The sequence below is a fragment of the Winogradskyella pacifica genome (genome assembly GCF_013403915.1).
GTDB lineage: Bacteria > Bacteroidota > Bacteroidia > Flavobacteriales > Flavobacteriaceae > Winogradskyella > Winogradskyella pacifica.
In genome coordinates this window covers 1-57,671 of record NZ_JABFDI010000002.1, presented here as the reverse complement: position 1 = coordinate 57,671, position 57,671 = coordinate 1, and the positions used below count along the sequence as shown (strand labels likewise).

The window sequence follows — 57,671 nt, the reverse complement described above, 5'->3', positions numbered from 1 at the left end:
ATGTATTTTTTAGTGGCTTGATGTACCGCTTCAACCATCGCTTCTGGCGACGCATTTTCAGTAACAGGATCTGCTAAAAACACACCTTGTTGATACACTTCAGAACTTGTTTCAATATCATAGAGCTCCATATTTTCTGAAGCATCTAAAAACGCATCAGGACCTTTATCAGCTCCTTTTTGCCATGTACTTGTACCATCATAAGGTACAGGGATTAATACAATTTTAGCAGTTTCTAATTTTGCTAATTCTTCTGGAATACCAGCGTAAGTTTTTGTTTTCATTATTAAGTTATTCTAAGTAATTAGAAATTTAATTTAAATTTTTGATTTTGAAATCGAACTAGACTTAGCCTTTTCGACTTTAGTTTCTGGCTCATAGCCCAAAATACCTAACAGGTTTTCACTTTTTTGTTGCTCCGCGAATACTCTTGTGTTTAAATTCCCATCGGCATCACGTTGAATTAAAATATGTTTTGGAGTTGGAATTAAACAATGCTGCAAGCCACCAAAACCTCCTATCGTTTCTTGGTAAGCTCCTGTATTAAAAAAGCCGATATATAATGGTTTGTCTTTATTGTATTTAGGCAAATAAATAGCATTAGTATGCTGCTCACTGTTATAATAATCGTCACTATCGCAAGTTAAACCTCCCAAAAGGACACGCTCATAACTATCGTGCCAACGGTTAATAGGCAACATTATAAAACGCTTGTTAATTGCCCAAGTATCTGGTAATGTAGTAATGAAAGATGAATTAATCATGTTCCATTTTTCACGATCATTCTGTTGCTTTTGGTATAAGATTTTATACAATGCTCCTCCACTTTCGCCAACGGTAAAACTTCCAAATTCAGTAAAGATATTTGGTGTATCTACCTCTTCTTCTTCACAAACTAGTTTGATTTGATTCACAATTTCATCAACCATATAGGCATAATCAAAATCGAAAGCCAATGAGTTTTTAATCGGAAAGCCTCCTCCGATATTTAAACTATCTAAAGTTGGACAAATTCGCTTTAAAGACGTGTACACCTTTAAACATTTGTGCAATTCATTCCAATAATACGCATTATCTCTAATCCCTGTATTGATAAAGAAATGAAGCATCTTCAACTCTACTTTTTTATTATCTTGAATTTGATTTTTATAAAAAGGTACAATATTTTTATAGCCAATTCCTAAACGAGACGTGTAAAACTCAAACTTAGGCTCTTCTTCTGAAGCGATTCTGATTCCAACTTGGAATTTTCCATCTATTTCTTCAGATAACAAATCGATTTCCTCATAATTATCTATAATAGGGATGCAATTTTTATGACCACTATTAATAAGATCAGCAATATTAGTTACGTATTGTTCACGTTTAAAACCGTTACTTAATACAAACGTTTTATCTGTAATTTTACCTTCTTTTTTAAGTGCTTTTACAATATCGATATCAAAAGCAGAAGAGGTTTCAATATGAATATCATTCGTTAAAGCTTCATCTAAAACATGTTTAAAGTGCGAGCTTTTAGTACAGTAGCAATAGTTGTATTTGCCTTTATAATCATGCTTTTTAAAGGCATCGGCAAACCACGTCTTTGCACGTTGAATGTTATTAGATATCTGAGGTAAATATGTAAATTTTAATGGCACGCCATGTTCTTCAACCAATTTCATTAGGTCAATATCATGGAAATGCAGTTGTTTATCCTCAAGTTTAAATTCATCTTGTGGAAAGTGAAAGGATTGATCGATCAGATCAATATATTTATTATTCATATTATAAAGTAAATATTCAAGTGTAAATTAAAAAATATAAGCGTAAAAAGTGTTAAGGTTACGTTATATCATACCTGAATTTGGCTTTGTGTAGTAGGTACAAAACCATAAATATGCTGACTAGCAGCAATCGCAGATGCGGAAGTTAGCTCTAAAATTCGGTTACTTAATCTATAAGCTGCTCTTGAATATGACTTCCTAATTTTCAAGAACCCGAACATAAAAACATGTTTCAATTGTTCAGCTAAAATTGACTTTATAATCTCGTTAGATCGACACCAATTTCATTACAAATGTATATTATTTTTTAATACGTTAATCTTTTTTTTTAAATATTTGAATTATTTTTCAAAACACTGTATTAAAAGACATTAACGATAATAAAACACCGTAAATCCTATTTAAAAGCGTTGACTTTGACTTAAATATTTGGGAATAAAACATCAATTAATGTTGAATTAAAGAATTTTTTAAAACAGAACATCAAGGACTAAAAGCACAGGTTGTTTTTCAATTTATAATAGTATTATTTTTGTGTTAATCACCATTAATAATAGCATACTTATTCTTTTTAAAGAAACTAAATTTAAAATTCTCACAAAAAAAGCACCCGAGATTGGGTGCTTTTTTTAACTTATCATATAAACGATACTTCCCCTTTTATAAGAAAAAGATAAGCGCATTTATATAGTGTAATTTTTTTTAGATGCCCACAAGTATTAGTCCATTGTTTACATCAATCTCTATTTCCATTGCATCACAAGGCACAAGTGTTAATTCCAATTTTTGCCCGTAAACAACGTCATTTGTTGCTACAACAATAACTTCGTAATTGGACACTTCGAGCCAACCGGTATTTTCTGACGTGGATAATGCCTGGGAATACAGTTGGCTATAATCTTGTCCGTAAATGGCAAAATCAAAACTGTCCGTACCGTTGTTTGTAATTTTAAGTTGTGGTAAATCATCGATACAATTGAGTACTTGATAATTTAAATCATCTGGCCTTTCCTGTATTTCGGGTGAATCTGTTGTACAATTCACCATAAGCAAAAGCAAAAACATAAGTCTAACATTTTTCATAAGTAGGTTATTTTTAATTGATTGGGGCGGCAATATATAAAAATCCTACAATTGGTCGACAAAATGAACCATTTATTCGACGAACGGTAATGTAAAAATGTAAAAATCTGACTTACAGACTAAGAACTATATCATTTTTAAGGTATTCACCTCTTGTTCTGTAAGGTGTTTCCAGTGACCACGAGGAATGTCTTTCTTTGTTAAATGACCAATCGCAACACAATCAATTCTTACAATATCGTAATTAAGTTCTTCAAATATTGTACGTAAAATGGTGTTACCTGTATTTTTTATCTTAATACCTACTTGGCTTTTAGATTCACCTTGAATGTAGCTTATCTCTTCGACAGAAACTAGCTTACCCTCAACTTTAAAACCTTCTTGAATCTTTTTTAAATCTTCAAATTTCAGATTCTTATCCAATTCAACTTGAAATAATCTTGGTACTCCGTTTTTAGAGTTTGTAAACTTCTGAACGACTTTATCATCATTAGTAAACAATAATAAACCTAAAGAATTTCTACCTAAACGACCTATTGGCTTAATGCTAGAACTTGTTGCATTAGCTACTAAATCCATAACTGTTCTTCCTTTACCTTCTGCTGTAGTTGTTGCAAAACCTTTGGGCTTGTTTAATAAAATATAAACTGGAGGTTCTGGTGTAACACGTTGCCCATCAAAACGAACATCGTCTGAACGTTTTACTTTGTAACCCATTTCGGTAACAACTTTACCGTTAACCATAACCAAACCAATGGCGATATTCTCATCAGCTTCACGACGCGAGCATACACCACTATTGGCAATGTATTTATTTAAACGCATCTCATCTGGATTTGATGATCTTGAAGACGAAGATGTCTTATTAACTGTTGGTGATTTCTTATTAAAAGGAGCGTTCCCTCTAGCAGAACTATTCGTTTTGCTATTAGCATTTCCTCTTCCTGAAGTCTTTCCTTTTCCTTTGCTATCTTGATTTCTGCTCATGTTTCAATTTTTTGCAAAGATAAACAATAGTTTATATCTAGTGCTTAATTATTTAAGATGTTTATAGCGAGGCATTAGAATATTTAAGAAAGCCAATAAAATTGGTTCTAAATTCTATTTAAAACGACGGAAACATCAATTAAAAGAATAGAAAATACACCAAGTACAATAATAAATTTTAAGATGTTATGAAGTATGAGATAATGGTTTTTCTTGTTAGACTTCAGCAAAATAATGAGATAAAGAAACAAAAACACAATACTAAGATAGAAGAAGTAATACATGTGACCAATCTTAAAAAACAGAATTAGAATAATTGCTGAAATAATTGTTAAAAAAGCAACTATAGTTAGCATTAATTTAGACACCTTTTCACCATAAACAACAGGGATAGTTCTATAATTTAATGCTAAATCGCCTTTTAAATTCTCTAAATCCTTTGTAAGTTCTCGCATGGAGATTAGCAAAAACAGAAATAAACCATGCGCAAATATTACAGGTTCAAAATTTTGATAATAGATAAAAATAACAAAAAACGGAGTTACGGTTAATATAGCAGATACCATATTGCCAACCATAGGTTGTTTTTTTAGGCGATGAGAATATAACCATATCGCAAAAATGTATATTGAAAAAAAGATAACGGCTTTAAAAGAGACATAGCTAGCGAATACGACAGCTAAGAAATTTAAAACAAAGTAAAATGAGAGTTTAGTGTTTTGACTCACCAAACGATCTAGCATTGTTTTTCTCGGTTTGTTGATTAAATCCTTCTCGGAATCGTAAAAATTATTAATAATATAACCACCAGCTATGGTCGCCGAAGATGCCATTACAAGCATTAAAAGGTTAAGATCTAAAAGTACAGATTTAACAGGTTTATCGTGTGCAAAAATATATACTGACGCTAGATATTGAGCAATTACAACAACTAAAATATTATAACCTCTAACTACAGAAAAGAGGCTGAAAAATTTGAGTAAAATGTGTTTCTGCCGTCTTGATAACATTATTTTGAAGATATGAAATTCTTAAGCAACAGCATATTTAAGCGCTCTATTACAAAACCAAAAATTTAGAAGTTATAAACGACCTCTAATTTTTGCCCTTTAAGCGCTTCTCTTGCTTTGTCTATGTTTTCGGTAAATCCTAAAATATAACCTCCACCTCCAGAACCACAAAGTTTTAAGTAATAATCGTTAGTATCTAAGCCTTTTTTCCAAAGTTCATGAAATTGAACAGGAATCATAGGTTTAAAATTATTCAAAACAACTTTAGATAATTGCTTGGTGTTTTTAAATAGTGATTTCATATCACCTTTTAAGAAATCATCGACACAAGCATCCGTATGTTTTATAAATTGGTCTTTAAGCATACTACGGAAGCCTTCGTTTTTCATGCTTTCCATAAAAATACTTACCATTGGTGCAGTTTCCCCAACAATACCACTATCTAATAAAAACACAGCTCCTTTCCCTTCTGCTTTTTGAGAAGGAATACCTGTAGCTTCAATATTATCTTTAGAGTTGATTAAAATTGGAAGACTTAAATAACTATTCAACGGATCTAAACCTGAAGATTTACCATGAAAAAACGATTCCATTTCAGAAAAAATAGTTTTTAATCGCAATAGTTTTTCGCGCGTTAAATTTTCTAAAACAGTAATTTTATCACTGGCGTATTTATCATAAATAGCAGCTACTAACGCGCCACTACTTCCTACTCCATACCCCTGCGGAATTGAAGAATCGAAATACATACCAGCATCAACATCTTTTTGTAATCTATTGCTATTAAAAATTACTAAATCCTTATCCAACCCCTTTAAATACGTAGCAAAACGCTTCAAGCTTTCGTTAGATTTTAGTGCTTCTTCAGTAGGATTTTCATCTTTCTTAAGTGCTCCATTATAAAAATTATAAGGAATAGATAAGCCTTTAGAATCTTTAATGATTCCGTATTCTCCAAATAGAAGTATTTTAGAATAAAATAGTGGTCCCTTCATGTTTTAATAGCAGTTTCTTTAACAAATATACGTATTAAAATTATATTTGGTTGGCGCCAAGTCCAATTTGGTCACAAATGTAGTGTCCATTTTGACAATAGCTAACCAATTCATTCTTAATAAATTCTAGGATCGATTCTTTTTCATTTTCCGGATATAAAACATGAACATTGGCTCCTGCATCTAGTGTGAAACAAACTTTTGAATCCGTTTTTTGTCTATAAGCCCAAATCTTATTAATGATTTCTAAAGTATTTGGCTTCATTAATATAAAATACGGTATACTCGTCATCATCATAGCATGAAGCGTTAACGCTTCACTTTCTACAATTTTCACAAATTCATTTAAATCGCCAGAAGCTAAAATTGTTTTCAGTTTTGCTAAATTATCATGCGCTTGAGAAAAGCGTTCTTTCGCAAACGGATGACCATACATTAGTTGGTGTCCAACGGTGCTACTCACTTGTTTTTCACCTTTATCAACTAACAAAATAGTGTCTTGATAATTTTTAAAATTTGAATGTACCTCTCCTTCAAATTTTACTCCATATAAATCTGAACTCGCTTCAATACTTTCATTTTTTCCCCAAACTACAAGTTCGCCTTCGATACTTCTACAAGCACTTCCTGATCCTAAACGTGCAAGAAATGATGCTTTTTGATTGAAATAAGATTGAGATTCTTCCATGTCACTTCGGCTACGTTCAGTGACCAAACTTAATGACTGTTCAATGCTCATTAAGCATAAAGCAATCGCACTCATGCCTGATGCTGAAGATGCAATACCAGAACTATGAGGAAAGGTGTTTGAAGTTTCAATTTTAAAGTGATAGTCCTTTAAAAAAGGCATATAAATTTCAATACGCTCAAAAAAGGTTTGAATCTTTGGTTTAAACGCTTCGTTTTTTTCACCTTCAAAATAAATATCGAAACTAAAATCTGCACTTTCTTTTTTAGTAAAAGTGATTTCAGTTATGGTTTTACAATCTGAAAGCGTAAAGCTAATCGATGGGTTTTCTGGAATTTGATCTTTCTTTTTTCCCCAATATTTTACCAAAGCAATATTACTTGGTGATGCCCATTTTACGGAACCATTTTCTAGTGTGGAATTGTAGCTTTTAGGTATAAAGTCTTGTTCTGTCATGTATTAATCTTGAATTGACAATGCGCGTTCAATTATATATTACAAAAATAAGAAATATCTAATGGTCTTATCTTTATTCTTCTGACAATGCCAGTAGTTTTACCATTGTTTTATAGTTTCTGGCAGTAGCATTGCTATTCAACTTTTTTTCAAAATAACTCAGATTGAATTTTGCGCGACCATAACCTTTGGAACAAAAGAGATAAATACAGTCGTTAAGAATTACATACTCATCATCTGGATATGTTTTTTGAGAAGCCTCTTTAACTAATATCTTATCTGGAATTGCACTTAAAAACACAAAATAACTTTCTGTTTTTTTAGCATCAATAAAAGGACAATTATTAAAAATTGTAGTTAACTCACCTTTAGTTCTAACCAAAACAGGGACTTCAAAACCAAACTGATCTAAAATGAACTTTTGAATATTATTTTCTAAATTTTTTGAATCACTATTGGAAGATTGAAAAATAACATTTCCGCTTTGAATGTAAGTTTTTACGTTTGTCAATCCTGATTTTGCAAATAATTCTCTTAGCTCAGCCATTGGCACTTTTCTGTGTCCACCAACATTTATGCCTCGTAAAAGTGCGATATAGGTTTGCATTTAATAATTCTAAGTTATTATCCTAGTGTAAATATAGTTAAAACACATCTCCAAGCAAACCACAGTAAAAATAACTAAGAACAAGTGTTTATTCTGAACTATCAATTCTTCAAAATGCAAATAAAGCCGATTAAATGTTGTTTGGTTTGATAAAAAGTTTAATTTTGCTGTAATAACCCCCTAACTACATGTGTTTCCCCAAATCAAACGCTGTAATTGTATTATTTACGCTCTTGTTTTTTAATTGGCATCTTATTAATGCTCAAGAAAAACTTGTAACTAATAGTAACACTACAGCTTATACTTTTGACAGTTACAAACTGGATTTATTGGTTAAAAATGATAGTCTTTATAAGGCGACAATTCTTTTAAATGATGCGATAAGTTTTTCAAAAAAACATAATTTAAAGACCACGCAGGCCAAATCATATAATGCTTTAGGAAATGTTTTAGCAAAAATGGCTAATTTTAAGAAAGCAGAAAGCTACCTTGAAAAAGCATTACAAATCTATGATTCACTAAACAATAAGAAAGGACAGGATCTCGCTCTATCTGGATTACTAAACACATACACTCAAGAAAAAAATTACGCAAAGTTTGATAGTATTTACCCAAAGGCCCAACAACTTTCAAAATCTTTAAACAGCGAAATTTACTTTCTAAATTTAGAAAACAAAATAAAAAGAGATTATTACGACTTTAATAATGAGAGCTTATTAGAAGTTTCTAGTATGGGTTTAAAGCTCTTAAACACTACCGATTTTGCAGCTTTAAATATTTCTAAAGAATATCATACTGAAAACTTAAAAGAAAACTTAATACAGTCCTTTAAATATTATAATGCGCTTGCACAAGTTAAAGTAGACCAGTCAAATCCCAAGAATTATCGCCTCTTATTTTCTATAAATAATGAAGAGCTAAAAGCATCTTTAAATACCGATATTAACTCTTACAGAAAAATAGCCACATTCAATTATTATAAATATTTATATTATACAAATGCTAAGAAAAATTTAGATTCTGCTAATAAATATATTTTAAAATCTGACAACTACAAATACGAAGCCCTTGTAAATATTGAAGCCAAAAACAGCAGAAATGGTGACTTGGTTTATAAAATCTTAGATGCAGAGCAAAAGTTAGCTTTAGCAAACGAAACCCGAAAACAAGACGCACTTACCTCAAAAATATTTTTAGTTAGTACCATAATTATGAGTATTACTTTAGCCATAATACTAACTAGTTTTTACTTTTATTTTAAGGCCAGAAAGAATATTTGTAAGATTAATGATGCCTTAACAGCCTCAAACTCTAAACTTCTTGCCATCGATAAAGATCGATTAGAATTCTTCTCAATACTCAGTCACGAATTACGAACCCCAATTTATGGTATTAGCGGATTAGCAACACTTATAGACCAAGAGAGTGATGATACTAAAAAGCAATCGTATTTAGATTCTCTAATATCATCTAGTAATTACCTATCTATTTTAATTGATAATATTTTGCAAGCTAATAGGTTAAAATTTGAAGATAAAAACCTTCGATTAAAACCAGATAAAATTGAAAAAATTGTTAACCACGTTGTTAGTACTGTTGCCATCGCAGCTGAAAACAAAGATTTAAAACTCAATGTCTACATTGATGAATCAGACGAAAATGAATATATTTTAGTAGACAAAGTCGCCTTTAGCCAAATACTAATCAATTTAGCATACAACGCCATTAGATATACTAAAAAGGGACATATTTCTATTAATGTTTTTGAAAAAAGCAGAAATGATAAAGAAATCACTTTACGTTTTGAAGTTAAAGATACGGGTATAGGAATCAAAGAAGAACATCGCTCTGTTGTGTTTAGTGCTTTTGAAAATAAGACGTTTTTAAATAAAAACAGTAGTGGTTCTGGCTTAGGATTATACATCGTAAAAACCTTATTAAAAAGCCACAATTCTGATATCGATTTTGTTTCAACACCAAACGAAGGCACTTGTTTTTTCTTCGAAATAACATTTCAGCTTTCAACAAAAGTAGAGCGCACAAGTACTGTTGCTGCTTTACCAAAAAGAGATATGCATGTTTTAATTGTTGATGATAATAAAATTAACTTATTAATTACTAAGAAGAATATCGAAAAAATAGAAGGTTATAGCTGTCAAACAATATCTAATGGTAAAGAAGCTATATCTCTCGTGAAGGCAAAAGATTTTGATTTGGTGTTAATGGATATTAATATGCCAGACATGGATGGTTATGACGTAACCAAACATATAAGAATGTTTAATCCTAATATTCCAATTTTAGCCTTAACCGCTTTAAATTCTTATGAAATTTCTTCAAAATCTGAAGCTGCAGGTATCGATCAAATTATTACAAAACCATATATTTTTGAAGATTTTAAAGCTATAATTACCGCTTATGGCCATAACCTAAATCAGTGCGACACTATAGAAGTTGAAGCAATATAAGCACTTGTCCATGCATTCTGAAAATTAAAACCTCCTGTAACGGCATCTACGTTTATAACTTCACCTGCAAAATATAGATTAGGAATACGCTTGCTTTCAAAAGTTTTAAAATTCACTTCTTTTAAATCAATACCTCCAGCCGTCACAAATTCCTCTTTAAACGTACTTTTTCCTGTAACTTGAAAAACAGCAGAAGTTAACTGATTAGAAAAAGCCTCTAATTGCTGCTTATTAAGATCTGCCCATCGTGTTGTTTCACTGATATCTGAAGCCAAAACTAATTGTTTCCAAAGGCGTTTTGGCAAATCAAATTGCGTTAATTTAACGACTGTCTTTTTTGCAAATTCTTGCTTGAAGTTTTTCAGTTGCTCTAAACAAGATTCAAAATCTAATTGGATGAAATTAATTTCAATCTTAAAATTATAATTCATTTTCGCCAATTGTACAGCCCCAAAAGCAGAGAGTTTTAATATGGCTGGCGCACTCATCCCAACATGTGTAACTAACAATGGTCCGTGAGATTCTAAATCGGTACCAACCACTTTAATTTCTACGTTTTTAGCCACCACACCAGGAATATCTTTAATACGATGATCTTTAATATCAAAAGTGAAAAGTGATGGTACAGGGTTGATAATGGTATGTCCTAAATCTTCGAGAAGTTTCCAAACCTTAGGGTTACTTCCTGTGGCAATTAATAGTTTTTTAGATTGGAAATCTCCTTGAGAAGTTTCAATGACAAACTCATTTTCTAATGCTTTTACAGTCTTTACAGAATGATTATAAAGCACGTCTACATTATGCTTTTCAGCCTCATTTAAAAAACAATCTATAATCGTTTGCGATGAATTTGAAACTGGAAACATCCGACCATCATCCTCAATCTTTAATTCTACACCACGCTCTTCAAACCAAGCAATCGTATCGCCTGTCATAAAACTATGAAAAGGTCCCAAAAGTTCTTTTTCTCCTCGTGGGTAATTTAGCACCAATTCTGACGGTATAAATTCGGCATGTGTTACATTGCAACGTCCACCGCCTGAAATTTTTACTTTTTGCAAACCTTCTTTTCCACGTTCTAAGATGGCAACAGACAATTCCGGATGCTGTTCTGCAATATTAATTGCCGCAAAAAAACCTGCAGCTCCACCACCAATAATTATAATATCTTTCTGCTTATTCAAACCGTTTTATTAAGAAGATTTTGTGAGTTTTTATTTGTGTTTTTTAATGACGAATACTACTTTGAGTCAAAGTATAAAATTACAATGATATACATCAAAAGACTAATATTTCTAATATTTATTGTGAGCTCTTGTCAATCTATAGGACAATTAAAAATTGAGTCGCGCATTATGAACGAATTAAAGGAAGTGTCTGCTGCCGAAATAGGCAAAGATTCTGGCATTGTTTGGGTGATTCAAGATGCGGGAAATAGCAATCACCTCATTGGATTAGACAACGATGGAGATGTGGCAAGAAACATTCTTATCAGCAATGCCAAAAACAAAGACTGGGAGGATTTAACTTCTGATAATGAAGGCAACATCTACATAGGAGATTTTGGAAACAATAAAAAAAAGCGGAAGACATTTAAAATCTATAAAGTAAATCACGCCGATTTAAATGCCAATTCAGCCGTTGCTGAAATCATTGAATTTACACTTCCCAAAGAGCAAAAACCTGAAGATTTCGAGTCCTTTTTTATTTACAATAACTCCTTTTACATTTTTAGTAAAGAGAAGAAGAAATTCAGTGTTTTAAAAGTTAAGAATAGCATCGGAAAGCAAGTTGCAGAGTTACATTCGGAATATAAATTTAATGGTAAAAACAATAAAATCACCTCAGCCGATATTAGCGACAATGGCAAAACAGTGATACTCTTAAATCATGATAAATTATGGAAAATCACAAATTTTAAGCGTGACGATTTTTTCTCTGGATCTATAACTGAACATAAATTTGATCACAATTCTCAAAAAGAAGGAATTTGTTTTAAAACCGACTCTACGATTATCATTACAGATGAAAGAAAAGATTCTGAAGGAGGTTATATTTATTCTTTTAATTTAAATTAATTCTTAAATCTCATAGCCCAAAGAATTAACCTGTTGCAACCTTTTGATGCATGATTTTATAACCGAGATATCTGCTTCATTTTTATGGTTATCTAAGGCGTCTTTTTCGAGATTTTTTATCTCCTTAATCACAACTTTGTTATAGTTTTCGTTTAATACATTACTATTTTGAAGTAAATATTGCAACATTAAAAACAGCTTCTGCACAATAATAATATCATGCTTACAGTAGGTTCTAAGTGATGCCATCACATTATAAAGCAACTGTTCAAAACTTACTGTTTTAATAAATATAAGCGCGGTTTTATCCTCACTGAAATAATAACTTTTATCTTTCTTAGTCATCCGCAATGCAAATAACTCGGTAAGATAATCGATGCTATTAATACAGGTTCCTGGGTCGTTAATACCAGGCGACATTGCTTTTAGCGCAATTTCGGTTATCTGTTTAAACGCTAGTACGTAGTTATCCTCTATAAGTTCGCTATTAGAAAATGTTATGGCTTCTGCTAGCTTTTTTTCTAGGTCTTCATCGCTGTCACCTTTATATTTTAAAATCGGGATACCTTTTAAAACATAAGCTCCTTTTATAGGCACAATTTCAATTTTCAATTGATGTTCTTCTGCTAAATCGGCTAAAGAATTCAAGCTCACATCTTGCATATAACCTGTTGAATCTGCCATAACTTCTTTCCAATTAGAGGTATCTTCAAACTCGGTATCAATATGCTTTTCGGCTTCAATCAGCTTATCTAATCGTAATTTCGATTTTTTGAAGATTTTATCCATTATTGTATTCACTTGAATTTCCTGTGAAATAGAGTGAATAAAATAAATGAACGCTCCTAAACTCAGCGTCATAAAAACAATACCTAATAACACCGAAAAACCAGGCATTTGGTATTTATCGCCTTGAGGTGTTATGGAAACCAATGTAAAAATGCAGTAAAGCAAAGTGGAATTATAAATGCCTAAAATAATTTGATGTCTTCTATTAGATATCAATCCTGGAAGCAATCTAGGTGAAAAGTTACTAGACGCCTGATTCAATAAAATCATCACCAATGAAAAACTAAACACCATTATAGAAATTAATCCGGCAACAAATGTGGTTAGTAAGCTTCTTGCTGTTTCGGCATTATTAACGACTAAAATAGGTGCATGCTCAACGAGGTATTTAGAAATGCCTATACTCTCTAAATAAATCATGAAGAATGCAAAAAGCATCCCAAAAAGACTAATAATTGAAGGGTAAAAAGCAATATTACTTTCTAGCTTATCTAATGACTTTATTATGTTGTATAAATACTTTTTCACGTTTGCGCGTTATAAAATTATGAGGTATTGAAAATGATCTTTCAATTTAGCGATAAGAAACACCATTATATTTTTATAACTTAACCCAAACGCATTAGGTTTTAATCGGTATCATTTTGTCCACAAACTATCCGTGAAGTAATGCTTACAATCTAAAAAGTTGTTTTCCACTTTAAAATCAGCATTTTTCGCCAAATCATTGATTTCTTCTAAGGCGTATTTCTTTGAGAGTTCTGTCCATATCAATTCATCGTAATCAAAATCAATAAACTCATCTATAGCTTTTAGGTGCACCGTTTGCTTTCTAAGGCTAACGATATAGCTCTTTACATCTCCAGTCATTGGATTGTAATGGCAATAAAAATCGAAATCATCAATCTTAAAATCGGCATCTAACTCTCTATTAATTCTGACCAATAAATTCAAGTTAAAACGCTTTGTAATACCATGCTTGTCATAATACGCATTCTGAATAGTAATTGGGTTTTTCTTTAAGTCGAATCCAATTAAAAGCTTGTCACCACGTTTCATGTTTTTATTAAAAAGCTCTAATAATTCTTTGGCCTTATCTTCTAAGTAATTTCCGATATTACCACCTAAAAACAGCAATAAACTAGGAAAATCACTTTGCCTGTTATCCTTTAAGATTTCAAAATAATCACCCACTTTTGGATGTATTTTTAAAGCTGGTAATTTTTCTTTTAATCGTTGCGTGAGAATATCTATAGCTTCTTGAGAAATGTCTATGGGTATATAATGAAAGTCCACATTGTTATTCACTAAATATTCTAACAGTTTAAACGTTTTAAAACCATCACCAGCGCCCAATTCTACAATATTAAAAGGTCCTGAAAATTTTAAGGCCTCACTAATTTGTTTGGATTGCATAGACAAAATCTCAAACTCTGAATTGGTTGGATAATATTCTGGCATATTCATTATTTCCTGAAATATGCGACTACCATTATCATCGTAAAAATACTTAGACGGCAAGTGTTTATTTTTGGCAGTTAAGCCTTTAAGCACATCTTTTGAAAAGTTATCTGTCATTTATTTTGCTAATCTAATTCCTGAATACAGCCAACGCATGTCTGGCTGAAAAAAATTTCTATAAGTTGGTCTGCAATGATTTTTTGAAGTCGCCACTGAGCCACCTCGCAATACCATTTGATTCACCATAAATTTACCATTATACTCACCAAGCGCACCGTCTACTTTGGTGTAATTAGGATAAGGTAAATAGGCACTATTGGTCCATTCCCAAAGCTGACCGTAATTAAACTTGGGTGACGCTACCTCCCATTCAAACTCGGTTGGTAAACGCATACCTTTCCATTGTGCAAAGGCAAAAGCTTCATAAAACGTGATGTGAGTTACAGGTAAATCGCCATTAACCTCAACAAAACCGTTAAGCGTATATTGCATCCATTTGCCATCGACCTTATACCAATACAATGGAGCTTTTAAATCATTATTCTGCACAAAATCCCAACCTTCAGCATGCCAATAATTAAAATCTTCGTAACCACCTGCATCTATAAATGCTATGTATTCTGAATTGGTGACGAGTTGATTTGAAATCTCAAAATCATGAAGATATACCTTATGTCTTCCTAATTCATTATCAAAACAAAATCCATCTTCATTATGACCAATTTCATAAATGCCTTCTTTAATTTGAAGAAATTTTTGAGGTTCGTTTTCAGCTTGTAATTGAATTTTATAATCTAAAACAGGAAATGAAGGCTGGTTCCCAAAAATATATTTGATATCGTAAATTAATAGTTCTTGATGCTGCTGTTCGTGCTGTAAACCAATTTCGATAATATTTGAAATATCTTCAGAAACACCTTTCGAAATAAATTCTGAGAGCTGCGCATTAACATAAGCTCTATACTCTAATACCTCTTGCAACGTTGGTCGTGTCATTAAACCACGTTCGGCTCTCATTACGCGTTTGCCAACGTTATTGTAATAACTATTAAAGTAATAGGCAAAATCGTCGTTAAATACTTTGTAATCTAGCTGATATTCAGTCAATACAAACTGCTCAAAAAACCATGTGGTATGTGCCAAATGCCATTTTGGGGGCGACACAAATTCTGCGGGTTGGATGGATACATCTTCCGCCTGAAGCGATTTACAAATCAGTTCTGTTTGATGTCTAACGTCTAAAAAGCGTTCTTTTGAAATACTATGTTTTGTTATGGTTTCCACGTATAAATCTATATTATTTCAGTTTCAAAAATAACTTCGCTCGCTATGGTTTTATGTACAGGACAACGTGACGAAATACTTTTTAAACGGTCTTTTTGTTCAGTCGTTAAATCACCAACAAATTTTAGTTTTTTGCTAATATGGTCTAAGTATTTTGGCTTGTCTGTTTTGTCTTTCATGTCATCGCTATGCTTCCTAGAATGTGAAATATAAACAAATACTTCTCTCAGATCCCATTTTTTTCGCTCTGCATACATTTTCAAAGTCATTACCGTACATGCTGCTAATGCGGCATTGAGATATTCGTATGGTGAAGGACCGAAATCACTCCCACCAACACTTGCAGGTTCGTCAGCAATAAACGCATGGTTTTTAGTTTGGATTTCTGTAGTAAAATTATTTTCAATAATATTTAAATGACCAACTAATTGTTCTCCCTCTGTGCTTAACATTTTATTCTTAGTCTTAGGAAAATAGCGCTTTGCCCAAGTACCTATAATTTCGCCAACATACTGACTATCTTCTTCCTTAGACAATAAATGATCTGCATTATCTAAAGTGATAAAACTCTTAGGGTGGTGTGCTTTTTTATACAATTGCTCCGCATTCTCTATACCTACGATTTTATCGAAAGGTGAATGCATAATTAACAATGGTTTACGTAAATTTTCAACTATAGAAGGTAAATCTGTTTTGTCAAATTCTTCAACAAAATCTTTATTAATAACAAATGGACGTCCACCAATATTAACCTCAACGGGTCCTTTTTCATCTGTTGCGTCAATTTGGTGAGAAAACAAATGCTTTACATGATTTACTGTTGATGGTGCACCTACAGTAGCAACCGCCTTTATAGTTTCTAGTTTTGAAGCGGCAACTAATACTGCTGCTCCCCCTAATGAATGACCAACAAGCAGACTTGGTGCTTGGTAGTGCTCTTCCATATATTGATGTACATCTAGTAAATCGTCAACATTTGCAGAAAAATGACTATCAGCAAACTCGCCTTCACTTCTACCTAAACCTGTAAAATCGAAACGTAAAACCGCAAATCCATTTTGAGTTAATGCTCTACTCACATTTCTTACAGCACTTAAACTACTGCTACACGTAAAACAATGCGCAAAAATGGCGTAGTAATTTGGTTTCTGATTGGCTGGTAATTCTAAATTAGCATTTAGAGTTATACCTTTTCTATTTTTTATTTTGAGTTTTGTGCTTTTCATAACCTAATTTTAGTCTTCAATTGTTACACCTCTCCAAAAAGCTACATGATTTTTAATCCCTTTTGCTAATTCTGATACTTCTGGGTAAAACCAGGCTGCATCTTTATTTTCCTTGCCATCAACCTCTATAGTATAGTAAGATGCTGTGCCTTTCCAAGGACATACGGAATGTAATTCACTTGGTTTAAAAAACTCCTTATTTATACTCTCATGAGGAAAATAATGATTGTTCTCTATGACGATAGTATCAGTACTTTCGGCTATGACTTTATTATTCCAAATTGCTTTCATCTCTATTGCTTTTTAATATCTAACAGGAACTTTTATTTTTCCTAATTGTGTTCACTTAATTTCTATCTGTATTCTGGGTTTTCGAAAGACCAATGTGTACCACTGTCCCATGCTTCTCGAGAATTACCGTAATTACTATAGCCTTTATTTTCTTTCAATAATTTAGCTAAGTGTAAAAGATTGTAGGTCATAAATGTGGTGTTTCTATTGGTGAATTCAGAATCAAAACCTACTGGTGGGTTAATGGTTTTATCCTTCCATTTGGTATCCCCATAACTTGGTCCTGGTCCTACTTCTCCAATCCATCCACAATCGGCTTGCGGTGGAATAGAATACCCTACATGTTGCATAGCATATAATATACCCATGGCGCAGTGTTTTACTCCATCTTCATTACCTGTAACCATACATCCTCCTACTTTACCGTAAAACACATACTGTCCTTTATCATTGGTCTCTCCACTCATAGCATACAAACGTTCAATTAGCTTTTGAGCTTCAGACGATTTTTCACCTAACCAAATTGGTGTTCCTACGATTAAGACATCGGCTTCACTCACTTTTTTATAAATACTTGGCCAATCATCTTTTTCCCAACCGTGTTCTGTCATATCTGGATACACACCAACCGCCACATCTAAATCTATAAGTCGAATTGTTTCAAAAGAAACATTCTCCTTTTTTAGGATATTTTGCGACACCTCCATAAGTGTTTCTGTATGACTTACAGCAGGTGATTTCTTTAATGTGCAATTGATGTATAATACTTTTAGTTTTGAAAAATCCATAGTTCTGTTTTTTTTAAATTAAAAATTAAGAGCTGCAACTCAGCATTGAGCAACCGACTTTATGCCTTGCCCATTCCGGACGCTTGGCAAACCATTTTTCATACTCTGGTTGCTCATCGTAAGGTTTTTTTAATACTTGAAATAATTCATCTACCAAACCATAATCCCCCTCATCTGCTTTATCAATAGCTAACTGCGCCATATAATTTCTAAGAACATATTTAGGGTTCACAGCATTCATGTTTTTTTGACGTTCTGAATCTGTAATTGTCTCCTTATGCAATCTTTGGTCGTAAGCTTTGAACCAAACTTTCCATTGCATTAATTTATCTTGATTAAGTTCTTCTGATTTATAAAATGCGTTTTCAATTATCTCTATGCCATTTTTAGGACATCCTTTTTTGTAATTCGCTAATAATCGGAACACTATCGTCATGTCGGTTTCAGATAGCAACATGCAATCTTCAAAATTTGCCAATAATTTAGCATCTTCTTCAAGTTCAACTTGCAACCCTAATTTAGAACGCATCATTTGAAGGGATTGCTTTTCAAAATCAACTTGGTATTGATTTAAAATGGCTTCTATCGGTTCGGCTTCTTCAATTAATGGATACAATGCATTGGCTAATTGTAGTAAATTCCAAAGTCCAATATTTGGTTGATTCCCGAAACGGTAACGTTTATTTTGCTTATCTGTGGTATTTGGTGTCCATCCGAAATCAAAATCTTCGAGCCATCCATAAGGTCCATAATCTATGGTTAAGCCAAGAATGGACATGTTATCGGTATTCATAACTCCATGTACAAAACCAACGCGTTGCCAATGAATAATCATATCCAAAGTGCGTTGTGTCACCGCTTCAAAAAGTTTGATATAGGTTTCTTTGGAAGGTTTACCCAATTCGGGATAAAAGTATTTTAAGGTATAATCGGTTAACTTTTTAAGGTTTTTGATATCATTACGAGCTGCAAACAATTCAAAATTACCAAACCGAATAAAAGTAGGTGCTGCTCTAGCAACTATGGCTCCTTTTTCATAATCGGCATTACCATTGTAAAGCATATCTCGTAAAACATCATCTCCAGACACCATTAAACTCAATGCCCTCGTCGTTGGCACACCTAAATGATGCATGGCTTCACTACATAAGTATTCGCGAATTGAAGAGCGCAACACCGCTAATCCATCACCTTGCCTTGAGTATGGTGTTTCACCCGAACCTTTGAGTTGAATTGCCCAACGTTTACTGTTTTCTTCAATTTCAAATAAATTAATAGCTCTACCATCACCTAATTGCCCGGCCCAATTACCAAACTGATGCCCTGCATAAGCCATGGCATACGGTTTTGTTTTTGGATAAATTTTTAAACCCGAAAAAACGTCTAAAAAATCTTTTGATTTAATAGCCTCTTCATCTAAACCAATGGCGTTTGCCATCTCTTTTGAAGCATGAATTAATTTTGGTTGCGATGGAATTCTAGGGCTAACATAAGAATGTGTCGCTTCAGTTACTTGACGCCTACTATTCTCTGTATTAGAATCTGAAGGTAATTCTTTATTAAATGTATCTTTTATATGTAGCTGCATCTATCTTACTTGACATTTGAGTAATATGATATGTAAATTCACTATTGCAATAAACCAATTAATATTACAATTGTTTATAAAAATACGATTTCATATTAACTCATTTGACAAATCAACGCATTGAGTCTTAAAAATTTTAATTGAAATTTTAAAATCCCTTAAAATTATTAAGCAAAATCAAATGAAACAGACAGCACTAAATTATTACCTAGATAGTGGATATAGCTAAATATATTTATTCAAATTATTTCTTAACAAGACTGATAGCAAAACCTCCACCTTCAGCTAACTTTACATTTAATTTAGAGTCTTTACTCACCTCTATTTTTTCTATAGAAATAGCCAAAGGATTGTTATCCCAATGTGCATTTTCGCCATCTTTATAAATGATAACCTCATACGTTTGGTCCGCATCTAAAAAGTCGAAAACAACATCTATGTTTCTTGCATTTTCGTCTGTGATACCTCCAACAAACCAATTTCCTGTTTCTCTTTCCTTTCTGGCAATAGTGACATAATCACCTACAACACCATTTAAAACTTTAGTCGTTTCCCAATCCACTCCAACATCTTTTATAAATTGGAAAGGTTCTGGGTTAGCCTCATAATGTTCTACCAAATCGGCAGCCATTTGCACCGGACTATAAATAACCACATACAAGGCTAATTGTTGAGCCAATGTGGTATTCACCTGGTTGTCTTTTTTAAACTCATCGAACTTAATATTAAAAATACCAGGTGTAAAATCTATTGGTCCAGATAACATTCTTGTAAAAGCTACAATTGGTAAATGTTCTGGAGGATTACCACCATCTGTTGCCCAAGCATTAAATTCTTGACCTCTTAAACCTTCACGCGAAATTGTATTAGGATACGTACGTCTTAAACCTGTCGCTTTAATCGGCTCGTGGGCATTGATGGCCACTTCATATTTAGCTGCTTTTATAACCGTGTTGTTATAATGATTTACCATGTATTGACCGTGATGATATTCTCCTTTTGGAAGAATCTTTCCAACGTAACCGGTTTTTACGGTATGCATGCCATATTTCTGCATCAATGCAAAAGCAGTGTCTTGTTGTTTGGTGTAGGTTTCTGTTGCAGCCGAAGTTTCGTGATGCATAATAATGTCCACTCCTTTCTCTTTTCCATAACGCACCACTTCATCAATATCGTAATCTGGATAAGGGGTTATAAAATCAAAAACACCTTCTCTATCTTCAAAACCAATCCAATGTTCCCAACCGGTATTCCAGCCTTCAACTAAAACTCCACCAATATCGTTTTTTGCTGAAAAATCGATGAAACGTTTTACATTTTCGGTATTCGCTCCATGGGTTCCATTAGATTTACCACCATCTGTCCACGTACTCATATCTTGCGTCATCCCGTAATCCCAAGATGATTTTCCTAAATGCATTTCCCACCAAATACCAGTATATTTCATCGGTTTAAACCAAGACACATCTCCAAGTTTATTAGGTTCATTCAAATTAACAATAAGATTAGACTCAATTAAATCTGGCGCGTTATCTGTGATATGAATTGTTCTCCAAGGAGTGTTAAATGGCATCGTTCGCTTTACTTTATAATCTGTATTTTCTGAACCTACTAAATTACTCTTCAAGTTAAGATTTTCTGTATCCACTTTTAAAGTCATCCCTGAATAATCTACTAAAGCCGCTTCATGAAAACTTAAATGTGTGCCATCAGCTCCCACCATAGTAACTGGTGTATTTACCGCATTTTCTGGAATATAAGTTTGCGCTAAATTTTTGTGATTAGCGAATTGTAAAGCATTAATTTCTGACAATGCTGTCGTGTTATATAAATGCTCATAAATATCCCAATCACCAGGAATCCAAAATGTATTGTAATCTTCTGTAAGGTTGAATTCGGTGTGTTCTTCCGTGATAAAAATATCCCCTTTTAATCGTGCTTGCTCTGGGAACTCATATCTAAATCCAATACCGTCATCATAGACTTTAAAGACGATATTTAAAAAGCGCTCTGGACTTGTTTTTTCTTGAAGCTCAACCTTTAATTCGTTATAATGGTTAACCACATCTAACTGTTCTCCCCAAGGCATTTGCCATGTTTCGTTAAACGTTGAACTGCTTGTATTTTTAATTATGAAATTCTTATGAAAAGCAGGAGCATCTTTAAATTCAAAACCTAAATAAGAGGTATCAACAACGGTTTTATTGTTGAATTTAACGACGTAATATGGACGCCCTTCTGTATTAACATCGAAATCAACTACTAGGTTTTTATTTGGTGATGCAACTTCAGTCTTCTGAGTCTCTTCTGACTGACATGAGCAAAAAACTAATGCAATTAAGAGTGTAATTAAAGGTGTTTTCATATTACTTTTTATTTAAATCTTTAAGATAGTATGCAAGATATTTAAAATCTATTCCCGCTCTAACAATACCGTGTTAAACTTAGTGTTTATAGTGACTTTTCCATTTTCTACAGTTGCTGTTTCTCCAGAATAGGCATCACGTAGCATAACGCGTTCTTGAAATACCTTAGAGACATCTATCACTTTTTCTTCTTTTTCGAGATCTAAACCAACAACAACTTTATCTTTAAAATTACCGTTTTGGTAACTTCTAGAAAAATAATAAGGAGCGTCTGAAATCATTTGGTGAGTTCCTGCACCAACAGCAGGATGCTTAGCTCTAAATTGCCCTAGTTTTTGCCAGTGTGTTAACACCTCTTTTGTTCGCTTATTATTTGCAATAGAATCCCAATTCATCATAGAACGTAAGGTTGCATCACCTTCTGTACCAGCAATTATAAGTGACCTTGAAGATTCATCACCATAATAGACCTGAGAGGTTCCTGGTGATAACAATAGCTTATTGGCGGTTTCGAAAGGTTTTTTTCTCTGAGCGTCAAAAGGTTGACCATCATCGTGCGAACTTAAATAATTCACGGTTCCGAATCCTTTTAATTCATCATGTAAAATAGCATTATAATGTGTGAACAAATCTTCATAACCTTTGTCTTTTGAATTGTATTTGAACTCAAAATTTATCAAACTCTGAAAACTTGGTGGATTAAAATAATTCACTTTTCTGTCGCCAAAATTAAATTCCTGACCTGTACTTGCACCGTAATTATAGACTTCACCAAGCAAGTAAAAATTATTATCATCTAAAACCTTGTCAGGATTATTCTTTTTGTATTCGGCAAAAGCAAAATCACATTCCACTTTAAATTCCTGCCAAACATAGTCTTCTACATGTTTTACAGTATCTACTCTGTAACCATCGACTCCAAATTCTGTGATGTAATCCGTTAACCATTTCATGATGTAAAAACGTGGGGCTCTTGGGTGACCTGTTCTTTCAAAAAATGCATCGAGTTCTTTTACTTCTTGTTCGTAGCGACCTTCTGCTTTCCACTTTTCTACTAATTGTGGTGGTAATTCTACATTGTCATTACTTTCTGTTCTTATATCTGGCAGATTAGCAACTAAGGTGCAACTCACTGTATTTTCATAATTATCGTAAGAACATTGTTTATCTGTTCTTACCCAATCTTCTGGCCAAACTGGATCTTTTTCTGTTACTGGTCCTGTATGATTAATCACAGCATCTAATACAATTCTAATCCCTTTTGCATGTGCTTCTTTTACCAACGCGTGCAAATCCTCTTTGGTTCCAAAATTTGGATCCATACTTGTCCAATCTTTGGTCCAATAGCCATGAAAACCATAAGTGACTCCAGTGCCTTCATCTGTTCCACCATGAATTTGCTCAACAATCGGTGTCATCCAAATAGCATTGATTCCTAAATCGGTAAAATAGCCTTCTTTTATTTTTTGAGTGATGCCTTTAATATCGCCTCCTTTAAAACCTCTTAGCTTTGCGGTTTCTTTGGTTCTATCGAAATTGATATCGTTAGATGTATCTCCATTATTGAAACGATCCGTTAATAAAAAATAAATATTAGCAGCTTCCCAAATAAATGGAGTCTCTATAATTTCTGGCGTTTCCATTGCAGTTGTTTGGTTTTCGGTGTCCTTATTTTTGCAACTCAAAGTGATAAGAATTAGGGTAAATAAAAATAGTTTTTTCATCTTTTGTGCCCATGAAAATGGGTGACTTTTTATTAGACTTTTTTTAAACCTACAAGGTTTTTGAAACCTTGCAGGTTGGATAATTTAAAACCTGACAGGTCTAGACCTAGGTTTGCGAGACTTTAATTAATCTTTAATACGAAAGATTCTAATGGCTTCATATCAATTCTCACTTTAGCTTTACCATTTTCAACGTTTAAAGTTGAAGTATATTGATTATACAATTGGTCTTTTACGTCATAGTCTCCATCTTCTAGTTGTAATTTCTGAACTAAATCTGCTGGTAATTGCAATTCGAATCCATAAGTGTTTTCTGCATTAAAGTTTGAAATGATAATTAATTTTTCATCATCACTCCAACGCACAAACGACAAGACTTTATCATTATACCATTCCGTGTTTTGATGATTGTAATGTTGAATATCTTGATAGTCTCCCATTAAAGCCGAACTATTTATAGTAAAATTCAACAGTCGCTTATAAAAATCTCGAAGTTCTAATTCCTCTTTTGTAGATTGCCCACCATCAAACTTTTTATCGTTGACCCAACGCACATAACTAGGCACAGAACCATAATCGAAAATTGACGTTCTCGTTGGATCTCCAAAACCTAAATCTTCTGCGCCAGCATCACCAAATTCTTGTCCAAAATAAATCATCGTTGGTGCTGTAGAAGATGTTGCAGAAACAACCATTGCTGGTTTTCCTTTTTGTGCGCTTCCTGCAAAATCTGGACTCGCAATACGTTGCTCATCGTGATTTTCTAAGAAGTGAAGCATGTGGTGCTCAATATCTGATAAATCTTGTAAAATTGGAGGTATATTATCCGTACTGCCGTGACCTTGCATGACGTGTTTTATAGTATCGTATAATTGCACCTTGTCATAGAGGTAATCCATTTTTCCTCTCTTAATGTAATCTCTGTATAAACTCGGATTATAAACCTCAGCTAATAAAAACGCATCTGGATTTTTCATCTTTACATGCGAATTCATATAACTCCAAAACTCAACTGGCACCATCTCTGCCATATCATAACGGAAACCATCGACTCCTTTTGCTGTCCAATACAAAGCAATATCTTTAAATTTTATCCATGAACTTGGCACGGTTTTATCCTTCCAAAAGTCGAAATGCTTTTTGTAGTCTTCATTGTCGAAACCGTCTGGTAATTCGTTAAAATCTTTTCTCCCATCAGGACTTACTCCGTAATTCACTTTTACAGTTTCGTACCAATCATTAACATCTGGTTGTGATGCTCGTGAACCATTTCCTGTCCATTTTGCCGGAATTTCTTCAAACTTACTATCTGCTAATGGATGTTGTTCTCCACCTAAAGGTTGGTAACCGTGTTTCCACTCTGGGACTTTAAATTCTTCTCCAGGATTGTAATAAAAATTATTATTAACGTCGTAAGTCTTAGTTTTATCATCGTCTGCTCCAAAATCGGTTGTCCCTTCAGGATTGGTTAAACTTTGATAATTACGAGCCACGTGATTTGGAACGATATCAATAATAACCTTTAAACCTGCTTTATGCGAACGCTCAATTAGGGCTTCAAATTCTTCTAATCGGTTGTCTACATTGACGGCTAAATCTGGATTTACATTATAATAATCCTTCACCGCATATGGTGAGCCTGCACGACCTTTTACGATATCTGGATCGTCATTTGAAATCCCGAATTCCGTATAATCGGTAATCACATCGTGATGCGGTACACCTGTATACCAAATATGTGTGACACCTAAATCTTTTATTTCATTTAGCGCTTTATCTGTGAAATCGTTGAATTTCCCAACACCATTTTCTTCAAGTGTTCCCCAAGGTTTGTTAGTGGTATTCGTATTACCAAATAAACGTGTAAAGACTTGGTAAACGACTTCTTTTTTCTTCATTTCTGGTTTAATTTCTTCTGATTTAGGCAACTCTTTCACTTCGTTTTTACAACTTACAAGCAACGTAAAAACGAAAACAATTAAAATAAGATTTTTTATATGCATTGCATTATTTTTTTAATTTGATTTTTATCGTTTTCAATTTATTTATGGCAAACCATTTTATTGGTATTGTCAACATATTATTTTCTGAATTCCAATTAACGGATTCTTTATTATTGTTAACTGTAATACTTCTTGGCTTTTTAGCAATATTGTGAATCACTAGTTTAATAGATTTTAGATAATCAAAATCTACTTTTGACATCATCTCAAACTCAAAATTTAGAACGTTACGTTTTCCTTTTGCTCTATAATTGATAATCTCATATATTTCATTTAATTTATTGTTTCCTCGATCATTATAAAACTCACGATCGCTTTTAGTAATGGAAGCATCATGATAATAGTGTAATTCATAATTTACTGAATCATATTCATCTGTGCTTTGAACCACTTTGGTAAGCGGCACAAAACTTCCCCCTCTCACATAGGTCGGAATAGAATTTTCTTTGAGTTGAACCATTTTTGTTTGTCCACCTACAATTCTCTCATGAGTATAAAAATCGAACCACACATTATCCTTTGGAAAGTAAACCTCCTGTTCGGTAAGTCCTGCTTCTAAAACTGGAGATACCAAAATATCATTTCCCCATAAATAGGTTTTTGAGTAATTGAATAATTCAGGATTATCAGATTCCTCAAAAAACAATGGTCGCATTAAAGGTTTCCCGAATTGGTTGTTTTCATAAACCAAATTGTAATTATAAGGCAATAATTTGTAACGTAATTCAATGGCTTGCTTTGCTAAATCTTTTGCTTTCGTACTTCTAAAAACAGGTTCGCTAGGTACATCTTCTTGTGCATGTGGTCTAAAAATTGGATTGAAAACTCCGTATTGTAACCAACGTGCATACAACTCATCATCTAAGTTTGCGCCTGCAAATCCACCTAAATCAGAATGCATATATGCCAAACATTGCATTCCCATTTGTAGGGCAATTTCGGGTTGACTTTGTAATCCTCCCCAAGTTCTGTTCACATCTCCAGACCATGGAATCATACCATAACGTTGCGATCCAGAATAGCCAGCTCGCATTAAAATAAATGGTCTTGTATCTGGAAAATCGCGCTCATAACCTTCGTGGATTAATCGCGCCCAATCGTGTCCATAGATATTATGAACTTCGTCTGCGCTACCTGTGTGATGCTGCACCCAATTAGGATGTACTTCGGGTTCACCTAAATCTCCCCAAACTCCTGCAACACCTTTATCAGCTAATCCTTTATAGATGTTCCAAAACCATTTTTCAGCTTCGGGTTTGTAAATATCTATGAGCCCTGTATTTCCAAAATAGAAATCGTATTTCGCAGGATTTCCGATTGAATCTTTAGCCAACACATCTTTTTCAACAGCTTCATCCCATTTTTTAGACGTGGTTAAAACAAACGGTTCTGTGATGGTTATGGTTTTAACTCCTTTATTATTCAGACGTTTTACCATGCCTTCAAAATCAGGAAAAGAATCTCTAAACACTTCCAAATTTCCCATGGTGCCTTTTAGATCTTTTCCGAACCAATATAAATCGAGAATAATCGCATCTACAGGTATTTCTTCTTCCTTGAATTTATCGATGGTCATTTCTACTTCTTCCTGAGAATGATACCCAAAACGGCTTGAGAAATTCCCCAACGCCCAACGTGGTAACATGGGTTGCTTTCCAGTTAAGTCGGTATAATTATTAGTAATATCATACCAAGAATCTCCAACGATAACTTGATAGGTTTTTCTACCAGAAATGGTTTCATACTTTAACGTATTATCTCCTTTGCTATCCAAATCTAAAAAACCGATTGGTGCGTTATCAAAATGAATCATGTATTTGTTAGACGACAACACAATTGGTAAGGTGAAATTCATTAATTCACTATGTGTTTCATAACCGTAATGTGCTCTGTTATATAATTGCAAACGGTGTCCACGACGATTCATTCCTAAAGCTCTTGCTCCGCCGCCATATAAAACTTCATCTTTAGTAAGATTGAATTCTATGGTTTCTAAGCTGTCGTTTTTTACGTAACCTGCTTTTTCGGAAGTGATGAGTTTGTCTTTGTAGTAGTAGGATATTTGGAATGGGGTTTTAGTAACCTTAATTTGAATGGTTTTTGATTCTATTACAATATCTTTTTCGTTCTCTGTTACTTTGAAAATTGAAAAATTCGGTTTTCCAACTACAGCGTGTGATTTTAACTGTAAAGTTTCGCCAGTTGGCAAAAAACTAGTTTCAACTATTTCTGATGAATACGAGATAAATGTGTAAATACCGTCGCTTACTTTAACAGATGGAACTCCCGTATTTGCCCACGAGAATGATTCAAATTTCCTTTCTGTGTTTTGGGCTGTTAGAGAAACTGTAAAAAATAGAAGTGCTAAATTTAAAATTAAGTGTTTCATTTTATAATTTTATACCTACAAGGTTTTTGAAACCTTGCAGGACTAGTATTGTTTGGATTTTTTAGACCTGCTAGGTTTTAAAAACCTGCAAGGTCTGATATCATGTATCATTAGGTTTTACTTACCCAACAAAAAAGTTAATGGTTCATCTAATCTCTTATTCCAAGAATTTTCAGAATGATCTGTCCCTTCAAAAAATAAGTTCTTAGCATCCAATTCTGTATAGCCTTTAGATTTTAAAATATCGTCAACTCTTGAAGCGTATTGCGGGTAATGTGCATCTAAGGTTTTGTTACCATAATCGAAATACAATTTATGACTTCCTGCTTGTGGTAAATTTTCTTCCATATACTTAAAAATCGCATCAGGATAAGGATTATTTACCATTGGCATTGCACCAACCCAATGTGTTGACAAACACGCTGCACCTCCAAAAATATCGGGGTATTCACTCACAGCATACATAGACATTAAACCGCCCATACTAGAACCTGCTACCAAGGTATTTTCTCTATCTGTAGCGACCGAATATGTTTTATCAATAACAGGTTTTAATTCTTCGACTATAAATTTTAAATAATCATCTCCTGATAAATCGGTATTAAAATTATTTTTCTTCGCTAATGCCATCAAAGAATCTTTAACTTTAACATCCATATAATCTATAGCCTTTTCAGGAAACAGATCTTGCCAGCGGATTTTAGGAATATTATGAATCCCAACAACGATAAAATCTTTTACAGTGCCTTCCGACATTAATTTTGAAGCCCATTCATCTATTTTCCATTCTTGTTTATTCCAAGTGGTGATTGAATCGAATAAATTCTGACCATCGTGCATATACAAAACGGCGTATTTTTTATTTTCAACATAGCTTTCAGGTATCCAAACATCTACTGCTCTTGATTGGATATATTTTGAAGGAAAACTATCAACACGATGAATTTCACCTTTAAAAAGTGTGGCATTTTTTAAATATTGAAAGTTAACATTTGGTGAATCTGTTACAACTTCGGGTGTCGTTATTTCTGTTGTTTTTGTATCATCTTTACACGACACAAAAACGAATAAACAAACTAGTATTATTAATAATCTTCTCATCCTAATTAGTTTTAGTTGTTAAAATTACACTTCCGTTTTGATTTAATTTTAGAGTTGTATTCCAAATTAGTGTTTCATCGGAAATGATATTTTTCAACGTTTTTCCTTTAAGTTCTAATTCTTCAAATCGTTCTAAATCTATCTCTAGAGGTTCCTCATTTTTATTGATAATATGAACTATGGCTTCATTTTCTGTCATTCGTACTAAAACATAAACCCCATCTTGTGGTGCAAAATGTACCGTTTTACCATTATGAATAGCGTCGCTTGTTTTTCTGTAATTCAATATTTTTTTAAGAAAAGACTGCATCTCTTTTTGAGCATCTGAAAGTCCTTCTCCTGTAAATGCATTAATGGCATCACCTTCCCATCCACCAGGAAAATCAGTTCTTATTAAACCATGGTCTCCTGGGTTATCAAAATCATTCATTAAAATTTCTGTGCCGTAATAAATTTGTGGAATTCTTGGCATCATTAATAAGTAACTTAAAGCCATTTTGGTTTTGGTAAGATCTCCATCGAACTCTGTATAAACACGACTCTTATCATGATTATCTAAAAATGCCATAATATCTTTTGGTGATGCATAAGCAAAATCATTAGCTAAACCTTCGTACATTTTTACGAGACCTTTGTCCCATGATTCCTCTTCGTTTAAGGCATCAACTATATTTTTCTGCATCGCAAAATCCATAGTTGATTTTAAGTTAGAATCGTATTGGTCCTTATTTTTCTGACCGTCTTGCCAATAGCCAATTAAAAGCGGATTGTAACTCCATTCTTCTCCAACAATTGAAAAATTAGGATATTCAGACATAATTGCACCTGCCCAATTCCTCATAAATTCTTTTTCGGAATACGGATATGTATCTTGACGAATACCTCCTAAACCTAAAGTTTCTACCCACCAAATACTATTTTGAATAATGTAATTGGCCATAAACGGATTCCGCTGATTTAAATCTGGCATATCAGACACAAACCAACCATCTGCCATTTCCTGATGATCTTTTTTAGACGCATAAGGATCTTGGTTAGTAGTACGTCTGTGATTGGATGTTTTAGTCACTTTCCAATCCCAATTATCAATGTTTTCTTCGTATAATTCTTGGTAATTTATCCAATCTTTAAACGGTAAGTCTGTCATCCACCAATGCTGTAACCCACAATGATTCGCCACCTGATCCATGATGAGTTTCATATCTCGCGATCTTAAATCATCGGCTAATTTTCGATATTCTTCTATGGTTCCAAAACGTGGATCTACTTCGTAAAAATCCGTCATCGCATACCCATGATACGAGCCACTTGGCATATCGTTAGTTAAAACCGGACACGGCCAAACCGCTGTAAATCCTAAATCGTCTATATAATCTAAATGTTCTGCAATTCCTTGAATGTCGCCTCCATGCCTAGCGTAATCATCCGCTCTATCAATTCCTTGTTGAAGTAATCCTTTTACCTCATCATTTTTAGGATTAGCGTTTGCAAATCGGTCTGGTGTAATTAAATAAATAGCATCAGAACTATCGAATCCGACATAATCTTCAGCTGGTTTTTCTCGTGATTTTAATTCATACGTTTGAACTCGTTCTGAACCATCTTCCAGTTTAAATCTAATATTAAATTGTCCTGCTTTTGCAGTTTTAGAAATTTTTAAATCTAAAAAGAGATAATTAGGACTATCCGCTTGATGAACTTTAGTTATAGAAACACCTTGATAAGAAATTTTAGGTGTTGCGTTTCCAATATTTGGATGCTTAACCAACAATTGAACACTTTGATTTTTAAAACCTATCCACCAGTTTGGAGGTTCAACACGTTGAATGTCATTTCTAATTTCTGTAACGATTTCAGAAACAACTTTTTCTTGAGGCGTCTCCTCTTTACATGATAAAACACCAAGACATATAACTATTACTAAGATTTTGAGTACTTTCATATTATTGATATTTTGACATTCAGGTTATAGACCTAACTGGATTAAAATGGATTCTAATTCATTTTATTATGTAAAAATACCTACAAGGTTTTGAAAACCTTGCAGGATATTAAAATTATGATTGTTCAAGTATCATTAGACCTTTTTAAACAAGGCTAGAAGATTTAAACCGTTACTAAATTATTAGGACTTATAGTTAGTTCTTTACCATTAACTAAAATTTGTAAATCGGTATCTCCTTCCAATTGAAATTGCGTTTCATTTTGATTAACGCTGACTTTAATTATCTGATTTCTAAAATTCACTTTAAAAGAATAAGCATCCCATTGGTTTGGAATTTTAGGCTCAAAAGACAAGGTGTCATTTTTAATACGCATACCACCAAAACCTTCAACAATACTCATCCAAGTACCAGCCATTGAGGTAATATGTAACCCTTCGTGTACTTCGTGATTATAGTCATCTAAATCTAATCGCGATGTTCTTAAATAGAATGTATAGGCCTGATCCATGCGATCTAACTTAGCTGCTTGAATACTATGCACGCAAGGAGATAATGAACTTTCGTGAACTGTAAAAGGTTCATAAAATTTGAAATGGCGTTCTAATTCTTCAGTTGAAAAATCATCTTCAAAGAAATAGAATCCTTGAAGAATATCCGCTTGCTTAATATATGGTGAACGTAAGATCCTATCCCAAGACCATTTTTGGTTAATTGGTCGTTGTGCTTGATCTAAATCTTCAACCGTAATTAGTTCTTTGTCTAAAAAGCCATCTTGTTGTAAAAACACATTATGTTCTTCTGAATATGGGAAATACATGTTGTCGGCTACTTTTTTCCAAAGCGCTAATTCTTCATGTGAAATATTTGTTTTCCCTGAAATTCTTTCAAAATCAACACTATGACCTTCCTTTACTTTTTCAATCGTTTCTAAAGTATAATCAATACACCATTTGGCAATATAGTTAGTGTACCAATTATTGTTAACGTTGTTTTCGTATTCGTTTGGTCCAGTAACACCCAAAATCATGTATTTATTCTTATGGGTAGAAAAGTTGGCTCTTTGGTGCCAAAAACGTGAAATTCCGATAAGAACCTCAAGTCCCATTTCTGGAATGTAACTAAAATCTCCTGTATACCTATAATAGTTGAATATTGCAAAAGCAATGGCTCCGTTTCTGTGAATTTCTTCAAACGTAATTTCCCATTCGTTATGGCATTCTTCACCATTCATCGTAACCATAGGATACAACGCCGCTCCGTTTGAAAAACCTAATTTCTGAGCATTTTCGATGGCTTTTTCAAGATGGTTATAACGGTATTTTAAAAGGTTTCTAGCAACTTCTTGGTCTTTTGTTGCCATGTAAAATGGAATACAATAGGCCTCAGTATCCCAATAGGTACTTCCTCCGTACTTTTCGCCCGTAAATCCTTTTGGACCAATATTTAAAGTGGCATCTGTACCTGAATACGTTTGGTTTAGATGAAAAATATTAAAACGAATACCTTGTTGTGCTTTAACATCACCATCAATTGTGATATCTGCCATATCCCAAATTTTAGCCCAAGCTTCTTTTTGGTTGTCTAATAACTTAGAAAAACCAGCGTCTGTAGCTTTGCTTAATATAGACTTTGCCGCTGCAACTAATTCATTTTTATCATGATTACGATCTACCGTATAACCACCAAATTTATGAATGGTATACGTTTCATCTTTCTTAACATTATAAGTATAACTGAAAGACGCCAAATGAGCATCTGAAGCAAAATCTGGTTTATTCACTACAGATTTACCATCAATAAAAACTTGAGATTCCATAAACGTACAGGTATAGAAATCTGTTTTCATGGTTTTAGCCTGAATAAAGGCTTGATTATTCTCGTGACTCACATTTAAAGTATCCCAAAACTTATCATCCCAATTGGTATCTTCGTTTGTTATACCTGAATCTAAATAAGGTTCGAAAGTAATTTCCGCATCAGAATTTAAAGGTGTGATGTTAAAATCAATTGCTCCAACTTCGTCTAAATCTAGACTTAAGAATCGTTTGGTTTTGACTTCAACTTCAATATCATTTTGAAGCGTGGCCACGAAACTACGCGATAACCAACCCACTTTCATGTTTAATTCTCTTCGAAAGTCTTTCACGTTTTTACAGGCGAATAAATCGAGTTGCTCGTTATTAATAGTTACATTAATTCCTATCCAACTTGGCGCATTCAATACTTTAGCAAAATATTCTGGGTACCCATTTTTCCACCAACCTACTCTGGTTTTATCGGGATAGTAAACGCCAGCAATATAGCTACCTTGAAAGGTTGGGCCTGAATATTTTTCTTCAAAATTGGCACGTTGTCCCATCGCACCATTACCGATACTGAACAAACTTTCTGATGCCTTTACCTGATTTGGGTCGAATCCTTCTTCTAAAATTGACCAGTTGTTTGGGATGATGTAATCTAGGTTCATTATAATATTATTTAAAAATCTCTAAATGAGACGTTTTACTTTTGATTAATTTTCGATTAGAGATTTTATAAAATCATCTGAGATTTCAGTAAAATCATTGAATACGTATGTGGCATGCCCTAAGACATCTTTACTCCCGATTCCTATTGAAATCATATTTGCCGCATTCGCAGCAGTAACACCTGCGACTGAATCTTCAAAAACGATACAATCTTCTGGCTTTATATTAATTTCCTTCGCTGCTATTAAAAACACCTCTGGATCTGGTTTTGCTTTTGTTACATCATTTCCATCTACAATAGCATCGAAACTAGATTTTAGGTGAACACGATCTAAAATTATTCTAGCATTTTTACTTGCAGAACCTAATGAAATAGGCTGATTTTTTTCTTTTAAAGTGTTAAGCACTCTTGGAACATCTGGTAGTATTTCATTCTCATCCATTTCTGCGATGTAACTTAAATACTCTTCGTTCTTTTTACTCATGAGTTCGTTAAACAAATCTTGCGAAATGGTTTTATTTCCCCAAGCCAAGATTTTTTCTAAAGAACGCACACGGCTTACACCTTTAAGTTGTTCGTTTTCTTCTTCTGTAAAATTTATATCTAAACCTTTAGCCAGTTGTTGCCATGCTAAAAAGTGATATTTTGCGGTATCTACAATGACACCATCTAAATCGAATATGAATCCTTTTTTGTTCATCTATTTATTTTTGAATAACGTCATCAACGTCTTTAACTTTTGATACTAATGCTGCTGCGATTAAAAAACTAACACCACTCATCATTAAAGCAAATATGGCTTGATTACCATATGCATATTTAACAAGAGGCCCACCAATTAAGGCGTTAATTATTTGAGGAATTACAATGAAAAAATTAAAAATTCCCATATAAACCCCCATCTTTTTTGGAGAAATTGAACCTGCTAAAATAGCATACGGCATCGCTAAAATACTTGCCCAAGCAATTCCTATACCAATCATAGAAACGATAAGCCAGTTTTTGTCTGGCATGATGTAAATTGAAAGTAGCCCTAATCCACCTATGACCAATGATATCGCATGTGTACGTTTTCTTCCTATTTTCTTAGCGATATAAGGAAGTGCAAACGCATAAAACGCAGAAACTAGATTATACACTCCAAAGAGAATACCAATCCAATCACCAGCATCCTGATACGTAGAACTGCTACTATCTGTATAAGGCAAACCATAAATATGCTGAGCAATTGCCGGTGTAGCAAATACCCACATCCCAAAAAGACCGAACCAAGAAAAGAATTGCACCCAACTTAATTGACGCATTGTTGTTGGCATTTTTCTGAAATCATCGAAAATATCGAAAAGACTCGATTTTTCGTCATCATCTACGTGTTCCTTATCAGAACCTTCGTGTTGATCTTCAAAGCTATTTAATTCTTCTGGAGAATATTCTTTTGTGGTTACAACAGTTACTAAAATTGATATAATTAAAATAACGGCTCCAATAATAAACGATAAAATTAAATTTGTTGGAACAACACCTGCAATCGTCTCATTTGAAACACCAAACCAATTGGTTAATGCATAAGGTAACCAAGACCCAATAACGGCCCCGAATCCTATTAAAGCGGTTTGAATACTAAAACCTGCCGTACGCTGATCGGTTCTTAAATTATCACCTACTAAAGCCCTAAAAGGCTCCATAGCAATATTAAAAGAGGCATCCATAATCATAAGCATTCCTGCTCCAACCCATAGTGCTGGTAAAAATGCAATGAACATGTCTGCTTGTGGCATAAGCACAAGACCAATTGACGATAGAATGGCACCTACTAAAAAATAAGGTTTTCTTCGTCCTAATTTACCCCAAGTTTTATCGCTATAATATCCAACAATTGGTTGAACGATTAGCCCCATTAAGGGTGCAATGATCCAAAACCATGATAGTTCGTGAACATCTGCTCCAAAAATTTGAAGAATTCTACTTGCGTTGGCATTTTGAAGGGCAAAACCCATCTGTATCCCCAGAAATCCGAAACTCATGTTCCAAATTTGCCAGAAACTTAATCTACGCTTTTCCATTAAAATAGTATAATTAGAGTTAATACTATTCTGACAAGCTTAGCTTATCAAAACTTAGGTTGAGAAGTGAAAATATAAGTTTTGAATATGCGACAAAGATATAAAAGATTTTAAAACGGCAATGATAAATTTTTATTTGGTAGATTCTCTCTTAACTAAATCGGTAGTAATTACCACGGTTTGAAACACCTCATCCGCACTATTAAATTCGCTCTCTAACTTATCAATTAATAGTTCTGCTGCTTTTTCGCCCATCTGCTGCGCATGTTGACTCACCGTAGTAAGACTCGGCGTTGCGTGCTTTGATAACACACCATCTGTAAAGCCAATAACTTGCACATCATTAGGCACGTCTAGACCTAATTTACGAGCGACTTTCATAGCCAATAAAGCATAAATTTCATTCACCGCAAAAACACCATCTAATTTGGGATTGGACTGAAACAATTGTTCTATTTCCTTTTCAAGTGCTTCTAAATGAGCTTCATAATCTAAAGACTCATCAATTTTTAGAATTAATTCTGCCTTTGGTGGCATTTGGTGTTCTTCCAAAGCTTCAAGATAGCCCTGAGTCCTTAATTTACCAACACTTACGTAATCTTTTGTGGTAATTAAAGCTATTGACTTACACCCGTTTTCAATCAGTTTACCAACTGCTTTTTTTGCACCATTAAAATCATCAACAATAACTTTATCACATTTTACATCGGAAACAACACGATCAAACATTACAATAGGCATGCCCTGAGTCATCGTTTCATTAAAGTGATGGTAATCTTGCAACTTTAAGGTTTCCTTAGACATCGATAAAATAAAACCATCAATACTACCATTTGCTAGCATTTCCATGTTAATTACCTCTTTGGAAAACGACTCGTTAGATAAACCAATAATAACATTATAACCTCTTTTATTAGCTACAAGCTCAACTCCACTAATAACCTTTGAAAAAAAATGGTGCACAATCTCAGGTATTATAATACCTATTGTATTTGTCCGTCTATTCTTAAGACTTAAGGCAATATTATTGGGCCTATAATTATATAGTTTAGCAAATGCTTGAACTTTCTGTTTGGTATCGTCGCTGATTTCTGCACTATTACGCAACGCCTTAGACACCGTAGAAATAGAAACATCAAGTTCCCTAGCAATTTGTTTTAATGTTATTTTCCTTTTCATGTGTATATTTTAATTCTTTATTTTTATCACATCTCGCCTCAACAAAATCTCTCTTTTAAGTAAAAAACACTTAATATCTGTGATTCTTAAATTAAGACTAAGAATAAACGAATATAAGTCAAATATTAAATTAAAGAATTTTTGACTTCGCAATTTTTAGACATTTTCAATAAAAGATACTCAGTTTTTCGCTAATCTTCTCCTAATGTTGCTATTTTAAGAAAAGTTTTTAACACGAAAACGTTTTCGTTACTTTCGTCATCTTTTTAAAACATCAATTCACATTAAATTTACATAGATTTAACCCGAGAAGTGAAAATATAAACCAATTAAATAAGCAATTAACTTAAATACATTTTATGAAAACAGTTTTAAATGCTTTACTATTCTGTCTCATTATGCTGCCAGCAATATTGATGGCACAATCTACCGTAACTGGTACTGTTACAGATAAAGCAAACGCCATGCCTCTACCAGGCGTAAATGTTATTATTAAGGGTACTGCCAGAGGAACCGCTACGGATTTTGATGGTAAATATTCATTAGAAGTAAACCAAGGTGACATTATTGTAATCTCTTATCTTGGTTACACAACACAAGAGATTGAGTTTATAGGCCAGGCTAGTATTGATATCGTTATAGAGGAGGATGCTTCTCAATTAGATGAGGTTATACTTGTTGGTTACGGCTCTGTAAAAAAGGATGATTTAACTGGAGCTGCAGACTTAATAAAGTCTGATGATTTCAATCAAGGTCCTCTTGTTTCTGCACAACAATTAATATCTGGTAAAATAGCTGGTGTGTCAGTTACTTCTGGAAGTGGATCTCCAGGTGATGGACAGAACATTATCATTAGAGGTAATGGGTCTTTATCATTATCTAGTAATCCATTAATCGTATTAGACGGTGTACCATTAGATGGAGGCGGTGTAGGAGGTTCTAGAAACCCCCTTAACCTCATTAATCCTAACGATATTGAAAGTATGACCGTATTGAAAGATGCGTCTGCTACTTCAATTTACGGATCTAGAGGAGCTAATGGTGTAATTATGATTACGACTAAAAAAGGTAAAGACACCGATTTTAGATTTAGCGCAACAACGTCTACAACTGTTCATACATCTATAGACAGAGTTGATGTATTAAGTGCGGATCAATTTAGAGACATCGTAAATAGCCATCCTAATGCGAATGCTGCTACTATTGCACTTTTAGGTAATTCTAATACGAATTGGCAAGATGAAATATATCAAACGGCGTTTGGGCAAGACCATTCTTTTAGTGCATTAGGTAGTGCATTTGGAGTACCAATGAGAGTTTCACTTGGTCACTCAGACCATGATGGTAATTTAATTGGAGATAATTTCCAAAGAACTACAGCGTCTTTAAACTTATCACCAAAATTCTTTGATGATCATTTAAAATTTGATATTTCTGCTAGAGGAAATTATACGGAAAATACATTTGCAGATAGAGGAGCAATTGGCAATGCCAATAGTTTTGATCCTACACAATCTGTTTATGACCCAAACTCACAGTTTGGAGGTTATTTTTCTTGGATTGATGCTTCAACTGGTCAACAACCTAACTTAGCAGGAACCAACCCTGTTGCCTTATTAAATTTAAGAGATGATAGTTCGGAGGTTAGACGTTATATCTTAAATGCGAAAGCAGATTACAAGTTACATTTCTTCCCAGATATTACTGCAACTATAAGTACTGGTATTGATAAATCTAATAGTAATGGTAGAACTTTAGTTTCTGACTTAATACCAACTTCAGATTTAACATGGAATGGATCGAGAAATACTTATTCTAATATTTCTACAAATCAGTTATTTGATGCTTATTTCACCTATACAAAATCAATAAAAGACGTGCATAATATTAATGCCGTTGCGGGATATTCGTATCAATCATTTGAATATGATAATTTTAGTTACGACAGTGAGGCCGAGGAAGACGGAAATGATTTTGAATTTATAGATAAATCTAAAAATGTACTCTTATCTTATTTTGGTCGTTTAAACTACGATTATGATGGAAAGTATTTAGTAACAGCTACTTTAAGAGCTGATGCTTCTTCCAAATTAAATCCAGATGACCGTTGGGGTTATTTCCCCTCTGTAGCATTAGCTTGGAATTTACACAATGAAGACTTTTTAAATGCTAGTAATAATGTAAATGAACTTAAGTTACGTGTTGGATATGGTGAAGTTGGTAACGTAAATGGTTTAGGTGATTACTTATTTTTAACACGTTATTCTGGTAGTGAATCTACTGCGAATTATCAATTTGGAAATTCATTTTACCAAACGTACAGACCAGATCCTTTAAATGAAGATTTAAAATGGGAAATTGGTAACACCTTTAATATTGGTATTGACTACAGTTTGTTTAATAGAAGAGTTTCTGGTTCGGTTAACTTATATCAAAAACAAACTAAAGACTTAATCGCTTCAGCATCTGTAGATCCTTTTACAAATTTTGGATCTCAAATAGAAAAGAACATTGGAGACATGCAAAACCGAGGTGTAGAATTTACATTAAATCTAATACCTATAAGAACAGACGATTTTGAGTGGTCTATAAATTATAATATTTCACTTAATGAAAATGAAATCACTGATTTACCATTCGTACAAGAAACAGGAGGAATTAGTGCAGGAACAGGAAACAATGTACAATTACACACTGAAGGTGAAGCACCTTATAGCTTTTACGTCTTTCAACAAGTATATGATACTAGCGGAAAACCAATAGAAGGCGCGTTTGTTGATAGAAATGGAGACAACGTTATAAATGATGCTGACAAATACATCTATAAAGATCCTTATGCTGATATCTTAATGGGATTAAACACCAACTTAAGCTATAAAAAATGGGATTTGGCTGTTGTCACTAGAGCCAATATAGGAAACTATGCGTACAATGATGTATCAGCGGGAAACTCTTATTTAGATGGTGTAATACCAACAACTAATAACTTTTTATCAAATTTACATTCAAGCTATTTAGATAATGGATTTGTAAATCAATCTAATGAAAACACGTTTTTAAGTAGTCATTATATTGAAGACGCTTCATTCTTTAAAATTGATAATATTACCTTAGGTTATACCTTAGATAGTGCTATTAAAGATGTATCCTTAAGATTGTATGGTTCTGTACAGAATGTTGCAACCATAACAGACTATAAAGGCTTAGATCCAGAAATCACTGGTGGTATTGATAGTAATTTCTATCCAAGACCTAGATCATTTGTTTTTGGAGTAAATGTAGATTTTTAAAAAATAATTGAATTATGAAAAATAGAATGAAACAAATTATTTTTATTGTTACTATCTCACTTTTTATGACGGCATGTCATGATGATTTAAATCAAGATCCAATTGATCCAGATAGTTTCACAGAACAAGATGTTTTTGTAGACATCACTGAGGCTAAAGGTGCTTTAGCCAAACTTTATGCTAGTTTAGCATTAACCGGACAAAGAGGACCTGCAGGTAAACCAGATATTTCTGGAATTGATGAAGGAGCCTCACAGTATACACGTATGCTATTTAACCTAAATGAATTAACTACAGACCACGCTGTTGTAGGTTGGGGAGATCCAGGTTTACCAGATTTACATGGTTTATACTGGTCTGCAGGAAACGATTTTACTGGTGCAATGTATTTACGTTTAGCACAAGAAGTTTCTTTTACTAATGCTTTTATACAAAATGCATCAGCGTTATCTGACGATGAAGCTCAAAGCTATATTGCTGAAGCCCGATTTTTAAGAGCTTTTGCTTATTACAACTTAATTGACTTTTATGCGAATGTACCTTTAGTAACACAAATTACTACAGACTTACCATCTCAAAGTTCAAGAACAGATCTATTTAATTTTGTAGAATCTGAATTGTTAGAAATTCAAGATTTACTATCAGAATCTAATGAATATGGTCGTGTGGATAAGGTGGCAGCATGGGCATTATTGTCTAAGTTATATTTGAATGCTGAGGTTTGGACAGGAACCGCTCGTTATACTGATTGTGTTATTTACTCTGAGAATGTAATGAACTCATCATATGTTATTAATACAACAGATGCAAATGGTAATGGTTCAGCTTATGACGAATTATTTTTAGCAGATAACAACTCTAACGGAGCTCAAAACGAATTTATTTTTGCCTTAAATTTTGACGGTATTCAGTCTCAAACTTATGGAGGATCAACATTTATAGTTCATGCAGCAACAGGAGGTAGTATGGATCCATTAAGCTTAGGTGTTAATGGCGGCTGGGGAGGCTACAGAACAACAAAAGCGCTTGTAGAAAAATTTGATTACAACTTAGTCGTTCAAGAACTCTCAGATATTAATAATGCATTAGGAGCTATAACTGATTGGGGAATCGTTGGTGATGGGACTCCAAATGGTTGGGATGGTCCAGACACTGAAATGTTTGAAATAGCTACAAATAAATTTGCTTTATATACTGAGTTAACAGATGGATTTTTAAAATTCAGATTTAATGAAGATTGGGGAAACAATTATGGAGATACTGGAGCTGATGGAACTTTAGAAGCTGCAGGAGATAATATTCCTGTAACTGCAGGTGAATATTACATTACTTTTGATCTAGACAACTTAACCTATACTATTGAAGCTGTTAACTTTAACACATTACTAGAATCATATATAGAAGGTGACCACAGAGCGATGTTCTATACCGATGGTCAAAGCTTAGAAATAGAGAGCATTCCTCCTTTTGATCAAGGTTATGCGGTAACTAAGTTTAAAAACATTGACTCAAACGGTAATCAAGGAAATGATAGTAGTGGAGAATTTGTAGATACAGATATCCCTATTATTCGTTTGGCTGAAATCTATTTAAATTATGCAGAAGCTAACCTAAGAGGTGGTGGAGGTGATAATAACAGAGCAGTTTCAGCAATAAATGAGCTAAGAGCAAGAGCTTATGGTGATGCATCTGGAAATATTTCATCTTCAGATCTAGACTTAGGTTTTGTTTTAGATGAGCGTTCTCGTGAATTATATTGGGAAGGTCAAAGACGTACTGATTTAATTCGTTTTAATTCATTTACAACAAATGCTTACTTATGGCCTTTTAAAGGAAACCAAGCCAATGGAGCTTCAGTTAGTTCATTTAGAAATATATTTCCAATTCCATCAAACACCATATCAACTAACCCTAATTTAATTCAAAATGACGGATATTAATAAAACATTCAAAACAATGAAAACTATAAAATTTATAGCGCTATTACTTATCACTGCAATTAGCTTTAATGCATGTGATACTGACGACAGTTTAACATATATTGCGCAACCTAATGGTGAATTAGTTTTTACAAATTCATTTCAATCAGAATATCTTTTAATACCTTCTATTTCAGCAAATCTAGGAGAACGTTTTACATGGGGTGATGCTGATTTTGATATAGAAACAAACATTAATTACGAATTACAAAAATCGATAATTGGTGATTTTAGCGATATGGAGATCGTAGGAACTACTAACGAAAATTCCTATGCTGTTACTATTGGTAATTTATTAGATTACGCAGAAGAAGCTGGTTTAGATGCTGACCCAAATACAGAAGATATGCCAGATGCTGGTAGTGTATATTTTAGAGTAAGAGCTACTGTAGGAACAGATGCTACCTTAGAAATAATTTCTGAAACTGAAGCGTTAAACTTAAGACTTCTTGGGGGTGATATTGACGTTGAAGAAACTTTCAAAAATTTATTTTTAATTGGTGACGCTACTGCAGCAGGATGGGATAATTTAAATAACAACACTCCTTTAGTTAGACACCCTGATAATGAAAACATCTATAGTTATACAGGTTATTTTTCACCAGATGCTACCAATCCTGAAGGTTTTAAATTAATTGAAGTATTAGGACAATGGCAACCACAATGGGGAGCTGGTGCAAACACAGGAGAAGCAGCTGTAAATGATGGTAGTACAGACGACCCATCAGCATTTGTAATCTCTGCAGATGGTTATTATGCATTTAATTTAAACATTGATGAAATGACCTATACGTTAGAAACTTATGATGCTTCAGCAGCTGCAACATATGCTACTATTGGTGTCATTGGAGATTCAACTGCAGGAGGTTGGGATGCAGACACTGACATGACGCAAACAACGTTCGATCCGCATATTTGGAATATAAATGGTGTAGAATTAGGTGATGGTTTCCTAAAATTCAGAGCAGATGATGCATGGGATATTAGTTGGGGTAGTGCAAACGCTATAAGTGGTTTTGGAGACCTAGGAGGAGCAGATATACCTGTTACGGCTGGAACTTATAACATTTGGTTTAATGACCTAGATGGTAGCTACATTTTAATAGCTGTAGAATAATAAACATATTTAAAAAAGAGGCTATGAATTATCATAGCCTTTTTTTAGCTTTTAAAAATCTTATTATGAAAAAAATCTTACTTAATTTGTTGTTATTACTTCCTTTAATAGCAATCGCTCAAGTTACAACTAGCACTAGTCCTATTTTAGTAAACGAAACGGTTACGATAACAATCGATGCCAATAGTACTGAGACAGACTGTAATGGTTTTAATAACCCATCAAAAGTTTATGCACATTTAGGTGTGGGAAATGAAAGTGATGAATACGGAATTGCCGTTATAGGAAATTGGGGATTTGACGATGGTGTTGGTGAAATGACAAATAATGGTGATGGCACTTGGAGTATTACCATTACACCAAACACTTATTTTGGTCTAAGTACGGCTGAAGAAAATAGTGTAACCAAAATGGGAATGGTTTTTAGGAATGAAGATGGATCTCAACAATTTAAAGCTTCCGGATGTGCTAACTTTATTTTCAATGTTGGTGCTTTTCAAGTTACAATGATTAACCCTTCAGCAAGTGCAAATGGAATTGTTGTTGTTAATAATGGTGCTAACACTCAAATTTTAGCTCAAAACACTGGAGGACCTGCTAATTATGAACTTTTCGCAAATGGAACCAGTGTTCATACACAAAACAATACAACATTTTACAATGGATATTTGTTTTCTAATTTGACTCAAAACCAAGATTGCGAATTAATTATCACACAAGGATCTTCAATGATCTCTAAGCAATTTTCAATAATTGTTAATAGTACAGTTATTGAAACATTGCCTGCAAATATGATAGATGGAATTAATTATAATTCTTCTGACCCTACAAAAGCCACTTTAGTTGTGGATGCTCCTAATAAAGATTTTATATATGTCGCTGGAAGTTTTAACGATTGGAATCCTACAAGTACATATGCGATGAAAAAGGATAACTCATCAACTAAATTTTGGATTGAGTTAACCGGTTTAACAGCTGGTGAAATTGAAACTTACCAATATTGGGTTGGTGATGCAAGTCCAATATCTGGATCGCCTTCATTGGTTAAAGTAGCAGACCCGTACTCTCCTTTGGTTTTATCTCCTTTTGATGATCCCTATATTTCGGCTTCAACATATCCAAATATGCCAGCTTATCCTGCGGGTCAAGAACGTGAAGTCACCGTTCTACAAACCGGACAAACTCCTTACAATTGGGAAGTTACTAATTTCACAAAGCCCGCTAAAGAAGATTTAGTTATTTATGAGGTTTTAATTAGAGATTTTGATGCTGATCGTAATTTTCAAGATATTATTGATAGAATTGATTATTTCAAAAATCTAAATGTCAATGCTATTGAATTATTACCGATAATGGAATATGAGGGGAACGAAAGTTGGGGTTACAACACGTCTTTTCATATGGCTATTGATAAGTTTTATGGAACACAAGAAAAATTTAAAGAACTCGTTGATATTTGCCACCAAAATGGTATTGCCGTTATTTTAGATATCGCTTTTAATCATGCTTACGGAAGAAATCCAATGGTCAGAATGTGGATGGATGATCCAGATGGTGATGGTTGGGGAGGTCCTTCAACCGAAAACCCTTATTTTAATGTCTTACCTACGCATTCATATAGTGTTGGTAATGATTTTAATCACAGTTCAGATTATACTAGAGACTACGTAAAACAAGTTGTAGAATATTGGATTGAAGAATATAAAATTGATGGTTTCCGTTGGGATTTGACAAAAGGATTTACACAAAATTGTGGAAATGGTTCTGATGGCGGAGATGAAGGCTGTACCGGAAACTACCAACAAGACCGTGTGGATGTTTTAAAAGAATATGCCGATCATTCATGGTCATTAGACCCTGATCATTATGTGATTTTTGAGCATTTAGGATCTGACAATGAAGAAAAAGAATGGGCTAACTACAGACTTAGTGAGGGGAAAGGTGTGATGATGTGGGGAAATATGAATAACCAATACGCAGAAATCACAATGGCTGAAAGTGGTAACAAAAACATCAACAGAATGGGACATAAAGCACATTCTGGTTTCAACGGACCAAGATTGGTTGGCTATACTGAAAGTCATGATGAAGAACGTCTAATGTACAAAAATGTAGCCTTTGGTAACACTAGCAATAGCAGTCATAATGTACGCGATTTAAATACCGCATTGTCTAGAATGTCTGCATTAGGTGCTATTTCTGTAATGGTGCCTGGTCCAAAAATGATATGGCATTTTGGAGAACTAGGAATGGATACTTCTATTTTTACTTGTAACGATGGGAGCTATAATAACGACGGTTGTAAATTAGATACAAAACCTCAACCACAATGGACAAATAATTGGTTAACCGATGCGCTTAGAAGTCAGATTTATGAAGACTGGTCTAAACTACACAAACTTAAAATCGAAGAACCCGTTTTTGAAGGTGATTACGAAATTACTTCAGGAGATTTAACTCCAAGAATTGATATTTTTGATAATTCAATTCCAACTTCAGAATTAAAAAATGTAATTATTTATGCTAATTTTGATGTTGTCTCTCAAAGTATTGACACCAATTTCCCTAGCGGTGTAACCACTACATGGTATGATCTTATGGACGCTACAGGAAACACAACCGTTAGCAACTCTACCTCAACAATTACAATACCTGCTGGTCAGTTTAGAATATTAGGAAACAAAGCTTCAGAGGTGTTAAGTGTTAATGATCAGGAATTATTAGGATTCAGTATTTATCCTAATCCATCACAAACAACATTTAGCATTAATGTTAATGTTTCAAATGTTGAAGTGTACGATCTAACAGGTAAATTAGTGAAGTCTTTTAAAGGAGATTTTACAAGAGTTGATACTTTTGATGTGTCCTCTTTAAATTCAGGAATGTATATGGTTAAGGTTCAAAATGACAATAACCAAACATTAACGACCAAACTAATAAAGCTTTAATTACTAATTTTTCATATTACATTTATAATAATAAAGGTGCTCAATTGAGCACCTTTATTTATTAGTAGTAACTTATAGTTACACGTGTACCATTTTAGTATTTAAATACCTTAGTATGACGATTTTGTTCAAGCCATTTAATTGAACATTAAAGTCGATTTCTTATTAACTAGTTTTCTTAATTTTTCGCTGTCTATAAAGTAATATTGATATAGCTATTATAGATCCCGAAAAAGCAAGAGCTGCACCAACTAATGAAGACGACGTTACACTGTAGCCATAAGCAATTGGCAATCCTGCTAAATATGCCCCCATGGCATTTCCCATATTAAAAGCACTCTGATTCATAGAAGAGCCAAGCATTTCAGAACCTTTAGCTGTATTAATTATAGCCATTTGTATAGGTGTTGAAATACTAAAAGCAATTAATCCTATTATAAAAGTTAGTATCAAAGCCAACACACCACTCGAAGCGAGAAATGAATTTACTATTAAAACAACTGCCATTGCTAAAAGGCTAATCATTACTGAACGTAAAGGTGTAAATAGGTTTGCCATTTTTGCTCCTAAAAAATTCCCTACAAACATGCCTAATCCTGCAATTATCATTGCATAACTCACTACGTTATCAGAAAACTGCGCCACCTCGGTTAATAATGGAGCTATGTAACTATACCATGCAAAAAAACCACCTGTTCCTATGGTTGTAAGCGCAATTAATGCCCAAAGCTCAGGATTTTTAAGCCCCTTATTTTCTTCACTCAAAGGCTGTTTCTCTTCTTTTTTAAATTGTGGCATCCAGTAAAAGATACTCGCTAAAGTCAATAGACCAACAACACCAACCATTAGAAAAGACGCACTCCAGTGGTATTGATTTCCTAAATATGTTCCTATAGGAACTCCTATGACATTAGCTACTGTAAGTCCTGAAAACATCACCGCAATAGCTTGAGCCGACTTTCCTTTTTTAGCTAATTTCCCCGCTATCACTGCACCTACTCCAAAAAATGCACCATGCGGAAGTCCAGATAAAAAACGCACCACCAATAACATATTATAGCTTGTTGCAAAAGCCGAGAGTGTATTAAAAACAGTAAACCATACCATCAACAATAAAAGCATACGGTTAGGAGATAACTTATGACTAAAACTCGTTAATAAAGGTGCTCCAACCACCACACCTAAAGCATAGGCAGAAATAAAATGACCCGCTTGTGGGATGGTAATCGCTAAAGAGTTGGCAACATTTGGTAAAATACCCATTATTACAAACTCGGTAAGCCCTATCCCAAAACCACCAATTGCCAATGACAATAAGGCTTTTTTATTAGAAAATTCAACTTTCATAAAATGCTATTTACTACCTAAATTTTAGAGTGCAAATTTCCAAACAAAACCTTGATCTCATCACAAGTTGCTTATCTTATATATATACTATTTTAACCTTGTTAATGTTATATCAAAACTCAGTAGTTAATTTAGTATAGAAGACCTAATTATTACAAAACATGAAGCTAACATTAACACGTCCAATTTCTTAGTCTAAAAAGGCTAAAGGGCTACAAATACTTTTAATATATTATCTCACTCTAAACCAACCTTCACCTATTAAAATTTTAGCATTTTATACGTTAGGTTTTAAACATCGGTTCTAATTTCTTATAACTTAGTTTAACTAGTCTATTTTTACGATAGCGATAATCAAAGCCTCCTATAAAGCTTCAATTCATAAAACATGTAACATTACAAAAAACTAGGCCTCATTTTATCTATTTCCTTTTGATTATTTTTTATATTTCAAATTCCTAACCTACTCTGCTTTAAAACCAGATAAAAAGTGTTTTCAAATGTGTTTTCAATCCCAATATCTTAGAATTTCTTTCCGTAATTTATTGGCTCTAAAATTTGTATTTGTTTTTTTATGTGTGATGATTGTTCCACATCACTCTTATGGATCAACAGATCCTAAAAAAGCCACTATGATATATTATGAAAAAAAGGCATATGGCGTGGAAGAGATCTTAAGCAAATACTTGCAGATAAATTCACCAAGTGGTTCAGAGTTGGAAGCTGGTGAGTTTCTTAAACGTATATGTATAGAGAATGGCCTACATATTACCCAAATGGGAAATGAAAATGGTAATTACAATTTTACAGCTTCCATTTTTCCTCTAGATCAAAAAAAACCAAATGTTATTTTTCTAAATCATCTAGATATTGTACCCGCTGGAAATGATGAGCTTTGGGAATACCCTCCGTTTTCAGGAAAAATTACAGATACAGAAATTTGGGGTCGTGGTGCTTTTGATAATAAAGGTGCTGCAGTAATGCAACTATTCAGTATTATCGAAATCGCTAAACGCTATAAAAATAAATCACTCAACTATAATTTTACGTTTCTATCGGTATCTTGTGAAGAAACACAATGCGATGGAGGTATTAAATATGTTGTAGATAATTATCTCAACGATTTAAACGCAGCTGTCGTTTTAGGAGAAGGCCCTCCTGCAATAAAAGGGCTTATTGAGGCTAAACCAGATTTAGCATTATTCGGAATTTCTGTAGCTCAAAAAAGAGCATTATGGCTAGAGCTTAGTCTCGAAATTAAAACCAATGGACATAGTGCTGTAACTCCTTTTCACTATGCAAATAAGGAAATGGTTATTGCTCTCAATAAATTACTAAGTGATAAACCTGATGTCATTTTCAATAGTATAAATACGAACTTACTAAAGCAGTTAGGAAAACTCAATGGTGGTGTTAAAGGATACGCACTAAGACACCCTAAATTGTTTAAAAAAGAAATTCTAAAAAAACTACAAGAAGATCCTTTGATGCTGTCTCTATTTTCTAACACCATTACGCTGACAAGTATAAAAGACGAAAATGAAAAAGTTAATGCTATACCAACCAAAGTAATGGCGACATTAGATTGCAGATTACTTCCAGACGAATCGTCTCAAACGTTTATAAACAATCTAAAAGCTAAGTTAGATAATGAAGCTATAGAAATAAAGATTATAAGTGAAATGAAAGATGGAGGGATTTCTTCTACCAAAACCCCCTTTTTTAACCATTTAAATACCGCTATACTAAAAAGTTATCCTAAAAGTAAAACGGCGTCTGTACTATTACCAAACTCCAATGACATCAGTGTTTTTAGAGAACATAACATCCCTGCATATTCCTTAATTCCTATAAAACTAGAACGTAAATACTTAGAAACCATCCATAACTACAATGAACGGATTCCAAAAGGCATTATAGAAAAAGGAACACAAACTTATATCCATTTTATGGAACTATGCATTACAGATTGATGTAATTGTTTTAAATTGTCTACTAAATTCAGAAAACGTTCTTGTTTATATATGTTATAATATTCAATTATATCTTGCTTTGACTTTTTAAATACAAGTCGAAAAATATCAGGAAGCACAAAATAATTATCATATCTAGACACTAATTTTATTTGTAATTTCTAGACTAAAAACGTTTTAAAATGAATATATCTTAGGTATAACACAGGCCTTAATATCCTTCATTTATAAAAAAATGATAGTAAATATCACTTTATTCGACTATTAAAACAATGTAAATTTGTAATATGAAAGAAAAGCTCTTACTCGATGTAGAAATATACGTTGCAGAACTGCTAAATAAGCAGCTAGCTTCAACAAACTATTATCATAATGCTATTCATACTAGAAACGTTGTTGCTAGTATTACAGAATTAGCCAACAGAGAACAATGCACCGAACAGGATACTTTGGCCTTGTTGTTGGCTGGCTGGTTTCATGATACGGGTTTCATTTATACAGATCTTGGTCATGAAGAAGAAAGCGTTAAGATTGCGCATTCTTTTCTAAAGGAACAAAATGTACCTGAAGACACACGGAATTTAGTTGAGCAATTAATTCTAGCAACAAAAATTGAGCTTAAACCTAATAATAAACTAGAATCTATAATTAGGGATGCCGATTGTGGCCATATTGCTTCTGATGACTATTTAGATATTTCAGAGAATTTATTTAAAGAAAAGAATGCCAAAAATGGCAATCATCTTTCTGAGATAGAATGGATGAAACAGAACCTCGACTTTCTTAAAGGCCATTCGTTTTATTCCGATTCCGCTAAGCAAATTTGGCAGCCTAAAAAGGAACTTAATCTATTAGAAGTTCAAAAAAGGATCTATAAAATATCTCAGAAAAAAAAGAAGAAAAAAAAGAAAAGCACAAGATTTGGTAGAGGTGTCGAAACCATGTATCGTGTACAATTAAAAAATCATATAGAATTAAGTGCCATTGCAGATACCAAAGCCAACATCCTGCTTTCTGTAAACGCTATTATTATTTCGGTTGCTTTATCTAATTTAATTCCAAAACTAGATAATCCTTCTAATTTATTTTTAGTGTATCCGACTTTAATCTTAACACTTTCTAGTGTCGCCTCTATAATATTATCGGTACTATCTACGCGTCCTAAAATATCTAATGTCGCCATCACAAAAGAAATGATTAAGGAGAATAAAACAAACATTCTATTTTTTGGAAATTTTCATAAAATGAATTTGCAAGATTTTGAATGGGGAATCGACTACTTAATGGATAATGAAGATACCTTATACAATTCACTTACAAAAGATTTGTATTATTTAGGTTTAGTCCTTAATAGAAAATACAAATTACTACGCATCACTTATACCGTTTTTATGTTCGGAATCATTATATCGGCAGCATCGTTTATATACAGTTATTATATAAACATGCCTTTATAATTTTAATTTAAACTATATGAAGAATAAAACTACAGGACCCTTCAAGGTAAATATATCTTTACGTTTATTGAAGGATAAATTTGAAGGATTATTAGAATCAAGTAATGTTTCGGTGCAAACACAAGCGAAGCAAGCTTTAGAATTATTTGAAAAGTATCCTGTTTTATCATCCGGATCAACTACAACGGAAGATTTCTTAAAGAATAAACCCATCGTAGATCAGCTAATGTCTTATATATTCCCTTCAGCTTTATCTGAAAACGAAATTAAGGCTGCAGTAACTCCGTATACAAGTGAGGTATTTTATTGCAGTTCTAGATTAGAGAACATTATTAGCAATGCAGAAGTAAGCGATACTATTTTTAATGAATTGTATAAGGATTATGAAGACTCTTTTGATCTACTCACCTATGCTATTATATTAAATATTCATTACAAATTCAATGTCGATTTCGAAAGACCCAAAACCCTATCTATTATAGACAAAAAGGGAAACAGAAAGCGTTATCGCGTGGCTTTTAATGCCGATTTCTTAGACATATATCCCAACGAAAATGCCATTGAAATTACAGATGATATTTTAGATGAATTGTTAAGTAACGCAAATAATATTGAAATCTGGGAAAAGTACTTTCCAAAAGATTCTTGGACCATTGAAGGCTTTGGAATAGTAAACCTTATAGACACCTCATTAGACGAACGCATAGATGATTTTAAAACCCATTTAATAGAGCCTAATAGTGAAAGTTTTCAATATTTAATTGAAGACATTAGGCGCATTTTTAACAATCCCGATTTACAACTTGGGAGCTACAGCGTAGAACACGACAAAATCATCTCTCCTTTTGATAGAAATTTTAATATGCTAACGCTAGTAGCTGATGAAGATGTAAGCATCAACGAATACGCTTGCGAGCACATTAACTGTCAACTATTTAAAGATCGCAAACCTATTATTATTTCAAATGTAGAAACGTATCACAAAAAAAGTGGTGGTAACAGACTAAGTAATGCTTTGTTAAAAAAAGGTTTAAAAAGTGTTGCGCTTATTCCTGTTCCTGTTAATGGTGAATTAGGTTTTATTATAGAATTAGCAGCGTTTAAACCCAATCAGCTTAATGCCATTAATATGGTAAAGTTAGATACCATTTTGCCGTTTATTATTAGTTATTCTAAACGTACATTTTCTGAACATCAAAATGAAATTAGTGCCATTATACAACAAGAATGTACAGCTATTCATCCTTCTGTGCAATGGCGCTTTGAAGAAGAAGCTAGCAAATACATACAAGAACGAAATTTTGGAGAAAACCCGGTATTTAAAGAGATCGTATTTAAAGATGTCGTTCCTCTTTTTGGGCAAATTGATGTGGTTGGCTCATCTAATGCCAGAAACGAAGCCATTAGAATTGACCTCACAAGGCAATTAGAAAAAAGTAAAGACATTCTTAAAAATAGGATTAAAATAAACCTCCCCTTTTACGAACAATTAATTTTTCAAATTGACAACTATTTGGTTGAATTAGAAGATAATTTTCACACCAATTCAGAACAAGAAATTAATATTTTTTTCGAAAAACAACTCTTTCCATTATTCGAACATTTTCAGCATAATTCTAAAGGTGTCGAAGATGTCGAAGATTTTCTTAAAACGATTGATAAAGCAACAAGTAGTTTATATGATGCCCGAAAAGCTTATGATACTACTATTGAGAAAGGAAATAAGGCCTTGTCTTCATTTTTAGACCAACAACAACTTAGGGCTCAAGAAATATTTCCGCATTATTTTGAGAAATTTAAAACAGATGGCATTGAGCATAATTTATATATAGGGCAATCTATTTCTAAGCATTTAAACTATCATCCAACAGTATTGTACAACTTACGTTTGTGGCAACTTCAGGTGACTTGCGAAATGGAAGCAATGTATTACGAAAAGCAAAAAGAATTCCCTTTGCAATTAGAAGTGGCATCCTTAATCCTTGCTTATGACATTCCGATTACAATTCGCTATCGCATAGATGAAAAACAATTTGATGTTGATGGGGCCTATAATGTGCGTTATGAAATGATTAAAAAACGTATTGATAAAGCTCATATTAAAAATACAAACGAACGTTTAACACAACCGCATAAACTTTCTGTAGTGTATTCTAGCAATGCCATAGAAAAAGAATACTTGGCTTATTTCGAGTTTTTACAAGCCAAAAATTATATTGAAAATGATTTCGAAATAGTAGAGTTAGAAGAACTTCAAGGTGCGAGTGGAATGAAAGCGCTTAGAGTAAGTATAAACAGAAAACTTAAAAAAGTATCGGATATTTTTACAATAGAAGATTTACAAACCGCATAAGAAAAGATAACAGAATGAAAGCAAAACTACTATTGGGTTTAATTAGTATGGGATTAATTATTAGTAGTTGTGCTACTTATAATGCGCATAATGTTAATGCTAGTGCTAAAGAAATTAAGCATATTGATAAAAACACCACCAATGTTTTTTTAATTGGAGACGTAGGAAAGCCTGAAGACGATGGCTCAGCACCTAAAACATTATTAAATCTACAAACTCAATTTGAAAAAGCAGACAAAGACGATTTCCTTTTGTTTCTAGGAGATAATATCTATCCACGCGGTATACCTTTAAAAAATGATAAAGCCATTGAAGCGGCAGAACATGCTCTAAAGTTGCAATTAGACGTTGCCAAAACATTTCCTGGAAGTGTTTATTTCATCCCAGGAAACCATGATTGGTACAGCGGTTTAAAAGGACTAAAGGAACAAGAAAAAATGGTTGAAGACGCCTTGGGAAAAAATACGTTTCAACCAGAAAACGGCTGTCCGATTGAAAAAATTAACATTAGCGATGATATTGTTATGTTAATTGTAGATTCACACTGGTACGTTACCAACTGGAATAATCACCCAACAATTAATGATGATTGCGAAATAAAAACTAGAGCTGATTTTTTAGACGAATTTAGAGGTGAAATAAAAAAAGCTAGAGGTAAGGTTACCTTAGTTGCCATTCACCATCCTATGTATAGCAACGGACCACATAATGGCCGTTATGGTGTAAAAGAAAACATGAAACCTATACCTGTTCTTGGTACCTTAAAAAATATTTTAAGAACATCTACTGGTATTGTAAATGCTGACTTTTCTAATCCTTTTTATAACGAATTAAGAAAAAATCTAATTGCAACAGCGCAACAAAACGAAAATGTAATTTTCCTGTCAGGACATGAGCATAATTTGCAATATTTGGAGTCCGATAATGTATCTCAAATCGTTAGTGGTTCGGGTTCTAAAACAACACCTTTAAGAATCCGTAATTCTGATAATTACGGACATGCTATTCCTGGTTATGCGGTATTAAATATAGGAAATGATAAAGCTGTGGATGTTCAATTTTTTAATTCAACTTCAGAAGAAGTTGAGTTTTATAAACAAATAAAACAGCCAGAACAGATTTCTGAAACTGAGTATGCCAAAATAACGTCAGATTCTATAAGTGCTTCAATTTATTCAAAAGAAGACACCGATAAATCAGGTTTCTATAAATTCTTATGGGGAGATCGCTATAGAGATGAATACAGTACAAATGTTAAGGCGAAGGTCGCTAATTTAGATACCTTGATGGGGGGGTTAAAACCTTTCAGAAAAGGAGGTGGTACACAATCTAAAACGCTTCATTTAAAAGCTTCAAACGGAAAACGCTATGTAATGCGCGCTATGAAAAAGCAAGCAGACCAGTTTATGCAATCTGCTATTTTTAAGGATCAATACGTTGAAGGACAGTTTACAGAAACAGCATCCGAAGATTTATTAGAAGATATTTTTGCTGGTGCCTACCCATACGCCCCTTTTGCAGTAGGTGCGTTATCGAATGCTATAAACCTAGCTCATTTAAATCCTAAATTATATTATATTCCAAAACAAAGTGCCTTAGGGGCTTATAACGACGGTTTTGGAAACGAACTATACCTGTTTGAAGAACACCCTTCTGATGGTCATAACGAATTAGCATCTGGCAATTTCACAGGAGAGATTGTGAGCACAGTAGATATGTTGCAAGATGTACTAAGTGACGAATCTAAGGTTATAGACGAAAAAGAATTTATAAAAGCACGCTTGTTTGACATGCTTATTGGAGATGCAGACAGGCATCAAGACCAATGGCGTTGGTTGGTATTTGAAAACGACGGCAAAACAATTTATAAACCCTTACCAAGAGATAGAGATTTTGCATTTTCTAAAATGTCTGATGGCTTTTTGTTTGGTTCTGGAGTAAAACTTATTCCGGCAGCGCGAAAATTCAGAAAATATGAAGACGATTTAAAAGATGTCAAAGGATTTAATGTCTCAGGTTTCTCATTAGATGTCGCCTTTATTCCTGAATCTTATAAGTTAGATTGGGATGAACAAGTACAATTCATTCAATCTCAAATTACAGATGCTGTTATAGATGATGCTTTTAACAATATTCCTAAAGAAGTAGATCCTCAATCTATTATTGAAATTAAAAACATTTTAAAAGAAAGACGGGCTAATCTTCAAAAGATTTCAGATAGATACGTAAAACTAATTAGTAGATATGCTGTCGTAACAGGCACCAATAAAGACGACTATATCCATGTTAAAGCTTTAGAAAGCGGACAGGTAGAAGTCTCTCTATATCGCAAAAAAGATGACACCATTAAAGATCGTTTTCATCATAAAATTTATGAACCAAAATCAACTAAAGAAATTTGGATATACGGTTTAGACGATGATGATAGCTTTGAGGTTGAGGGAAAAATTTCTAAAATTAAAGTGCGTTTTATTGGTGGACAAAACAATGATGATTACAAAGTAGAATCTGGTAAAAACATTGTGATTTACGATTACAAATCAAAGAAAAATGATGTATCACAAGCTAAAAAAGCTAGAATTAAATTAACAGACGATTATAATACAAACGTGTATGATTATCGAAAAATCAAAAACAATGTCAATCAAATCATTCCTACCTTAGGTGCCAACCCAGACGACGGATTAAAATTAGGTTTAACTAATACTTACACCGTTTATGGTTTTGAACGCAACCCATTTACATCACAACACCAATTAAAAGCTGCCTATTATTTTGCAACTGATGGTTATGAATTAAATTATAAGGGTGAGTTTGCAAATGTTATTGGAAGTTTAAATTTTGGATTTCAAGCACATTTTCAAAGTCCTAACTATAGCGTCAATTTCTTTGGTTATGGTAATGAAACTGAAAATAATGATGACGACTTTGGCTTAGACTATAACCGCGTAAAAACTAGAGTTTTCAGATTAAGTCCGCAACTGATCTGGAATTCTAAACGTGGAAGTCTTATTCATTTTGGTATTAGTTATGAGGTTAATGAAATTCAAAACAGTGATAATCGTTTTGTATCAGATAATAATTTATTGCCAAGTAATGTGTTTGACGAAGAACATTTTGGTGGTGTAAATGCAAAGTACACCTACTCTAACTACGATAATGAAGCCTACCCAACTAACGGCATGAATTTCTCTATTGAAACAGGTTATAAAGATAATTTAGAAGTCAGCAATCGTAATTTTGGATATCTTATAACAGACATAGGCTTTGCTAGAAAATTAAATCCATCAGGACGATTGGTTTTCGCAACTAAATTAAAAAGTCATTTAAATTTTGGTGATGGTTTTGAATTCTACCAAGCCGCTTCAATAGGTGGACTAGATGGACTGAGAGGCTACAGAAATCAACGTTTTACAGGAAAGAATGCCTTTTATCAAAACACAGATTTGAGATATAGTTTCAACCGTATGAAAACAAAATTAATACCTATAAAGCTAGGTATGTATGGAGGCTTTGATTATGGTCGTGTTTGGATTAATGATGATACCTCTGAAAAATGGCATAATGCTTATGGTGGAGGAGTTTTTGTTAATGCTATAGATTTACTATCCGCAAATTTAGGAGTCTTTAATTCGTCTGACGGTGTTAGAATTTCCTTTGGAATGGGCTTTGATTTTTAAAAACTATAATTATCAATACTTTATGTAATGACAAATAAAAAGGTGCTCAATTGAGCACCCTTTTTATTTGTGAATTATAACTAGAATCAGGCTTTAAAATTATACGTGAAATGTATTTGTAAACACTGTTGATTCAATAAAAATGGTTTTGAGTGAATTCAAAGAACTCATAACACCAGACTTTAATTTTCCATTACGAGAGTCCTTACCTGCTGTTTTAATAATCGCATCCTTGATTTTTTTTCGATTCGGGTTTTCTTTTTTATCTGTGATATAAGCTAAATAAGAAATCGGCTGCCAGATCGTAGGGCTTATGGCTATATTTTTCATAGTTCTTTTTTTAAATTAATAGAAGAGAGTTATTTAATTTCTCTGGTACAAAATTCGGAAGAAAAATATAGTCACAGCATTACCCCTTTATCACATATATATGCTATCTTAACAACACACCAATGACAAAACAACGTTAAAGATAATAGAATACACTTTTAAGGTAATTATATAAATAGTCACCTAATTTTAGTTTTATAATTCATCATGTTTTTAAAAAATTACTATGTTAAGAAATGAAGCTAAACCATAAAGTATTTTAGGGATCAATCTCAAAAGTTGTGTGTGAATTATCTATACTTTTCGGATTTTTGTAAAAAAAAGACTGTGGACCATTATCTAGAACTACTTAAACTTATTCTTCCAGAATTTCTAATCAACCATTTTGATCT

Annotated in this window: 38 protein-coding genes (1 of these 38 running past the window's edge); 10 read left to right on the top strand and 28 right to left on the bottom strand. The window is 33.3% G+C overall.

Going from position 1 to position 57,671, the window contains the following annotated elements; translation table 11 throughout:
- The 8 genes from speB to HM984_RS02020 form a co-directional block, all read right to left on the bottom strand.
- Positions 1-284, bottom strand: the 5' portion of a protein-coding gene (gene speB / locus HM984_RS02055) for an agmatinase (RefSeq protein ID WP_115807960.1). 658 nt of this gene lie to the left of the window's left edge; only the first 284 of its 942 coding nucleotides appear in the window; it begins with the start codon at positions 282-284; the stop codon falls past the left edge of the window.
- Between the two features lie 33 nt (positions 285-317).
- The gene (locus tag HM984_RS02050; protein WP_179347924.1) at positions 318-1,766 is read right to left on the bottom strand and encodes a type III PLP-dependent enzyme domain-containing protein; all 1,449 of its coding nucleotides are present in this window, start codon (positions 1,764-1,766) and stop codon (positions 318-320) included.
- A 702-nt stretch (positions 1,767-2,468) separates the two neighbouring features.
- Positions 2,469-2,813 carry a hypothetical protein gene (locus HM984_RS02045; RefSeq protein ID WP_179347923.1) on the bottom strand — a complete coding sequence of 115 codons (345 nt, stop codon included), beginning with the start codon at positions 2,811-2,813 and terminating at the stop codon, positions 2,469-2,471.
- A 162-nt stretch (positions 2,814-2,975) separates the two neighbouring features.
- The gene (locus HM984_RS02040) at positions 2,976-3,836 is read right to left on the bottom strand and encodes a pseudouridine synthase (protein WP_179347922.1); all 861 of its coding nucleotides are present in this window, start codon (positions 3,834-3,836) and stop codon (positions 2,976-2,978) included.
- A 107-nt stretch (positions 3,837-3,943) separates the two neighbouring features.
- Positions 3,944-4,846 carry a geranylgeranylglycerol-phosphate geranylgeranyltransferase gene (locus HM984_RS02035; protein ID WP_179347921.1) on the bottom strand — a complete coding sequence of 301 codons (903 nt, stop codon included), beginning with the start codon at positions 4,844-4,846 and terminating at the stop codon, positions 3,944-3,946.
- A 65-nt stretch (positions 4,847-4,911) separates the two neighbouring features.
- Complete coding sequence (locus tag HM984_RS02030; RefSeq protein WP_179347920.1) at positions 4,912-5,841, bottom strand: mevalonate kinase family protein; 930 nt, start codon at positions 5,839-5,841, stop codon at positions 4,912-4,914.
- Positions 5,842-5,881: 40 nt separating this feature from the next.
- The gene (locus tag HM984_RS02025) at positions 5,882-6,985 is read right to left on the bottom strand and encodes a diphosphomevalonate decarboxylase (RefSeq protein WP_179347919.1); all 1,104 of its coding nucleotides are present in this window, start codon (positions 6,983-6,985) and stop codon (positions 5,882-5,884) included.
- Between the two features lie 73 nt (positions 6,986-7,058).
- Positions 7,059-7,592, bottom strand: a complete 534-nt coding sequence (locus HM984_RS02020; RefSeq protein ID WP_179347918.1) for a DUF1697 domain-containing protein — start codon at positions 7,590-7,592, stop codon at positions 7,059-7,061.
- A 188-nt stretch (positions 7,593-7,780) separates the two neighbouring features.
- Here HM984_RS02020 and HM984_RS02015 point away from each other — a divergent pair, with 188 nt between their 5' ends.
- On the top strand, positions 7,781-10,060 hold the full coding sequence (locus HM984_RS02015) for a response regulator (RefSeq protein ID WP_179347917.1): 2,280 nt from the start codon (positions 7,781-7,783) through the stop codon (positions 10,058-10,060).
- Here HM984_RS02015 and HM984_RS02010 read toward each other — a convergent pair.
- Entirely contained in the window at positions 10,027-11,244 is a 1,218-nt protein-coding gene (locus tag HM984_RS02010; RefSeq protein WP_179347916.1) for a BaiN/RdsA family NAD(P)/FAD-dependent oxidoreductase, read from the bottom strand. The two genes, HM984_RS02015 and HM984_RS02010, sit on opposite strands and share 34 nt — an antisense overlap.
- 171 nt (positions 11,245-11,415) lie before the next feature.
- Between HM984_RS02010 and HM984_RS02005 the strand changes: the two genes are divergently transcribed.
- Entirely contained in the window at positions 11,416-12,138 is a 723-nt protein-coding gene (locus HM984_RS02005) for a hypothetical protein (RefSeq protein WP_257018435.1), read from the top strand.
- 3 nt (positions 12,139-12,141) lie between these two features.
- Here the strand turns inward: HM984_RS02005 and HM984_RS02000 are convergent, their stop codons facing one another.
- The 17 genes from HM984_RS02000 to HM984_RS01920 all read right to left on the bottom strand — a co-directional run bounded on the left by HM984_RS02000 (position 12,142) and on the right by HM984_RS01920 (position 36,805).
- On the bottom strand, positions 12,142-13,455 hold the full coding sequence (locus HM984_RS02000) for a DUF2254 domain-containing protein (protein WP_371312041.1): 1,314 nt from the start codon (positions 13,453-13,455) through the stop codon (positions 12,142-12,144).
- A 111-nt stretch (positions 13,456-13,566) separates the two neighbouring features.
- The gene (locus HM984_RS01995) at positions 13,567-14,505 is read right to left on the bottom strand and encodes an L-histidine N(alpha)-methyltransferase (protein ID WP_179347914.1); all 939 of its coding nucleotides are present in this window, start codon (positions 14,503-14,505) and stop codon (positions 13,567-13,569) included.
- Positions 14,506-15,663 (bottom strand): ergothioneine biosynthesis protein EgtB, encoded by a 1,158-nt coding sequence (egtB, locus tag HM984_RS01990; protein ID WP_179348123.1) that lies wholly within the window; start codon positions 15,661-15,663, stop codon positions 14,506-14,508. It abuts the gene before it with no gap.
- 17 nt (positions 15,664-15,680) lie between these two features.
- Complete coding sequence (locus HM984_RS01985) at positions 15,681-16,898, bottom strand: bifunctional alpha/beta hydrolase/OsmC family protein (RefSeq protein ID WP_115807973.1); 1,218 nt, start codon at positions 16,896-16,898, stop codon at positions 15,681-15,683.
- Positions 16,899-16,907: 9 nt separating this feature from the next.
- On the bottom strand, positions 16,908-17,189 hold the full coding sequence (locus tag HM984_RS01980; protein WP_115807974.1) for a DUF427 domain-containing protein: 282 nt from the start codon (positions 17,187-17,189) through the stop codon (positions 16,908-16,910).
- A 62-nt stretch (positions 17,190-17,251) separates the two neighbouring features.
- Complete coding sequence (locus tag HM984_RS01975) at positions 17,252-17,977, bottom strand: flavodoxin family protein (protein WP_179347913.1); 726 nt, start codon at positions 17,975-17,977, stop codon at positions 17,252-17,254.
- Between the two features lie 25 nt (positions 17,978-18,002).
- Positions 18,003-19,565: a protein adenylyltransferase SelO gene (locus HM984_RS01970; RefSeq protein WP_179347912.1), complete on the bottom strand. Its 1,563-nt coding sequence runs from the start codon at positions 19,563-19,565 to the stop codon at positions 18,003-18,005.
- Between the two features lie 244 nt (positions 19,566-19,809).
- Positions 19,810-21,930 (bottom strand): glycoside hydrolase family 97 protein, encoded by a 2,121-nt coding sequence (locus tag HM984_RS01965; RefSeq protein ID WP_179347911.1) that lies wholly within the window; start codon positions 21,928-21,930, stop codon positions 19,810-19,812.
- 48 nt (positions 21,931-21,978) lie between these two features.
- Positions 21,979-23,655, bottom strand: coding sequence for an alpha-amylase family glycosyl hydrolase (locus tag HM984_RS01960; protein ID WP_179347910.1), 1,677 nt, complete (start codon positions 23,653-23,655; stop codon positions 21,979-21,981).
- Positions 23,656-23,777: 122 nt separating this feature from the next.
- Positions 23,778-25,658, bottom strand: coding sequence for an alpha-amylase family glycosyl hydrolase (locus HM984_RS01955; protein ID WP_179347909.1), 1,881 nt, complete (start codon positions 25,656-25,658; stop codon positions 23,778-23,780).
- Between the two features lie 4 nt (positions 25,659-25,662).
- Positions 25,663-28,047: a TIM-barrel domain-containing protein gene (locus HM984_RS01950; protein ID WP_179347908.1), complete on the bottom strand. Its 2,385-nt coding sequence runs from the start codon at positions 28,045-28,047 to the stop codon at positions 25,663-25,665.
- A 117-nt stretch (positions 28,048-28,164) separates the two neighbouring features.
- Positions 28,165-29,148 carry an alpha/beta hydrolase gene (locus HM984_RS01945; RefSeq protein ID WP_179347907.1) on the bottom strand — a complete coding sequence of 328 codons (984 nt, stop codon included), beginning with the start codon at positions 29,146-29,148 and terminating at the stop codon, positions 28,165-28,167.
- A gap of 1 nt (position 29,149) precedes the next feature.
- Positions 29,150-31,090: a glycoside hydrolase family 13 protein gene (locus HM984_RS01940; protein WP_179347906.1), complete on the bottom strand. Its 1,941-nt coding sequence runs from the start codon at positions 31,088-31,090 to the stop codon at positions 29,150-29,152.
- Between the two features lie 164 nt (positions 31,091-31,254).
- Positions 31,255-33,561: a maltose phosphorylase MdxK gene (mdxK, locus tag HM984_RS01935; RefSeq protein WP_179347905.1), complete on the bottom strand. Its 2,307-nt coding sequence runs from the start codon at positions 33,559-33,561 to the stop codon at positions 31,255-31,257.
- 45 nt (positions 33,562-33,606) lie between these two features.
- Positions 33,607-34,263: a beta-phosphoglucomutase gene (gene pgmB / locus HM984_RS01930; protein WP_115807984.1), complete on the bottom strand. Its 657-nt coding sequence runs from the start codon at positions 34,261-34,263 to the stop codon at positions 33,607-33,609.
- A 4-nt stretch (positions 34,264-34,267) separates the two neighbouring features.
- On the bottom strand, positions 34,268-35,626 hold the full coding sequence (locus HM984_RS01925; protein ID WP_179347904.1) for an MFS transporter: 1,359 nt from the start codon (positions 35,624-35,626) through the stop codon (positions 34,268-34,270).
- Positions 35,627-35,758: 132 nt separating this feature from the next.
- Positions 35,759-36,805 (bottom strand): LacI family DNA-binding transcriptional regulator, encoded by a 1,047-nt coding sequence (locus HM984_RS01920; RefSeq protein ID WP_179347903.1) that lies wholly within the window; start codon positions 36,803-36,805, stop codon positions 35,759-35,761.
- A gap of 359 nt (positions 36,806-37,164) precedes the next feature.
- Between HM984_RS01920 and HM984_RS01915 the strand changes: the two genes are divergently transcribed.
- From HM984_RS01915 to HM984_RS01900, 4 genes are all read left to right on the top strand, one after another.
- Complete coding sequence (locus HM984_RS01915) at positions 37,165-40,095, top strand: SusC/RagA family TonB-linked outer membrane protein (RefSeq protein WP_179347902.1); 2,931 nt, start codon at positions 37,165-37,167, stop codon at positions 40,093-40,095.
- A 26-nt stretch (positions 40,096-40,121) separates the two neighbouring features.
- Positions 40,122-42,035, top strand: a complete 1,914-nt coding sequence (locus HM984_RS01910; RefSeq protein WP_257018434.1) for a RagB/SusD family nutrient uptake outer membrane protein — start codon at positions 40,122-40,124, stop codon at positions 42,033-42,035.
- A gap of 16 nt (positions 42,036-42,051) precedes the next feature.
- Positions 42,052-43,191, top strand: coding sequence for a SusE domain-containing protein (locus HM984_RS01905; protein WP_179347900.1), 1,140 nt, complete (start codon positions 42,052-42,054; stop codon positions 43,189-43,191).
- A gap of 65 nt (positions 43,192-43,256) precedes the next feature.
- Positions 43,257-46,139, top strand: a complete 2,883-nt coding sequence (locus tag HM984_RS01900) for an alpha-amylase family glycosyl hydrolase (RefSeq protein ID WP_179347899.1) — start codon at positions 43,257-43,259, stop codon at positions 46,137-46,139.
- 165 nt (positions 46,140-46,304) lie between these two features.
- Here HM984_RS01900 and HM984_RS01895 read toward each other — a convergent pair whose 3' ends face one another.
- Complete coding sequence (locus HM984_RS01895; RefSeq protein WP_115807991.1) at positions 46,305-47,486, bottom strand: MFS transporter; 1,182 nt, start codon at positions 47,484-47,486, stop codon at positions 46,305-46,307.
- A gap of 632 nt (positions 47,487-48,118) precedes the next feature.
- Between HM984_RS01895 and HM984_RS01890 the strand changes: the two genes are divergently transcribed.
- The 4 genes from HM984_RS01890 (at position 48,119) to HM984_RS01875 (ending at position 56,949) form a co-directional block, all read left to right on the top strand.
- A complete protein-coding gene (locus tag HM984_RS01890) occupies positions 48,119-49,459 on the top strand; it encodes a M20 family metallopeptidase (RefSeq protein ID WP_179347898.1) in 1,341 nt (446 codons plus the stop codon).
- Between the two features lie 287 nt (positions 49,460-49,746).
- Complete coding sequence (locus tag HM984_RS01885) at positions 49,747-50,916, top strand: Pycsar system effector family protein (protein ID WP_179347897.1); 1,170 nt, start codon at positions 49,747-49,749, stop codon at positions 50,914-50,916.
- Positions 50,917-50,932: 16 nt separating this feature from the next.
- Positions 50,933-53,269 carry a hypothetical protein gene (locus HM984_RS01880; RefSeq protein WP_218845000.1) on the top strand — a complete coding sequence of 779 codons (2,337 nt, stop codon included), beginning with the start codon at positions 50,933-50,935 and terminating at the stop codon, positions 53,267-53,269.
- Between the two features lie 14 nt (positions 53,270-53,283).
- Entirely contained in the window at positions 53,284-56,949 is a 3,666-nt protein-coding gene (locus tag HM984_RS01875; protein WP_179347896.1) for a metallophosphoesterase, read from the top strand.
- Between the two features lie 99 nt (positions 56,950-57,048).
- Here HM984_RS01875 and HM984_RS01870 read toward each other — a convergent pair whose 3' ends face one another.
- Entirely contained in the window at positions 57,049-57,279 is a 231-nt protein-coding gene (locus HM984_RS01870; protein WP_115807995.1) for a hypothetical protein, read from the bottom strand.
- Between the last annotated feature and the right edge of the window lie 392 nt (positions 57,280-57,671).

Excerpts from the sequence above, each read along its gene's own strand:
- HM984_RS02050 (WP_179347924.1), bottom strand. The coding sequence starts at position 1,766 with ATGAATAATAAATATATTGATCTGATCGATCAATCCTTTCACTTTCCA.
- HM984_RS02045 (WP_179347923.1), bottom strand. The coding sequence starts at position 2,813 with ATGGTGAATTGTACAACAGATTCACCCGAAATACAGGAAAGGCCAGAT.
- HM984_RS02040 (WP_179347922.1), bottom strand. The coding sequence starts at position 3,836 with ATGAGCAGAAATCAAGATAGCAAAGGAAAAGGAAAGACTTCAGGAAGA.
- HM984_RS02035 (WP_179347921.1), bottom strand. The coding sequence starts at position 4,846 with ATGTTATCAAGACGGCAGAAACACATTTTACTCAAATTTTTCAGCCTC.
- HM984_RS02030 (WP_179347920.1), bottom strand. The coding sequence starts at position 5,841 with ATGAAGGGACCACTATTTTATTCTAAAATACTTCTATTTGGAGAATAC.
- HM984_RS02025 (WP_179347919.1), bottom strand. The coding sequence starts at position 6,985 with ATGACAGAACAAGACTTTATACCTAAAAGCTACAATTCCACACTAGAA.
- HM984_RS02020 (WP_179347918.1), bottom strand. The coding sequence starts at position 7,592 with ATGCAAACCTATATCGCACTTTTACGAGGCATAAATGTTGGTGGACAC.
- HM984_RS02015 (WP_179347917.1), top strand. The coding sequence starts at position 7,781 with ATGTGTTTCCCCAAATCAAACGCTGTAATTGTATTATTTACGCTCTTG.
- HM984_RS02005 (WP_257018435.1), top strand. The coding sequence starts at position 11,416 with ATGAACGAATTAAAGGAAGTGTCTGCTGCCGAAATAGGCAAAGATTCT.
- HM984_RS01995 (WP_179347914.1), bottom strand. The coding sequence starts at position 14,505 with ATGACAGATAACTTTTCAAAAGATGTGCTTAAAGGCTTAACTGCCAAA.
- HM984_RS01985 (WP_115807973.1), bottom strand. The coding sequence starts at position 16,898 with ATGAAAAGCACAAAACTCAAAATAAAAAATAGAAAAGGTATAACTCTA.
- HM984_RS01980 (WP_115807974.1), bottom strand. The coding sequence starts at position 17,189 with ATGAAAGCAATTTGGAATAATAAAGTCATAGCCGAAAGTACTGATACT.
- HM984_RS01975 (WP_179347913.1), bottom strand. The coding sequence starts at position 17,977 with ATGGATTTTTCAAAACTAAAAGTATTATACATCAATTGCACATTAAAG.
- HM984_RS01970 (WP_179347912.1), bottom strand. The coding sequence starts at position 19,565 with ATGCAGCTACATATAAAAGATACATTTAATAAAGAATTACCTTCAGAT.
- HM984_RS01965 (WP_179347911.1), bottom strand. The coding sequence starts at position 21,930 with ATGAAAACACCTTTAATTACACTCTTAATTGCATTAGTTTTTTGCTCA.
- HM984_RS01960 (WP_179347910.1), bottom strand. The coding sequence starts at position 23,655 with ATGAAAAAACTATTTTTATTTACCCTAATTCTTATCACTTTGAGTTGC.
- HM984_RS01955 (WP_179347909.1), bottom strand. The coding sequence starts at position 25,658 with ATGCATATAAAAAATCTTATTTTAATTGTTTTCGTTTTTACGTTGCTT.
- HM984_RS01950 (WP_179347908.1), bottom strand. The coding sequence starts at position 28,047 with ATGAAACACTTAATTTTAAATTTAGCACTTCTATTTTTTACAGTTTCT.
- HM984_RS01945 (WP_179347907.1), bottom strand. The coding sequence starts at position 29,148 with ATGAGAAGATTATTAATAATACTAGTTTGTTTATTCGTTTTTGTGTCG.
- HM984_RS01940 (WP_179347906.1), bottom strand. The coding sequence starts at position 31,090 with ATGAAAGTACTCAAAATCTTAGTAATAGTTATATGTCTTGGTGTTTTA.
- mdxK (WP_179347905.1), bottom strand. The coding sequence starts at position 33,561 with ATGAACCTAGATTACATCATCCCAAACAACTGGTCAATTTTAGAAGAA.
- pgmB (WP_115807984.1), bottom strand. The coding sequence starts at position 34,263 with ATGAACAAAAAAGGATTCATATTCGATTTAGATGGTGTCATTGTAGAT.
- HM984_RS01925 (WP_179347904.1), bottom strand. The coding sequence starts at position 35,626 with ATGGAAAAGCGTAGATTAAGTTTCTGGCAAATTTGGAACATGAGTTTC.
- HM984_RS01920 (WP_179347903.1), bottom strand. The coding sequence starts at position 36,805 with ATGAAAAGGAAAATAACATTAAAACAAATTGCTAGGGAACTTGATGTT.
- HM984_RS01915 (WP_179347902.1), top strand. The coding sequence starts at position 37,165 with ATGAAAACAGTTTTAAATGCTTTACTATTCTGTCTCATTATGCTGCCA.
- HM984_RS01910 (WP_257018434.1), top strand. The coding sequence starts at position 40,122 with ATGAAACAAATTATTTTTATTGTTACTATCTCACTTTTTATGACGGCA.
- HM984_RS01905 (WP_179347900.1), top strand. The coding sequence starts at position 42,052 with ATGAAAACTATAAAATTTATAGCGCTATTACTTATCACTGCAATTAGC.
- HM984_RS01900 (WP_179347899.1), top strand. The coding sequence starts at position 43,257 with ATGAAAAAAATCTTACTTAATTTGTTGTTATTACTTCCTTTAATAGCA.
- HM984_RS01895 (WP_115807991.1), bottom strand. The coding sequence starts at position 47,486 with ATGAAAGTTGAATTTTCTAATAAAAAAGCCTTATTGTCATTGGCAATT.
- HM984_RS01890 (WP_179347898.1), top strand. The coding sequence starts at position 48,119 with ATGATATATTATGAAAAAAAGGCATATGGCGTGGAAGAGATCTTAAGC.
- HM984_RS01885 (WP_179347897.1), top strand. The coding sequence starts at position 49,747 with ATGAAAGAAAAGCTCTTACTCGATGTAGAAATATACGTTGCAGAACTG.
- HM984_RS01880 (WP_218845000.1), top strand. The coding sequence starts at position 50,933 with ATGAAGAATAAAACTACAGGACCCTTCAAGGTAAATATATCTTTACGT.
- HM984_RS01875 (WP_179347896.1), top strand. The coding sequence starts at position 53,284 with ATGAAAGCAAAACTACTATTGGGTTTAATTAGTATGGGATTAATTATT.
- HM984_RS01870 (WP_115807995.1), bottom strand. The coding sequence starts at position 57,279 with ATGAAAAATATAGCCATAAGCCCTACGATCTGGCAGCCGATTTCTTAT.